This is a genomic window from Natrinema sp. CBA1119 (assembly GCF_002572525.1).
Classification (GTDB): Archaea; Halobacteriota; Halobacteria; order Halobacteriales; family Natrialbaceae; genus Natrinema.
Genome location: NZ_PDBS01000001.1, coordinates 3,839,546 through 3,895,369, shown reverse-complemented (window position 1 = coordinate 3,895,369; position 55,824 = coordinate 3,839,546). Strand labels below are relative to the sequence as shown.

Sequence of the window (55,824 nt, the reverse complement as noted above, 5' to 3'; positions counted from 1 at the left end):
GATCCGGTCGGCGACGTGAGGCGGGACGTTCGCGGCTCTTACGGTGACGGTCCGTTCGACCGGCTCACCGGGCAGCGAGGCGTTCCCCCATCGCGCCACCGTACCGGAGAACGCGTATCGGTCCGTCCGGAACTCGAGCGGCCGGTCGACAAGCACTCGGTCGGCCCCGAAGTAGGTGGCGCCGTCGTATCGGATCGTGCGCAGGGAGAGTCCCACGAGGTCGGTCCGGTTCGTCCGGTTCGTCCTCGGGTTGACGACCGCTTGCTCGACGGTCGCCATCGTCCGGCCGTCGATCCGGTAGGTGTCGCCGCGGTCGACGAGGGCAGCCGTCGACGGTCCCAGGTCCGCTCTGATGAGGACAGGGAGCGTACTCGTGTTCAGCGTCTCCCCCTCGGTGCTCAGTTCCAGCACCTCACCAGCCACGTCGTACTCCGCCGTCTCGATGTCGAGGTCGCTACCGCGCTGTACTCGGGTATCTGCGAACGTGATGGACCGTCCGTCGCTCCCCTCACCGTCGGTGAGCGTGCCGTCGATGCGAACCCGAACGACGACGGAGAGGTTCTCGCCGTCCGCGGGGCCCACGTACGTGTCCGTAATCGTGAGGTCGGGCGCTGACGTCGTACCGTCGGTGATTCGCTCGGCGACCGCCGGCGACCGATTGCCGAGGTCGACCGTCGCATAGCGCGTGGCGGACTCGCCGCCGTTTCCGCCGGCGCTGTCGCCCCCACCGAGCGGATCGAGGAAAACGACGCCCGCGACGATCGCCCCCAAGACGAGTAAGACGACCAGCGCGTCGTAGACGTTGACGCGACCGAACAGTCGGCCGTTCTCGTCGATGACGTTCACGGGGAGTTCCCCCAGACGGACGGTCGCTCTGTTGCCGTGTCCATGGTTCGGATCTTGAACTACTCGTGAATCTTCGGTCCTCGGTAAAAGCCTTTCACATATCATTTGGCGCACCTAAACCACGCCCCTCACGCCGTGACAGCGCCGGTATGGAGATGAATGGATTTATACGCCCCAGCCGGGAGTAGCGATGTAGATACAGTCTTTCGTATGCCAGAGCCTGATGCCCCTCCCGCTTCGCGGCGCGAAAAACTCGACGCGTTGGTCAGCGTTCTCGAATACGACCCGAAGCTCACGGGCGCGATTGTCGGTCTCGGGATCATCGCCGCCGTGCTCGAAGGGGTCGGACTGAGTTTTATCCTCCCGATCATCGACCTGGTCCAGTCGGGCGGCCAGCCCACCGATGGCGGCATTGCCGGGATCTTCGCGGCAGTCTACCAGACCGTAAACGTGCCGCTCACGCTCGGGACAGCGGTACTGGGCGTCGCCGCCGTCATGATCGTCCGGTTCACGGCGAGTTTTCTGGTGGCGTGGTTCCGGGAGACGCTCCGGATGTCCTACATCAGGGACCTCCAGACGGAGGCGTTCGGAAACGCCTTCGACGCCGACATCGCGTACCTCGACGAAACGGGATCCGACGACGTACTGAACGCGATTATCACCCAGACGTTCTACGCGGGCCAAGTGATCGAGCGGCTGGTCCTGTTCGTCGAGCAGTCCTTTCTCGGCATCGTCTACGGACTCATCGCGTTCGCCGTTTCGCCGGTACTTACGATCCTCACGGTCATTGTACTCGGCGGCGTGACGGTGCTGTTGCGCGTCGTCGTCGAACCGGGCTACGACATCGGCAACCGGGTCGCGGACGCGAACGAGCAACGCCAGGAAGCCGCCCAGGCTGGCACGCAGGGAATGCGGGAGAGCCGAATCTTCAGCCTCGTCGACGAACTGTACGGTGATTTCGTCGAAGCGGTCGACAAGTATACTCGAGCGCGCGTGAAGCTCCGTCGCAACGAAGCCGCGATCGACAACGCCTATCAGCTGACCGTCGCAGTGTCGGTGTTCGCGCTCATCTACGTCTCGCTTACGTACGTGGAGTTGACGCTCAGTTCGCTGGGCCTGTTCCTCTTTGCGATGTTCCGGCTGGGGCCCAAGGCGAGTCGGGCCAACGAACTGTTCTACCGGATCGAGCAGGACCTTCCGCATCTCGTTCGCACGCGCCAGTTCACGCGCGATCTCGCTGGCAACGCCGAGCCCGACACCGCTTGTCGCCAGGTCCCCGGGACGATCGAATCGGTCGCTTTCGACGACGTGAGCTTCGCCTACGACGAGGATACCGAGGTACTCCGTACCGTCGACTTCTCGGTGGACCGTGGGGAGTTCGTCGCCTTCGTGGGCCAGTCGGGGGCGGGGAAGTCGACCGTCATCTCGCTGCTCGCACGGATGCACGAACCGACCGACGGCGAGATCCGGGCGAACGGCGTTTCGATTGGCGAGATGGATATCGACGAGTGGCGCGACCACATCGCCGTCGTGGAGCAAGACCCCTACATCTTCGACGACACACTCGAGTACAACCTGACGATCGCCGACAGGGACGCCTCCTGGGAGGAGGTCGAGCGGGTCTGCGAGATCGCCCAGGTCGACGAGTTCCTCGACGACCTTCCGGACGGCTACGAGACGCAGGTCGGAGACGACGGCGTGCGGCTCTCGGGCGGACAGAAACAGCGCGTCGCCATCGCCCGGGCACTGCTCGACGACGTGGACGTGTTGTTGCTGGACGAGGCGACGAGCGATCTGGACTCGAACCTGGAGCAAGACGTTCAAGCGGGGATCGAGACGATGGACCGGGAGTATCTCGTCGTCACCGTCGCCCACCGGTTGACCACGGTCCAGAACGCTGACCGCATCTACACGCTCGAGGACGGAGAAATCTCGGAGGTCGGGGCCCACGACGAACTCGTCGAGAACGACGGGGAGTACGCCGACCTCTACGCGGCACAGAGCCGATGAGGCGACTTCACCGTTCGATCACGCGCTCGTACAGCTCCTCGAACTGCGGAACGACAGTCTCGGCACGGTAGGCCGCCACCTCGCGCCCGGCCGCCGACGAGCGGGTCGCTAGTTTCTCGCCGTCGAACAGGTCACGCAGCGCGGCGACGAACCCGTCCACGGAGCCGTCGGTGGTGACGCCGCCGTCGCCGACGATCTCCGCGACGCTGCCGACATCGCTGGCGACGACCGGTGTCCCCGTCGCGAGCGCCTCGAGGAACACGCGGCCGAACGGCTCGTCCCACCGGCCGGGGTAGACGAAGCAGTCGTGGGCCGCAAACACACCCGGGAGGTCGTCGTTCGGCAGCCACCCGGTGAACGTGACGCGGTCCTCAATGGCGCTGTCCGCGGCCCGTTGTTCCATGTCTGTCCGGTGGCCACCATCGCCAACGACGGTCAGCCGGACAGCCCCGGAGACCCGGTCGTTCAGTCGGTTCAGGATCGGGACGAGTCGGTCGACACCCTTGTGTTCGTCGAGCGATCCGACGTACAGCAGGTCGTAGGGAGCGTCGAAGTCGCTCTCGTGCGGGCGACTGAACCGCTCGTCGAGGATGTTCGGAATCACGGTCAGCCGCTCGGGCGGAAACCCGAAGTCGGCGTACGTGGCCTCGATGTGCGGCGAGAGGGCGTGGTAGGCGTCGATCTCGTCGACCATGCGTTCGCCCTCTCGAATCAGCTTCAGGTAACCGAGCCTGCTCGCCGAGCGATAGAGCGGGCCGTCCTCGTCGTGGCTGCCGCTGGTCGCGAGCGAGCAGGCCGTACACTTGGCCAGCCCATTGCTAGTGCAGGGCTCGCGGTCCATGTAGCGGAGATCGTTTTTCGGGCAGATCCCGCCGTAGGCGTTCAGCGTTACGACCGTTGCCGCACTCGTTCGCGCGGCGATCTCGCCCAGTACCGGCATACTGTTCATGACGTAGCTGTGCACGACGTCATACTCGTCGAACTCGGCGACGCGCTTCCGGAGCGCGTCGTTGAGCTGGAACGCTGAGTGGTACGGGTAGCCCGATAGCTCGAGCGGGCGAATCGAAACGTCGGCGTCGATCGCGGCGTCCTCGGGCGGTCGCTCCCAGGGGTACACCGTCACGTCGTGGCCGCGATCGGCCAGCTCGAACACGATGCGCGAAGCGCTGTGCGTCGCGCCCGTTCCCTCGCTCTTCGGATAGCTCGGGTGGACGAAGCCTAGTTTCACGCCGTCTCCCTCGTGGTGGTCATTCGGCGTATCCGAGATCGCGCAACCGTTCGGCGACAACGTCGTCGTCGGGCGATTCGTCGCGATCATCGGGAGTCGCCGCGCGGATCGTCCGGCGGGCCCCGCTCTCGTATACCAGCCACGGCACGTCGACGAGCTCCGGCGTGTACACGCCGCGAGGGTGTCCCCACTCTCGAAACGGGATTGGGAACGCGCGTTCGCCGACCATGTTGCCGTGGTCGGCTGTTACGATCGTCTTGCCGCCGAGTTCTCGCATGGCGTCTTCGACGTGGGGAAGCGCCCGGTCGAGGTTGCCGTCGTAGAGTTCCCAAATTTCGTCCCGGTCCACGTCGGTTTGTCCCTGTAAGAGCTGTACCCAGACGTTTTCCTCGGTCGCCTCCGGGTCGGAGAAGTCCCCGCCGTCGAAGTCAGCGTCGGACCCAACGAACGGGTAGTGGGGTTGCATGTAGTGGACGACGAGGCGCTTGTTCGGGTACTCCTCGGCGGCCTGGAGCGCGTACTCGGTCACCGTTTCGGGGAGCACCGTGCCGTGTTCGTTGCTCCACCCGTCCGCACGCCAGACGTCGACGACGGCCGCGAACCGCGCATCGATCGACTCGCGGTGCTGGGAGAGCTGTGGATTCGCGGTCACGTAGACGGTGTCGCTGAGGTCTCGGCCGTCGACGTTCGCGCGGAGAAATTCGACGGTCGTGGACGCCCGGGACTCGGCGCGTTCCAGCCGGCCCGGCAGCTCCGCCCGGCGCTCGAACATGTCGTACCTGCACGCGTCGAGGACGAAGAGGTTGTCCCAGTCGGCCTCGAACGGATCCACGCCGTCCTCGTTGCACTCGCGGCGGCCGAACCGGCGGTGATACAGCCGGTTGGCGTGTCGGCAAAACAGGATCGGGGTGCGGAGTGCACGGGACAGTCGCGAACGCGTGTCCATGTGTCACTATCTCGCCAGAGCCGCAGGATTAGTGTTTCGCCATCCGTTCGGGACGGTCGGGGGCACGGCCGAACACGACCGCACGGGCGCCTCTCGAACGGAACACTGATTTCGTGCCGCTATCGAGACCGCGTATGCACGTCCTCTCCGCGACGAACAACCTCTATCCCGACCCGGAAGCGACCGGCTCCGGGCGGTATAACTACGAAGTCGGTCGCGAGCTCGTCGAACGGGGACACGACGTCTCGGTCGTCACCAGGCTGCGCGGCGACGCGCATGCGCGAGAGACGGTCGACGGGATGGACGTATACCGGTACGACGCGTCGATTCCGCGACTCCCGGCGACGCTGCGGGAAATCGATCGAACGGTGGCGTCGATCGAGTCGAACGCCCCCGTCGACGTCGTCAGTTTTCACGGCGCATTGAGTTCGTTCGGCGTCGACCGGGCAATCTCGAATCGGATCCCCCGAACGTACACGATCCACGGGCTCTGGGCGGTCGAGTACCGCGACAGACTGGTCGCCCCGAGCCGGTGGGCGGCGCCGTGGCACCGGCTCAACCGCGCGCTTCGTCACCGAATCGAGGCTCGCGTGCTCGACCACAGCGACGCCGCCATCGTGTTGAGCGAGTTCATGCGCGAGCGCTTCCGCGACCACCACCCGGGAGCGCCATCCTGTTCGGTCGTCCCGGGCGGCGTCGACGTCGAGCGGTTCGCCCCGATCGACGGCCCCGGCCCGGAGACGTTCGCCGAGGACGAAACCTCGTTTCTCACAGTTCGCCGTCTCACGCCGCGCATGGGTCTGGAGACCCTGCTCGACGCGTTCGCGTCGGTCGTCGCGGACGGCGACGACGCACACCTCTACATCGGGGGCGACGGCCCGCTGCGCGACGAACTGTGCGCGCGAGCCGACCGTCTCGGTATCGACTCGGCCGTCACGTTCCTCGGATACGTTCCGGAGGAGCAACTGGCGTCCCTGTACGCCGGCGCGGACGTGTTCGTTCTGCCGACGCTCGAACTCGAGGGGTTCGGGCTCGCGACGCTCGAGGCGCTGGCCGCAGGGACGCCCGTGATCGGGACGCGAGCCGGCGCGACGCCGGAAATTCTCGGAAATCTGGAGCGTCGATCGGCGATCACGGAGCCGCTGCTGGTCGACGCGGGCGATGCCGACGCCCTGGCCGCGCGACTGGCTTCGTGGGCGCGAGTGGGAGAGGCGGAACGTACGAGTGCGGGGGGAGCCTGCCGGTCCTACGTGATCGAAGAGGGGTACACGTGGGAACACGTCGCTGACAGCCTCGAACGGCGCTTCGAGGGACTACTTGACTGAGTCGTCGTCGGAGTATCAACAGTTATGTGCGGCTCGGCCGTACTTCGGACCGACCGATGGGCCGGGGCCTCGAACCGTTCTCTGAGTCGAGAACGTACGACGCGTTGCAGACGCTACACCGGTGGACGGACAGTAGCACGGTTATCTCGCTGCTGGGTAGCAAGCGGGTGTTGCTCGGTAGTCTTGCCGTCTTCGTACTAGTGAGCGTGGTCTCGGTGTTCAGATCGAACCTCGGGGCTGGTGTCAAGTTCCTGAGCTTCGCACTGTTTTTCGTCTGTCTTGCGGCGCTGATAGATCGCTTCGTCGACCCGCTGACGGAGTGAGCGGAACCACGATTCGAGAATGGGTGCACTGAACACGGCGAGCAGGAATACGAACACCGAGCGGTGTCTGAGTGTCGTCCCGAAGTTCGAGTCGATCAAGCCGTAGCCGACGATACCGCCGACGTACACGATACCGAGGAGAATCTCTACGAGGGAATCGGTTTCGACGGCCTGGATCGACCGGTAAGTCATCACGGCGAGCGCGATCAACAGCGGCAGCGAAAGTATGGCGACGAGATCGAACGTCGAGGTGACGTGCAGCGGGAAGGGCGCGAACTGGAAGTAGATAGCGCGGACCGGCGCGGCCAGCAACACGTCCAGCCACGACTCGTACTGCATGAATTCGAGGTACGCCGCACCGCCCATCGCCCGGTACTGTAGCCGTGCGTTGAGCGCGTCGACGGGGAACAAGACGGCGAACAACGCGAACCCACAGACGCCGACCGGAACCGAGGACAGCGCCAGCGAGCACAGCGAAACATCTCGGTCGGCGATCCGCCTGATCGCGGCGACGAGGAGCGCCCCCGCTACGCCGAGTAGGATCAGCAGCGCCAGTTCCTCCCGCAACAAAAACAGTAGTCCCCAGAGCGGCGGCGCGGTAAGCGCCCACCAGTACCGACGGTCGATGATCGCTCGCACGCAAATGGAGAGGAGCGTTACTGCGGCCAGTGTCGAGAGCGCATCGCGCATCGGGAGGCTGTTGAACAGGAACGGGAAGGGGAGAAACAAGAGCACGAGTAGCAGGCCGTTGGTCGACTCCAACGGGTCGTAGAGTCGCCGGGCGACGTAACACGCCGGGAGTGGAATCAGCACGGCCAGCAGTCCGTTGAAGACTGCCAGTACCGTCGGATCGGTCCCGAATACGGCGTACAGGACGGCTTGGACCGTACCGAACGCATCGAGCGACGAAAGGGAGCTTGTGTCGCCACCGCCCAGGATGCCCACGGCTATCGAATGGAACACGTCAATGTCCCAGTCGTAGGGCAGCAGGGGAAGAACCACGATCGCGAACAGGAGATGCCCCGCGAGGGCGACACCGCCGGCAACGCGGTACAGCCGCGATCGGTGCCGACTGACGAGGGCGAACAGCAACACGACCGCGATGGTGGCGGCGACGACCATTCGCAGTCGGGTATTCGCGGGTGAAAGTTATACCTGTGGATCGCCCGGAGACCACCGGACCCTCCGCCTCTCCGGGGAGTTTCGCAGCGTCATCACTCACTGGGTTCGTGACTGCCTCGTGGAAAATGCCCGGGGGCTCCGAACCACGGAAAGACTCACTCCGTTCGTCTTTCCTGCCTTCACCTCGCTTCGCTCGGTGAAGACCACCGGGTTCGGAGCCCTCCCCGGGCATGCTTCTCAGAGTTATCACTCGTCTTCGACTCGTAATGGAATTGAGAAGCATGCCCGGGGAGGGCTCCGAACCCTCGATCTCCGCATGTCCCAGGTTCGAGGCTCGGCAGTCCTCGAGGGACACGGAGGCTTCCAAGGCGAAACCGCACCGAATCTCTGAACCCTATGAGTGCGGCGCTATGTCCAGCTAAGCCACCCGGGCTCGGTTACGAGTAGTGGGGTGCATTTCTTTAAGCTTTGTATTCGAAGCCGCCGTGCAACGCGGACCCACGGATTTATCATACGGTATTACGAACGCCAGTGCATGAGCGTTCCCGGCATCGTCAACTCTACTCTCGATGACGAAGAGATCGCAGCGCGCGTCTCTCTTGGCAGCGACGACGAGCTCTTTATCACGCCCACACGGACCATCGTCTACCGTGCAGACGGCCTTTTGAGCGACGAATCGGCCGACGAATACCCCCACGACGCCGACCGACTGACGCTCTCCGAAGGCCGTCGCAAGACGAAGGTTACGCTCGAGTACGCCCTCGACGGGGAGCGGACGTTTTCGATTCCCTCGAGCGTCACTGACGACGTGTTACATCCCGTCCTCGCCGGCGTGCTGAACGGCAACGGGATCACCGATCCGGGCGAGACGGTCGTCAAGACCTATCGGTTCAGCGAACTGACCCTGATCATCACGAGCGACCGGCTCGTCAAACACATCGGTGGAGCGGTCTGGGATGGCGACTTCGAGGAGTACCACTTCGAGGACGTGACGCAACTCGCCTTCGAAGACGGTAGCGTTGCCACCCAGATCGTCCTCACCGTCGACGGGCGACCCCAGCGGATCAAAGCCCCGAACGAGCAAGCGAACGATCTCCGGGAACGACTGCAACGAGCCCTGTTCGACTACCACGATGTCGGCTCGCTCGAGGAACTCAACGAGGCGGTCGGCAGGGACGACGAGGACGATACCAGTCGTGGGGGATCGGTCGACTTCGGCGGCGGCGTCGACCCCCTCGACGCCGATCCGCCCGAACCGGACGATCACGACGCGACCGTCGAAGCGGCACGCGATGCTGCCGGGTCGGGAAGCACGGATCCACTCGCCGGCGGCGAGACGGACGACATTACGACCGCCGAACCGGGACGGCAGTCAAACGAGAGCGACGGCGGACAGTCCACGTCGAACCAGGCATCGGCGACCGCGGATCGCGACCGTGACGGCCCGGTGGGAACCACGGAGACCGCCTCCCTCTTCGACGCGGGCGACGATATCGATGCGTCGGCCAGTGCTGCCGATCCCGCGGAGCATACCGATGTTAACACCCCCGAAGCCACAGCCGGAACCGATCCCGAACTCCTCGAGCGCCTCGACGCACTCGAGGTGGCGGTCGAGCGCCAGAGCGAGATCATAGAGAAACAGGGAGAGACGATCGAGCAGTTGATCGCGGAACTCCGGCAGGGTCGGTAGCGTCGTTTCCGTGCGCCACTGAACGGTGGAACCGGGTGCTGTGAAGTGATCCGCTCTCAGCCACCGATGAAACCCGGTTAGTCCTCACGTCCGGTCACTTTTCGAATACACGAAGAGCCGAAGGGACCGAGTTCGCCCGCCTCGAGATCGATGAAGTAACCGGTTGATAGCCCGGAGCCACAGCGCCGACAGGTAAACTCACCCTCTTTCGTACAGACATCCTGTTCGAAGCGGACGTACTGACGGCTCTTCGGGCGGACGATCCCGTCATCGCGTTCGATGAGGCCGCGGAGTTCGGCCCGATCGAGGATCGTTCGAGTTACCGTCGGATCGCTCGTGACCGTCTCGAGGCGGTCGATCACTGCGGCCAGTGGGAGCGATTCGTGTTCGAGTCGGGCGAGCAACGCCAGTCCGAGTTCGACGCGGTGATCGTCCGCCTCGAGGTCCGCATCGACATCGGGCCCGCCGTGTTCGGTTCGATCCCCGTCTCGATCCATCTGTCTGTGGTGTCGTCTCGGAACGAATAAACGTTGTTCCTCTCAAATCGAAGCGCGATCTGCAATAGCGATAGCAGGCACTGAAACGATTGCCACGCTAATCGCATCGTTACCGTCCGACCGGTATGTGCCTCATTTCAGTTGGTACTATAGCTCGTATCGAATAATATCGTCCGAATCGCATTCAGGGCAGGCTTCGGCATCTGCACTCACATTTTTCCCGCAGCGCCGGCATTCGAACAGGGTTTGCTCCCGGTTTCGAGTGAAAATGTGTTTTAATTTAATCATAGAAATTCCGACGCGGTATTTGGATACGATGGAGTCGTCAGGTGAACAGTCGGCCCGACTCCAATTGTCGCGGGGACAGCGTTCGGCCGAAACCAACAGCTACCACAGCGATCGGTCATCGCTACACCGAGGTGCGAACCGGAGACGGAGCGGTCGTGACTCATAGGTTACTAGTCATGACGGGGTCACGGTGTCGTCCGACTGGATTTGTCTGGAATCGGACGCGTGTTTGGTGACAGGTGATCCGTGAACGTGTGAACCTGCCTCCGAACCCATGCTCTTCAGGCCATGTATTGTGTCGGTCCCCGTATATACGTGAGCCAACCGGAGTGAAAGTGATATTCGAGAACGGCGTTTAGCAGTTAATCAGCTGTTTTCGGCGGTGTCATGGTGCTTTCCTCGCGGGTACTCGAGATGGCTGTGTTCGTGCTGAGAAGCGTCACATGGTGAAAGTACGGTCAGCGTCATAACCGAGCTGCCACCGGCACCCCTGATGGACTCCCAAACGGCTGGTCAGCCCCCCTCGAGAAACGTGATACGCTTCGTGAGTGAACGCGTGTTCCCGACGCTATCTCCACTCGTTTGTTCTCGGAAAGCTTATCTGACGACACGCAGAAATTCCGATATGTACGATCTTACCGGCTTCCAGCGCGACCTGCTGTATACGATCGCCGGGCAAGACGACCCGCACGGCCTCGCGATCAAAGACGAACTCGAGGACTACTACGAGAAGGAGATCCATCACGGGCGGCTCTATCCGAACCTCGACGAGGTCGTCGACAAAGGGCTCGTCGAGAAAGGCGAACTCGACCAGCGAACGAATTACTACACGATCACCGCTCGCGGTCGGCGCGAACTCGAGGCTCGCCGAGAGTGGGAAGACCAGTACGTCGGCGAGTTGCTTTCCGAATCGGAGTAGGGAATCGATATCAGTAACAGTCGCACGCTCGAGTATCCGAACGAGTTGAGCAACCCACCGCTAAATCGGTGGGGTTCGGCGCGGACTCCCGTTCTGGCCGACTCATCGGCAACAGGGGAAGAGCCACCGTTCACGTTCAGACTCCTGCCAACTGGTGACGGATACTCCGTCGAAGCGACGCATACGGCGTCGCCTTTCGCTCCGCAAAGCCTGACTGACTGCGAGCGGTAGCATCGGTGAGTCGGCTGAGTTCAGCCGAAACCGCCTGGAATGCGACCGCATCACTCTTCAGCCCCTCACCTGAACGGCCCCCTCGAATCCAGCGGACACGACTCGGAGAGAGAGACGCGCGTCTCCGACCATTCCCACGGCCTGGGAATCCGCCGGTCGTTGATACTGTTGCTCCACCGCAATCCAAGAGAGGCAATCACACGGCCGGAATGCACTCCGGCGGACACAGACCAATGAGTCAGACGATCGTCGATACGGCTGGCGGGGGATCGACCCGGAACGGAGAGCGCGAGACCGTTCCTGAGCGTCGGGGATCCGAGTGTCCGGAATGCGCAGGCTCGATCCACCACGACGAGGAACGCGGCGAGCGGGCGTGTGCGGAGTGTGGTCTGGTTATCGATACGGACGAGATCGATTACGGCCCCGAGTGGCGGGCGTTCGACGACGAGGGGGACCGACGACGGGTCGGCGCGCCGGTGACGACGCTTCGACATGACAAGGGCCTGAGTACGACCATCGGCTGGGAGGATCAGGACGCCTACGGCAACCAGCTCTCGGGGCGAAAGCGCGAACAGCTCCGGCGGCTACGGACGTGGAACGAACGCTTCACCTCGAAAAACGCCGCGGAACGGAACCTCAAACACGCGTTCGGCGAGATCGAGCGCATGGCGTCGGCGCTCGGCTTACCGAAGCCCTGTCGCGAAACGGCCGGCGTCCTGTATCGCCGTGCCGTCGAGGACGGACTGCTTCCGGGACGGTCGATCGAGGCGATGTCGACCGCGTGTCTGTACGCCGCCGCTCGGCAACACGGCACGCCGCGGACGCTGGTCGCGTTCGCCTCGGTAAGTCGCGTCGAAAAGCTCCCCGTCCAGCGAGCGTATCGCTATCTCTCGGACGAACTCGAGTTGCAGATCGAACCCGCCGATCCGATCCACTACCTTCCGCAGTACGCTTCCGAACTCGAGATCAGCGACGACGCCGAACGGCTCGCCCGCGAGATCCTCGAGGCGGCCATGGAGCAGGATCTCCACAGCGGCCGAAGTCCAGCCGGGCTGGCGGCCGCGGCGATTTACGGTGCGGCGCGGCTGACGAACGAACGGATCACCCAGGAGACCGTCGGTGCCGAAACCGGCGTGAGCAAGGTCACGGTCCGAAACCGCTATCGAGAACTACTGGACGCGTACGGGGAGGCCCGCGATCGATAGATGTTCGGGCACCGACTCGAGCGCGAGATTCTCGACGCGCTTGCTGACGGAACGCCGAGCTACGTCGTCGACCTCGCCGCGACGATAGACGAGCATCCGGTCGCGGTCGAGCACGCCTGTGACCGCCTCCACGAAGACGGGGCGGTTCGGTCGATCGGCTGCCAGCGGTACGCGATCACCGCGTCGGGTCGTCACCAACTCGCCGGTGCGAACTCGCTCCCCGTCGAATCGGAGACTCCGACGGAGACGGAAGGTCGAACGTAAAATCAGTTGCAACGGCGATCGTATTCGTTTTGGATATCGCTTATCCCTCGTAGCCCGCGTGCTCCATGAGGTTCGCGAAGATATCGGTATCCATCGCGTCGCGGTAGACGATGCCGTTGACCATTCCGCCGGGGTAGGAGTTCCCGTTCATCGCGTGGTTGACCTTGTGGCAGTGCATGAGGTAGATGCCGGGGTCGGCGTTGGCCTCGAACTCGATGGTGTGTCGTTCTGCGGGTGCGATATTTGTGACGTCCTGTTCATACTGGGCCGCTTCGGGGACCTGCCCGCCGTCTTTTTCGACGAGGCGGAACCGGTGGTTGTGCGTGTGCATCGGGTGGGACATATACCCCGCGTTGACCATGTGGAGGCGGACGGTGTCGCCGTGGTCGACGATGATCGGCGAGCCCTCCTCCGGGTGGAGCGTCCGCGGGAGGCTCTTCCCGTTCATCGTAAACACGTCCGGGTTGCGGTTGCGGGGACTGTAGTCGACGTCCTCGCCGGCCATCTGCCGGTTCACGCGCGAGTCCCAGTCCTTCAGCGTGAAGAAGTACTCCTTGTCCGCGGGTTCGTACCCCTTCGGATCGACGCGGAAGATGCCGTACATCCCCATATCAATGTGCTGGTGAGTTTGGTAGTGGCAGTGATAGAGGTGGGTCCCCGGGACGTTCGCGGGGATCGTGTAGGTGTGTTTCTCGCCGGGGTTGACCGTGATTCCCGTCGTCGTCGGGACGCCGTCGTTTTCCCACGTCAGATTCGAGCCGTGGAAGTGCAGCGTGTGCGGCATCTTGGCGTCAGTGTTATCTAGCGTCACTTCGATGTCGTTGCCTTCGGTCGTTCGGAGGATCGGCCCCGGAACGCTCGGCGTCCCGTCGTCGGCCTGGAACGCCCAGACCTTCGGCAGTTCCACCGGGCCGCCCATCGAGTCCATCGGATGGACGGCGTGTCGGGACGTCACCGACCGTAGCGTGACGCTCCCGCCCTGCTCGTCGACCTGGACGACCTCAGGGGAACTCGTCCACGGCAGCTCTGAACCGGACTCGTCCGAAGATTTCTCGGACGAATCCGACGGACTCGAGTCCTGTGTCGCTCCCTGGCTCATACAGCCGGCCAAGCCGGTCAGTGCAGCCACACCGCCAGTCGCAGCAACGAATTCGCGTCGCGATAGTCCGAGTCCGGGTGCGCCAATACGATCACTCATAACAACTGGTCAGAAGAAGTACCGGCGTATAACGGGTCGAGCCAGTTCTTACGGATCGGGAAATCTCGAGAACATGTTCACGGTTCCTATATAAACGAAGCGACGACGAGTTATCGATACTGGCGTCCAGTAGCGGATTACTCCCGAACTGAGCCCACCACTGTCAGCGATTCGCGGTCCCCGCTCGCGATCGATTATTCGGTCCAGACCGTCTTCCGGTTGACGAACTCGAGCATCCCCTCTCGAGCGAGTTCGCGGCCGTAGCCCGACTCCTTGACGCCGCCGAACGGGACGCGCGGATCGGACTTGACGAGTTGGTTGATGTAGACGCAGCCAGCGTCTATCTCGCGGGCGAGGCGTTGACCGCGAGCCCGGTCGTTCGTCCAGATGCTCGCGCCGAGGCCGAACTCCGTGTCGTTGGCCTTCGCGAGGAGTCCGTCCTCGTCGTCGATTTCATAGACGGCGGCGACGGGGCCGAACGTCTCCTCGCTGTCGGCCGGACACCCCTCCGGGACGTCGGCGAGCACCGTCGGCGGATAGAACGCGCCGTCGCGGTCCATCGGCTCGCCGCCGGTGAGCACGCGAGCACCGGCCTCGGCGCTCGCTTCGACCTGTTCGTGAAGCTCTTCCATGAGGTCTTCGCGGGCCTGCGGGCCGACGTCCGTGTCCTCGTCCATCGGGTCACCCACCGTGAGCGATTCGACCTCGTCGACGAACCGCTCGAGGAACTCGTCGTAGACGTCGGTGTGGACGAGAAAGCGCTTCCCGGCGATACAGGACTGCCCGCCGTTCTGGTTGCGCGCCCACGCGCCCGTCTCTGCCGCATCCGCGACATCGGCATCGTCGAGGACGACGAACGGGTCGCTCCCGCCCAGCTCGAGGACGGACTTCTTGAGCTGGTCGCCGGCCGTCGACGCGACCGCGCGACCCGCCGGACCGCTACCGGTAACGGTCGCGGCTTTGACCCGTTCGTCCTCGATGACGTCGTCGACCAGATCGGACGGGATCAGCAGTGACTGGAAGACATCCTCGGGGTAGCCGGCCTTGCGGAACACGTCCTCGATGGCTTGGGCACAGCCGGGGACGTTCGAGGCGTGTTTGAGCAGCCCGACGTTCCCCGAGGTGAGGTGCGGGGCCGCAAACCGGAAGACCTGCCAGAACGGGAAATTCCACGGCATCACCGCCAGAATAGGGCCGAGCGGATCGTAGACGGTTTTGACGTTCGATCCCGGCGGGCTCGGATGGGAGTCCGCCTCGAGATAGGCGCTCCCGTGTTGGGCGTAGTGGTCACAGACCCACGCGCACTTCTCGATCTCGGCGAGCGCCTGCGAGATCGGCTTCCCCATCTCGCGGGTCATCGTTTCGGCGTACTCGCGTTTGTTCTCGCGGAGGATGTCACCCGCGGCCGAGAGCAGTTCCTCGCGCTCCCGAATCGGCCGCTCGCGCCACTCCTCGTACGCCGCCGTCGATCGCTCGAGGGCGTCCTGAACGTCGGATGCGTCGTGTTCCTCGACGGTTTCCTCTCGCTCGCCGGTGGCCGGATTGATCACCTGCATACGTGTGAGTGTGTATGCCGAAGACGATTAGTGTTTACGCAGTCTCGGCCGAGATATCCGAGCGGAAACCGTCGGCGGTCACTCTCGAGCAGTACCGGGTCAGTACCGCTCGCCCCGAACGAGTTCATCCGAAAGTACAACTGGGAGAACCGTCACAGTTCGCTCATGCCAGCAATCACGTCAGTAGACGAACTTGAGGCGACGCCACACGCCGAGGTTTTCGACGAACGTACCCCGCGAACGGTGCGATTACGCCTCGAAGCGGACGATAGCGTGCCCGCACATCGCCATCCGGAGTCGAACGTGGTTCTCCACCTGCTCGAGGGAGAGGTCGAACTCACGCTCGGCGACGATGTCTACACCCTCGAGACGGGAGAGATAGTCCAGTTCGACGGTGATCAGGACATCTCCCCGTACGCAGTCGACGACAGTACAGCACTGATCGTCTTCGCACCGAAAACGGACTCATAGACTCGTAACGAGCGACCAATTGGCTCGGCCGAGCGGTGCTCTTACCGGTCAGATGGTCTCCCGTCCCGATTTACCGGCGCAATCGTCGGATGGTTCGCGGGTGCGCCGAAACTGACTGACAGCAGTCCGTCTCAGCCGACGGTCGTCGCGACTCCCTTCGTCTGCCGGTAATCGCTCGCAAGCAGCGCCTCGAGTCGCGCGACGATCGCCTCGAAATCGCCGTCGACCCACTCCACGGGATCCTCGATCGGGACGACCATGAAACCGCGGCCACGGATCTCGGCGGCGTGGAGCGCTCCCATCTCGAGGTCGAACCGTCGCCGCTGGGTCGTGTACTCTCGGAGGACGCGGTCGGTCGCCTGGGCTCCGACCGGCAGGAGGATGTGGGCGTTGATCGCACGGAGTTCAGCGTCGAAGAATCGCTCGAGGTCAGCGTACCCCTCGGCGGTCGGTGCCTCCCCGTCCGGGAGGCTGCACATGTGGATATAGCTCAGAAAGCAGTTCTCGAGGACGGGTTCGTCCCGCGGGCCACTCGCAAAGCCGGTCTCGCGAAGAACGTCCTGGATTGCGAGTCCGCTCTCGGTTTCGGTGAACGGGACGCCGGTGGATTCGCCGCCGTGGATGCCGGGGTAGTCGCCAATCACGTGGAAATCGGCGTTAGCGTCTCCGTAGCCGAAGACGGCCGTTCGGTCATCAGGGTCGGACCGGTCGAACGGCGGTCGGAGTCCGAACGGGTTACTCGTCCTGTCGGTCACGTTTCGCACGACCGGGAGAATGCCGTCAGCGGTCAAAACCCCAGCGATCGCGGCGGGCCGATCCGGAACCGACGTGATTCCGTCCCTGCCGAACTCGTCGCATCGGTCGGATGACGGTGGGTTTATACTCCGCTCGCGTGTCTCGTGTCGTACATGTATCAGGTGGGGCACTACGGCGGTGCGCTCGCGGCGTACGCGCCGCTGGGCACCATCGTCGCTCTGGGTGGATACGGCGAGATCGCCATCGTTGGCGGTCTCGTCTGCGTCGCCCTGTCGACGGTCCCGGACTACGACCACCGGCTACCGCTGATCGAACACCGCGGCCCGACCCACACGATTCTATTCGCGCTACTCGTCGGGGCCGGGCTCGCGGCGCTGACCGCTGTCCTCGTCGACGCCTCCTCCGCATTCGTCGACGCCGGGGTCGTGAGCTTCGCGTTCCTCGTCGGTTTCGTCTCGATCGCTTCCCATCTCCTCGCGGACGCGCTGACGCCGATGGGTATCCGTCCGCTCTGGCCGGTTTCGCGGCGTCGATACTCCCTCTCGGTGACGACGGCCGCGAACCCGATCGCCAACTACGGACTGCTCGGACTGGGCGTCGTCGCCGTTCTCGCAGGAATAGGGATCGTCGTCGTCTTCGGCTAACTCGCTCTCACAACGGAACCCCACTCTACGGTGAAAGTGTGTCTGACGTCTCGCTCGAGGCGGTCCCCCGTCGCGTAAGCACGATTCCGGCGACGAACGTCGCCAAGAGCGCGACGGCAGCGGCGAGATACGGAATCTCGACGGCGGGGTTCGCTGCCTGTCGACCGAAGAAGAGAACGACGACCACGAGCGGCGGGGCCGCGAGTAACGGGGGAACGGCTCGTCCCGTGAACCGCCGTTGACCGATCAGCGCGGCGACGATGGCCGCACCAAGCAGCGTGAGAGCCACGGCGTACTGGATCAGTTGCATCGTCGGCGAGTAGCTCGAGATTTCGGTGCCGACGACCGGGCTGAGGGCGACGTGTGCGGGCAGCGCCACGATTCCGAGCGCGAGCGCGCCGGTGACGTGCGTTCCCGTCAGTCGCGGTGCCCAGACCAGGACGGTGGCGATCAGAAAGAGCGTGAAGATGGTGACGGCCGTCCAGAAGTGCAAGGAGAGGATGTCCATCGTGTACTGCTGGACGGTTTCGCGGCCGAGCGCGACTTGGACCGGCGTAAGGACCATTCCGGCCACGACCAGTCCGGTGACTCGCCGGTCGACGTCTGGGAGCCGCCACGCGGCGAGCGCGGAGCCGACGATTGCGAACCCGGCGAACATCGAGACGAAGCGGTGGAACCACTCGTAGAAACTCGGCATGCTCCCCGGCAACAGGTTGTACGGCCCGGCGTCACACCGGGGCCAGTTGGCCTCGCAGGCCAGCCCCGAACCGGTCGCCTTCGCCGCGACACCCAACAGAATCGTCGCCGCGACCAGCGCGAGCGTTGCGGTCAGCAGGTGCGGATAGCCGAACCGATCGATCAACGACCGAAGTCTCGAGTCGGGCGCGTGATTGTCGTACGACACGGGCGTTCTGTCGAGGGTTAGGACGGCCCGTACTTAGGTTGACCGAGTCGTCCGATTCGGCGGGAATCGAGCGGTTATCGCCGACAGTTGATCGACCGGCTTCGGCTCGAGATGTGCCCGCTCGCTTCGACCGCTCACGCCAACCGATGGCTCGGTGTTCGCCGCATTCAAGAGCCGTCCTCGCCAGCACCCGACATGGACAAACGCGAGCGACTCGAGGCTTCCCTCGAGTCCGACGGGCTCGATTCGATCTGGTTCGCCCGGCCGAACTCGTTTGCGTGGCTCACCGGCGGGAACAGCGTCATCGATCGCGAGGGTGATACCGGCGTCGCAGCCGTCGGCTACGATGGTGACGAACTCGTGATCGTGACGAACAACATCGAAGCCGACCGCATCGCGGCCGAGGAACTGCCGGATCTCGAGGCGACCGAGATCTCGATCGAGCGGTTCCCCTGGTATGCGTCATCGCTGGCCGAAGCGATCACCGAACACGTCGGAAGCAACGAGCGGGCCGCGATCGACATCGAACTGCCGGGATTCGAGCGCGTCGACCCGACCGCGCTGCGGCAGCCACTGACCGAGCGCGACCGGAAGCGATACCGTGAACTCGGCGGCCAGACGGCATCCGCCGTCGAATCGGTCTGTCGCGAACTGCAGTCCGACGACACGGAACACGAGGTCGCCTCCGCGCTGCGAATCGCTCTCTCGGCTCGAGACATCGAAGCGCCGGTCGTCCTCGTCGGTGGCTCGGAACGGGCACAGCGGTACCGCCACTACACGCCGACCGGGGCCGAACTCGGCGACTACGCGCTCGTCTCCGTGACCGCCCAGCGGGCCGGCCTTCACGCGAGTTGCACCCGGACCGTCGCCTTCGATCCGCCGTCGTGGCTCGCGGAGCGTCACGAAGCCGCCGCTCGCGTGGAAACGACGGCGCTGGCGGCAACGCAGACGGCGGCAGCGAGCGACAGCGACGCGGCCGATAGCGGGGGGACCGCCGGTGATGTCTTCGCCGCCATTCAAGATGCTTACGACGCGGTCGGCTACGACGGCGAGTGGGAGCACCACCATCAGGGCGGGGCCGCCGGCTTCGCCGGTCGCGAGTGGATCGCCACGCCGGACCACGACGCGCCGGTCGAAGCGCCGATGGCCTACGCGTGGAACCCGACGGTACAGGGCGCGAAAAGCGAGGATACCGCACTGGTCACCGACGAGGAAATCGAGACGCTGACGGCGACGGATCGCTGGCCGACGACGACCGTCTCCGCGGTCGATCGGGACGTCGAACTCGAGCGGCCGGACGTGCTCGACCTCGAGGAGTAACGACGAGGGAGGACGCAGACCCGTCGAACCCTATTCGTCGCTCGATCGGGCGTCGAACTCGTCATTCTCGTCGGTTGTGTCGCCTCCGACGCCGTCGACGGACTCGTCAGACTCATTGGGGCTATCGGACCCGTCGGATTCGGTATCGACGGTGTCGATCTGCATGTCGTCCTCGAACTCGATGACGTCGGCATCGGGATCGGTCTCGGGGTCCGTCTCCGTCTCGGAATCGCCGTCGATCGTCGGTGCAGTGTCGTCGACGGTGATCGTCACCGGTTCGACTTCCTCCTCGAGTTCGGCTCGAGCGTCGCGATCGACCTCGCGGTCGAGAACGCGATCGAGCGTGAAGATGGTGTTCAGTTCCCGCTGGACCTGATCGACGACGCCGCCGACGAGGTCGCTGGGCTGGATCGCGGTGTACTCGTAGGGGTTGTTCCCGGCCCCCTCGCTGGCGCGCTTTTCACGGGTGACGCGGTCTTCCTCGTGGAGTTCCGCGAGCGCTTCGCGAACCGTGCTGGGATAGAGCCCGGTCCCCTTCGCGACCTCTTCGGAGGTACTTCCCGGATTCGCCAGCAGATAGACGTAGATCTTCGCGCGAGTTTCCGTGTCCAGGATCCACGAGAGCAGGTCGACGATGCGCTGGTCGAGCTCCTCGACGGCCGGGCTTCGGCCGGCCTCGCGCTCGACGAAGTCGTCCGGTCCCTCGAGCGATTCGTCTCCGTCGTCGGTATCGACCGGATGCTCGTCCGTGTCGTCGGAGCTCATGTGGGTTCTCGTACAGGACGAGGCCTCGAGCGGAGTTAAACCTTTGCGGGGTAGTCACTCGGTTTGCAGAATGAGCGATTCGCATAGCGCGTCGGGTCCCTTCTCCTCGAGCAAACGGCGTTGCCGATCCGCGCCGCTCTCCCGCTCGTAAACGTCTCTGATGCCGTCGATGCCGAGGCGCTCGCACTCGCGGTCGACGAGTTCTCCCAGATCGACGGTTCCCTCGAGGTCGCGGTCGATGAAAGAGGCATCCTGTCCGTGTCGGATGGCCCGCCACTTGTTCTCGTCGAGCAGTTCCCGACGGTGCCGGTGACCGCTCGCGCCATCTTCGTAGTCCTCGGCGAGGGCCCCGACGAGTGCGTGGGCGTACTCGACGAACGCCAGCACGATCTCGGGGTCGGCCTGCCCGTCCGGCGTGCGCAGTTCGACCGTACCGTGGGCGGTGTGGGGCCGAACGTCGTACCAGAGTTCGCCGCGGTCGTTGATCGACTCGGTCTCGAGCATCAGTCGCTCGAACCGATCGAACGCCTCGAAGTCTTCGAAGTGGGTCGGCATCCCGGTGTTGGGCAGCGCCTCGAAAATCTTCGCGCGGGCGGACTGGAGCCCGGTGTCGAACCCGTTCCAGTAGGGCGAATTCGCGGAGAGCGCGAGCATAATCGGGACGTACCACCGCAGTTCGTTGGCGATCCAGACCGCTTTGTCAGCGTCGTCAACGCCGACGTGGACGTGGACGCCCGCCGTCGTGTTTCGGTGTTGTGGGTACTGGATACGGTCGAGCTGCGAGCGGTAGCGGGGTTTCTCCGCGTGCTCGAGTTCCTGCCACTTCGCGAGCGGGTGGAGACCGGCGGCCGCGATGCGATAGCCGTGGTTCTTCGCGTGTTCGACCAGTGCCTCGCGGATCGCGAGCAACGAGTCGCGGGCGTCGTCGAGAGACTCGATCAGCGGCGTCTGGGTCTCGATGACGAACTTGAACAGTTCGTGATCGAGTCGGCCCTTGAGAATCTCGGGCGGGTCGTGTTCGTAGACGAGTTCGTCGGTCCCGCTGGTCGGGCGGCCGTCGGCGTCGACGACGAAACACTCCTCTTCGATCCCCAGCGTACCCATGCGCGTAAACGATTCTCGCGACCCGCGTTCCATCGTGTCGTGCTTTCGTCGCCGATAGTAAATACGATTTGGAGTCGGTGCGACCGACCGGATCCTCGAGCGAGATCGGAGATCTAACTCCCGCTCCCAGCGGCCGATCAGGACGCGACGGTTTCGATTTCGGGCTCGAGGCCCGCCTCGTCCTCGCGGAGCTTGAACTTCTGGACCTTGCCGCTGGGATTCTTTGGGAGTTCGTCGACAAAGTAGTACGTCCGCGGGCGCTTGAAGTCGGCGAGCCGGTCATTTTCGAGTGCGAACGCATCGAGATCCGCCCCCTCGACGCCGTCGGCCACCACGTACGCGACGATCCGTTCGCCCCACTCCTCGTCGGGTTCGCCGACGACGGCCGCCTCTTCGACGGCGTCGTGGGTGAACAGCACGTCCTCGACCTCGGCGGGGTAGACGTTCTCGCCGCCGGAGACGATCATGTCGTCCTTCCGGTCGACGACGTAGAGGTAGCCGTCGTCGTCGCGGTAGCCGAGATCGCCGGTGTAGTACCAGGTCGTCCCGTCGGCCTCGCGCAGGGAGTCAGCGGTCGCCTCGGGGCGGTTCCAGTACTCCCGCATCGTACACGGGCTGGCGATCAGTATCTCGCCGATCTCGCCCTCGTCGACTTCCCGGTCCGGATCGGCATCGGGCTCGACGATCCGCAGCCGGTGATTGAGCCCGGGCAGCCCGGCCGAGCCCTGCTTCGAGAGCTGGTCTTCCGGCGGCTGGAAGACGCCCGCGGGACCGATCTCGGTCATGCCGTAGGCCTGAAGGTAGTCGTCACAGAGGTGTTCCCGACAGTTCTCGAGCACCTGTTCGGGCATCGGTGCCGCGCCGTAGAGGCCGAGCCGGAGCGAAGAGATGTCGACGTTCATCTCGGCGGCGGTCATCGAGAGCGCGTTCCAGGCGGTCGGTGCGGCGAAGACGAGCGTGACGTCGTGGTCCTCGATCGCCGCGAGCACGGCGTCGGGTTCGAACTCGTGGTGGATCACGTTCGCCGCGCCGCGATGGACCCGCGGGAAGAGGTTGCAGTGGAGTTCGGCGCAGTGGTACAGCGGCATCATCGACAGGCCGACATCGTCGCGAGTCATGTTCGCCTCCGCGATGCACAGGAGGTTGTGCTCGACCATGTCTCGGTGTTCGTGGACGACGCCTTTCGGTCGGCCCGTCGTTCCCGACGTATAGATGAAGGCGTACACGTCGTCTTCCGTGACGCGAGTGTCAGGTTTTTCGGGTGAGCCCGACTCGAGCATCTCGTAGAATCCGCGCGCGTACTCCGGTACCGCCTCGCGGTCGTCGTCGATGAACACGTACTCCGCGACGGACTCGAGGCTCGGTCGCGCCCCCTCGACGGCCTCCCGCGTTTCGGACTCGAAGAGGACCATCTTCGCCTCGGCATCGTTGACGATGTACTCGATCTCGCCCGCCGGGAGGCGGAAGTTCAGCGGGGTGAAGACGGCACCGATCTTCGCGCACGCGTAGACGGTAAGTGCCATCTCCGAGCCGTTGTACAGCACCGTCGCGACTCTGTCTCCCGTTTCGATTCCGGCCTCGAGCAAGGCGTCGGCCAACCGATTTACCCGCTCGTTGAACTCCGCGTAGGTCCAGTGCTGGTCTTTCCGCGGATAGATGATCGCGTCGCGATCGGGATAGCGATCGACCGTCTGTTCGAGGGTGTCACCTATCGTGGGGTGATTTGACATACCACCACCATCTACCACGGATGTCCTTATATTCTTTAATGAGAAGAGCACCGGTTAGTGTCGAGGTCGGTGCCGAAACCAACCGATCCGCATCCGATTTGCCAGTACTCGCTCGATGCTTGGTCGACTGAGAGGAAGCCAAAACGGCTCACGATTCCGATCCAGATGGAGACGAACGACTGGGAGTCCTAGAGCCGCGTGATCGAGAGCACCAATCCGACGGTGCCGACCGAAGCCAGTAGCAAGAATCCGTGGTCGAACGAGCCGTAATCGGCGAGCGTGCCGATGAGCAGGGGCGACGTCGCACCGACGACCATCCAGCCCGCCTTCAACGTGCCCAGTCCCGTTCCCTGCATATCGTCGGGGAGCGAGTCCGCGATATACGTCTGCGTGACGACGCCGCACCCGTTCCAGCTACTGATGAGAACCGTGACCGCGACGAGCGGGACGAAACCGTTGACGAAAGGGAGCAACCACAGCCCGGCGACGCAGCCGCCGAAATACAGGACGAGCGTCGGACGCGCGCCGAAACGGTCGAGCATGGTTCCCGAAAAGGGCTGTATAATCGCACCGACGGCGAAGAACAACCCGAACAGCGTCGCTGCGACCGCCGGAGAGATCCCCTTCGCCACCGCGAGATACGTCGGATAGAAGGAGGAAAACCCCTGTATCACGAACGAGGCGGTGACCTGAATCGCGACGACGGTCGGGATGGATTCGCGAGTGATCCCGCTTCTGATCCGCGCGAGCGTGTCGCTCGAGAGTTCGTCGACCGCGCTTTCCCCGCTCGACGTGCGGTTCGGAACGGTCATCCAGAGTCCGACGGCGACGACGAGAAAGAGGGGGCTGAACGCGCCGATTCCGTACCGCCACGTCGCGTACGAAGCGATAACGGCTGCCGCGACGGGAAAGACAGTGTTTCCGATGTTCCCCGCAGCCATCGTCAGCCCGATGGCCGAGCCGGCTCGATCCGGATAGATGTCCGTGAAGATGGTGAATCGAGTCGGTCCGTACAGCGCGGTCGCGAGGCCGAACACGATCGTTCCCGCGAACAACATCCAGACGTTTACGGCCGTGGCGACGACGAGAACGGTTCCGGCCGAAATGAGGGTGCTGATGACGACCACGTTGCCCTCGCCGATTCGGTCGCCGAGGAATCCGCCGGGCACGTGACCGACGGCGTATGCTCCCCAGAGCAGCGTCAACAGCAGCCCGGTCGTGGTCAGCCCGATCCCGAAGTCGTCCTGAAAGTAGGGGACGAGCGCTGGATAGACGAACCGCACACCGATAGAGAGCGCCCACCCGGCACCGACGGCGATGAGAATCCAGCCGCGCCCGCCGGCCCACAGGTCATCTGTCGTCTCCTTCGCGTTCCGTCTGATCGTCTGTATCGGATGCGCCACGGATGAGTCGTTGCTGTGCCTAGCAATACTCAGGTTGTTTCAGTTACGTAGGCGGCCAATGCTTCCGGGAGTTAAACCAGGGGTTCGGTTCCGGCAGCCACCGGGACGGAGGACGGATCGTCGATTGTGAATTCCTCGATTGGGTCGACGACGGAACGCAGGTCTCGGCGAATCGTCTCTCGCTAGAGCGCTCGACGCGAGGGCTCGAGAGCGACGATCAATCGAGCCGCTCAAGAGCTCGCGGGGACGGAAGCGTGCGGGAATTCGGTCGGCGGGAAACGGAGCGCGGATCGGGTCGTATCCGCTGTCACTCACTGCTTTCCGTTCCCCCTCGAAGCCGGCCGTCTCACGCGGCCTGCTGGCGCGGATCGAACAACGCGCAGTTCGGACACCACTCCGACCCGTCTGCCCGTCGAATCTTCTTCCCACTACAGTCGGCGCAGGGCTCTTCGGCATAGCGGACCATACGATATCCGTCTGGGAGTTGGAGTGACATGGGTATTTCGGTGGACTCACGTTCTGTAATGCCTGATTCTCAGGCTATGCAGACGGAAGCGATGCGGATACCACGGTCACTACGTGACCAAATAAGACGCCCGCTAGTCACCGCGGCCGCGCGACGATGTCATCGATGGGGCTGCACGTTTGAGACGTCTCGACAGTTCGGTCACGCGATTCGACTCCCGTCGCCGTCGACCGCGAGTTCGCAGTCGTCACAGAGCCACCACCCGATCAGCGGATCGCATTCGGGGAGCGCCCCGTCGCAGTCGGGACACCGAATCGACTCCGCATCTCGAGGCCCGATTATCCCTGCTCACCCGCCTCTCGAGCGGTTACCTCGTCCGCTCCGAACTCGGCCGCGCCGATCCTGCAGGCGTCAGCGAAGCGCTCGGCGCGTTGCAACAGGAGCGCGCGGCCGTCGTCGGTGAGAAGATACTCCGCGTGGGCCTCGAGTCGCCGCTTCTCGAGGAGGCCGCGGCCGACGAGGGTACGTAGGTTCGGGTCGAGTCTGGTTCGGGTGACGCTGAGATACGCGCGCTCGAGCGTGTCGACGATCGCATGTTCGTCGGGAACCACATCGTCGCGCTCGAGGCGGGCCACGGCCTCGAGACAATCGCGCTGGAAGGCGGTGAGTTCGATCCACGCGGTTCTTCCGTCGGCTTCGGAGTAATTTGGTGGTGATTCGTCTGCTCGACCGGGGCGTTCACGGCCCCACGGAGTATCGTCGTGCATGGCTTCAGGTGGGTAATTTAGGGAACTGCTTGCGGGCTCGGTATTACTAGCACCGGCTCGCTTTTGCTCGGAGCCTGACCGTCAGGTCTATCCATCCTTCTGTAAGCAACTATGTTTTCTCATAGATTGTATAATTGACGATAGATTCGATATAATCATTCTAATCGTCCTAATTGCTTTCCGACGATGATTTGATGGCGTGAAGGTATTAGCGTACTATGCGGATTTCTGCCGACTGGATGGTTCTCGCCGATGATAGGATTCTCGAGTTCTTAGATGAGAACGGTCCTCGATCCCCGACGAAAATCAAAGAAGAAGGCCCCATTCCATTCTCGCGACAACATATTAACAACCGTTGTATGAAACTCGAGAGCTACGGTCTGACTCAAAATATCGGGAACGGGGTGTACACGATTACTGAAGACGGTGAACAGTATCTTCGGGGGAATCTCGACGCGAGAACGGTAGAAAACGAGTAAGCGAGTAAGTATGAGGACTACTCGGTATTCGAGGATTTGGCTTCCGTGTCTCCGGTAGCATAGAACGGTGCAATACTTCTCGATGTCGCCCTGATCGTCCGACCGCTGACGGAAGCCGGTTGGAATCGGTAGCGAATGAGACTGCCCAATGGATGGCTGCTGCTACTCTCGAGCCGACTGTGAATCGAAACGTCGCACTGTACTCTCAGTCGCGCTTGGTACCATCCGCCTATAATCTAAATACAAAGGATAGATAAGTAATAAATAGGCCATCATAGAGGATATCGTAGAGTGGATTAAAGATGGAGGGGCCAGAAAAGTAGTCACCAGCAGGTGCTGTTCTTGCAACTTTGGCTCTATTGCCATTGTCCTTCTTATTTCCGGGACGCTGTCTGTGGCTAATCCTCAATATTAATGTCCATCCATTAGTTGTTTCTATTCATGATCTCAGGGAAGATACGGACACCTCATGCTTTTTTATCCATATTGATGATAGGAGTTGTTTTCATATATTATCAAGCATCGTATCCAGCATCTATTCAACTACTATTTGCAACGGGACTACTTTCGTCACTGCTTATTGCCGTCAAAGGTGTGGAACGGTATCAGATACAGTTTATCCTTGGTGGTTTGACACTTCTTGCAGGATTGATCATGGTAGTTGATAGTGGGCTGGCTATGCCATATAAAATTTTGACTATATTAGTGGGAGCCTTTGGTGTCGGCTTATCCATTAGATCGTATCTTTCTCGGCAAAAGGGATAGCGGATGAGTATACATGCGGGTACGACTATTTCGACTTGGCTACAACCCCAAGATGATCCGCGTGATACTCCTCGAGCCCCCGAGCCTCCAGAATCTCGTACCCCTCAGACAACTCCTCGCGAACGTCCTCGAACACGGCCGACGGCTCTCGAGTCACGTCTTCGCTCCGGGCCTTGACAGCCAACAGGAGCCGCCCGTCGTCGGCCAAGAAGCGCCGGTTCTCGAGCGCCACCCGCGCCTGTCCGCGCGTCGCGACGTCTTGGACGATCACGTCAACATCGGACTCCACGACGTGGGCGTAGGTCTCTGGTTTCCGCGCATCTTTTAGGAGCGGAAACAGCCGATCCCGGCTCTCGGCGGCCTCGAGCAGGTCCCGAACCGGCCGCGCGGCGAACTCCACGGCGTAGGTCGGCCCGGCGAAATCGGCGACGTGGCTCACGGTCGTCCCGCTCGCGGCACCCAGATAGAGCACGGTTTCGCCGCCTGCGAGGCCGGTGTCCATTCCCAGCTCGAGCATCGCACCCAGTTTCGATCGATTCGGGTTCCAGGCACGCCACTGGCCGTCGGTGGGCTCGCCGTAGACTGGCTCGCCTCGAGTCGCCAGTCGCTCGGACCCGTCGAACGCGCGGCGCTCGACGCCCGCCGGAAGCTCACTCATCGTCGACACCTCCAGTATCGGCACTGCCATCGTCGGAGTCCGCGTCGTCGTCCACCGTCCGCGCCTGAATCGTCTCGATCCGTTCGGCGAGTTCGGCCTCGAGTTCGGGTTTCGACTCGCCAGAGTAGTGATCGACGCGGGCCGCGATGGCGAGTTTGCCCGCGACCGCACGCGCCGCGGAGCCCCGGTTTTCGGGGTGGGTGCCCCGAACCGCGTCGTGCGTGTAGATGATCCCGTGCTTGGGCGAGGGCGCGTGCCCCCGCAGGTGGGCGAACAGCGCGTCCTCCGCGCCGAGTACCTGCACCGTTCCGCTCGGTTTCTTCGCGAGTGCCTCGAGCCCGCCCGCGAGGGCGATCAGGCGAGCCGACAACACGGGCTCGGCGAGCGCCGAGAGGTTCGGCGCGACGGCCGGCGTCTGGCGCTCGACGAACTCGCGCAGGTCGTCGGCCTCGTCCGCGAGGTCGGCCACCCGTTCGGCGAGCGAGCGGATCGCAGGCTCCTCGAGGTCGTCGTCCGCCTCGCCGCGTGCCAGTTTGCGAGCGTACTCGACGCCGGTCCCCGCCTCGGGGTCGACGGTGCCGGCCCACTCCGCCAGGCGCTCGGCAAGTTCGTTCGCCGTCCGACTGCAGTCGTCCATCGCTCTGATCGCGTGGACCAACTGCTGATCGTCGGCTCGCTCGCGCTCGGTCACCGCGGCCCGCGTCGCCGCGGTCGTCGCCTCCCCGAGCGCGTCGTAGTACCCGTCCTCGTCGCTCGCAAACCCCGCCTCGAGTGCGAGGGCGGGCCAGTCGCGGGGCTCGTCGGCGCGTCCCTCGCGAATTGCGGCCGCCATCGCGTCGGGATCGTCGCGGTCGACGGCCGCGAACCACCCGTCCGTATCGGTCATGAACGCCCGTTCCCGCCGCGAGCGATTAAAGCCCCCGTTCGCGGTCGCCGCTCGAGCGGGGCCGGCGTGGGACGATGCGGGGGCTCCAAGGAGCGGAGAACGAAGAACTCGAGACGAAACGCGAAAAAGCGAATTCAGACGCCGAACGTCGCACGCAGCATGTCGCGGGTTCCCGGGCCCAGACCGACGGCAACGACGGTGATCATGAGCAAGACCGCGTAGCGCGGGCTGTCCTCGAAGACCGTCTCGTCGAAGATCCAGATGACGAAGACGGCGGCGGCGATCTTCACGAGCAGGAACGGCCAAGCCGAGCCGGTGATCGAGACGATATTGGCCGGAAGCACGTCAGCCGTCGTGTTCGCGATCGCCCGGTTGATCGGGTGCTTCGGAACGAGGTTCGCCGGGAGCCCGAGCGAGGTCGCCCAATCGAGGCCGATGACGTTCGCGACGCCGTCGACCGCGTGTGCCCAGATGACGACGATCCCCATGTATCCGGTACCGCGGTTCAGTTCCGGCGCGAACCGCTCGAGTGCGACCCACGTGATCGCCGTCGTCAGCGTCGCGCCGACGAGGATGACCAGCGGGACCAGCGGGTAGAACTCCGCGTATCCCTTCGTCGCCGCCGTGTAGGCCAGGAAGAGGACCGTCAGGGTCAGCAGGCCCGTTCCGATTCCGGCCAGCGGGTACTCGTAGCCCGAGACGTAGTCGTTTCGCTCGAGCCAGACCGAACTCACGACCGCGAGCAGCGCGACGAAGAAGACGGTGAAATAGATCAGCGGGCTGATGATGAAGCCGGACCACGGCAGGTCGATGGCCATCTCTCCGGTGTACACGAAGGCCGCAGCGTTGGCGTCCTCGACGACCCGCAGCGCGCCGCCGAAGAGCATGAACGGGAACAGTGCGAAAAAGCCCGCGCGGTAGCGCTCGATCTCGAGGCGGCGAACGAGGAAGATGACCCCGATCAGCATGAGGACCAGAGTCGGGATGTAACCGGCGTAGGAGACGAACGTATAGCCGGGTTCGGCGGTCGGACTGGCGTCGGCGGGGGCTTCGGCACAGGAGACCGCCTGGCCGTCAACTAACGTTGCGCAGTTCCAGCTGTGGGCGTCGGCGACGACCGGGCCCCAGAAGTACTGCCAAATAATCTCGACGTAGACCCGCTGTGGGAACAAGAGCGCGCCGAGGACCACCGCGGCCGCGAGACTCGCGACGGTCGCGACCCAGACGCGCTCGGCCCCGAACCGGTCGATGACATCGTCCATACCGAATCCCGTAGTGGGGGCCGCTTACCGTTTCCGATTTTCAACGCGCGTGACTGTTCCCCGCGACCGGGTTCGACGATGAATCTCTGTAGAAGAGCGGAACGCATCGCTCGAGACTGGTCAACCGGCGTGCGGTGGCGCGCGCTGTCTGCGAGGCGCGACCAGCGGGAGCGCCTCGAGAGTGAACGGAGAGCAAAGCGATCCGTGAGCAGGCCGACCGAGCGTCGTGAGGCGCTCAGCGCCTCGGAAAGCGAGCGGTGACCGCAGGGAACCGTGAGCACAGTGAGGGCGGGCGACGACGCTGCGCGAGGTCGTCGCGAGTAGTGCGGGACCGCCGGTCCCGCATACCGTGCGAACGGCCGCGAAGCGGCCGTGAGAAGACGGAACGAGGGACTGCTCGGAAGACGCGGGGCGTCTTCCGTTGGATGAGCGAGCGGAGCGAGGCGCGAACACTGTGAGCGCCTCGGAAAGCGAACGGCGAAGCCGTGAGCCTGGGAGCGAGTGAATCGGTTGGGGAGGGCGTGGCGATCCCTTGTTGCCACGGTAGCAGAACACTTCTTTTCATTCTTTCCCACCAGAACTACTGGTCCATTCACGCAGCCAGTGACTGGCGATATCGGAACTCCTCCTCGCAGACCGTCGGTTCCGTCCACATCCGATAAGCCACTCAGCCCTCGATCTCGCGGGCCGCCGCGAGCAGTTCGTCGTGAATCCCGCCGTTCGAGGCGACGATCCCCGTCCTATCGTGTCGCCAGCGGTCGCCCTCGAGATCGGTGACGACGCCGCCGGCCTCGCGGATCAACTGAACGCCGGCGACGGTGTCCCACGAGTTCGCTCGCAGGTTAGTCATCGTCCCCTCGAGCGCGCCCGAGGCGACCATCGCCAGCTCGAGCTGGGCACAGCCGAAGCGGCGCATGTCGCCGAACCGCTCGACGACGGCGCGGGTGGCCGCGGCGTACTGGTCGCGCTGGTCGAAGTCCCACCAGAACGTCGGGCAGACGGTGGCCGCCTCCGGGTCGGCACAGTCGCTGACCGATAGCGCCTCGTCGTTTCGGAACGCCCCCTCGGGGCCGACGCGGTAGGTGTCGGAGAGGGCGGGACAGTCGAACGCGGCACCGACCGGTTCGCCGTCCACGACGGCCGCGACGGCGGTCCCGAACGCTCGAGTCCCGTCGACGTAGTTGTTCGTCCCGTCGATGGGGTCGACGATCCAGGCTGGTCCGGTTTCGGGGACCTCCTTCAGCGCGTCTTCTTCCTCGCCGACGATCGGATCGTCCGGGAACGCCTCGCGGATGGTCTCGATGACGGTCTCCTGGGCGTCGCGGTCGACCTGCGTCACGACGTCCGTCTTGCCGCTTTTCTCCTCGACGGCGAGATCGGTTCGAAACGAGTCGGCCGCGACGGCGGCCCCCTCGCCCGCTGCTCGAGCCGCGACGGCCGCGCGATCGGGGTCCGATTCGGGTTCATACATGGCCCATCCTCGACGGTCGGGGGTGAAAAGTGGTCGTACTACGCGCCTCGAGCCGCCGTCGTCGGGCCCCTCGAGCGGGCGGTCTCTCGTCGGACACATTCGATGAGCCAGTAGCTGTAGCGGTAGCAGTATAGTAGCCACTGAAAGTCGTTGCACAGCTGATCGCACGACAGCGTTGCGATCAGTATGTAAATCGTTTCAGTGGCTACTATAGCTCGGTCAGGGTAGGTCGGTATCAGAAGTTTGCGAGGGCAAGACGCTCCGTCTTGCCGCGCACTGTGGTGAGTGCGAGGGGAGGGGATCGAACCCACGAACTCCTACGAGAGCGGATCTTGAGTCCGCCGCCGTTGACCGCTTGGCTACCCTCGCACGCGCCTTTTTGTAGGCCCGTCCATGGGTTAAATGGCCCGGTTTAGCTCTCGGTACGGTCCTCGAGACGAGAAATCTACGTCCGGAATACGCCACCACCTCGGAAGGTCTTTTATTCTATCCGTGCGATGGTTTTCTTACTACGTATAGACGTATCATGCCATGTGAATGATGGTGAATACGCGAGATAGTCAGCGATAGAGTCAGGAAAGATGGAATCTACCCGTGCGATGTTTAGTCAGTAAACATCAATATTTATAACCCTGCCGTATCAGGTGAGTTACTATGAGTCGAATCCGAAGGGTTGACGATCAACGCGAGATGGAGCGAGTTATTGACGATTATATTACACAAGGGTACCAAGTGAAAAGTCAAGGGGAGCGAAGCGCCCGAGTGAAGGATAAAGATTGGGGATCGGCTCTCGGACACATCGTTGTTGCCCTGTTAACTCTTTGGTGGACTCTCGGAATCGGAAACGTTGCCTACGCGGCGTACAAGCGATATACGGCTGATGAAGTAACCATCAAAGTAGACGCCCAAGACGACGTCTGAAGCGCCGCATCGCGAGGTGAGTAACGATGAATACAATCCGTATTTTTCGGCTGGTAGCCGCGACAGTGACGATTGCGTTTCTGTCGACGCTTTATCTGTTTCACACTGGGCGCGTAAATCTCTCGCTTGCTCCACCGACGATTATACTGTTACTGTCTTTTTCACTGGCATTCTATGTCGGTCTCTATCACGATTTCGCTCGGGAGAATCCGATTCGTCGGACTGTCGCCATCGGAGTCGTATCCGTGATTCTGGTTGCGTCCCTGATCTGGATTGCCGTTTCCGTTCTGTTCGGCGGAATAGCTGCTGTCTTTGAAATCCGAAACGGTAGCATGATTCTTCCCCCTGAGGAATTCTTACCCGATTGGTGGCTTCTCGTTCTCCTCGTTCCAGCCGGGATTTCACTTGTTAGTGGTGCGGTACTAGATACCGAAAGACCGTCGTATTCCGCTCCGAGCGGGCTGCATGAGTTGGCTGAATCACCGATCTATTTCGCTCTCACTTGCACTGTAATCGGGTTATGGAGCGTGCTTTTCGTCGGGTTGAACATGGTGCAACGAATCGTGATCATCGCTCCGATTTTCGAGGAGTTACTAAAATTCGGTGTTGCATTGACTATCGGCGCAGCCATATTCGGTAGATCGATCTATTCTCGCATCGCTATCGCTCTCGTAATCGGCTGTATTTTCGGTCTGGTCGAACACTCGAGCACGTACGCCGGAGAACCGGACATACTCTACCTGTATCGCGTTCTGTTTCACTCGCTTTTAACGATGATTTCCGTTGCAGTTTACACTACGTTCGAAGAGCGGAATTTGAACGATTTGCTCTGGATCGCTCCGATTTATCCGATCGTCCTGCATTACCTGAACAACGCATTCGCCGTGCTTTCCGGAGTGGTATTAGCTACGACGCCGGAAGGAACGCAACTGGTCGTCTCTATTGTGTTCGGTGGGCTGATTCTCCTTCTCGGAGTGGCGTTGCTGAGTATCGCAATCACACGGCACAGTCTTGCAGCGCTACTCCATCGTGAGCCGTATCTGTTCCTGAGAGGCGTGCTATGATATCGAATATTCACTGCCACTCCCATCGCCGACTGGACAGCGGGACAGCGGAACGTGTCTTCGGCGACGATGGGAGTACGTCGTCTGGCTCTCCGCTCGAGCCTCAGTAGTGTCCAATCGCGTCCAGACGGGTCTCCAAAACGGTATCGCGAAACGAGGCTGCGTGTCGGCTCACTCTTGCTCGCCGAGATTCCCCCACTGAGGGAGTCCCGTCAGTTCAGGCCATCCGCTCATCGAGGGCCTCCTCGGTGTAGCGCCGATCGCAGTTCAGACACTGGTACCCGCCCTCGATGTGCGCGTAGAGGCGCTCCCCGCAGTGCTGACAGCGGCCGTAGGGCTGGACCATCTAGTTCGGTATGAGGCACCCTACCGTGATAAATACGGTGCTTACACACGCTACGGGTCGCCTAACCGACGGAACTACCGCCTCTCGGCCCCCGACATCGACTATGGACGACCACACACGCGACCCGACCGTCGAGCCGCCGGCTGGGAATCCGACCGGCTGGGATCCGTCCGCGGGTCGCTGGGAGCACGCGACGCTCCGCCGGGCGACCGACTGCGGCGTTCGGCTGTTCAACGACGGCGCGTACCACGAATCCCATGACTGTTTCGAGGCCGAATGGTACAACTACGGAGCCGGCACCGCGGAGAGCAAGTTCTGTCACGGGATGGTCCAGGTGGCTGCGGGAGCCTACAAACACGTCGATTTCGAGAACGACGACGGCATGCGGAGCCTCTTCGAGACGGCACTGCAGTACCTCCGTGGCGTCCCGAGCGACTACTACGGAGTGGACGTGCTCGCGGTCCGAACCGCGCTCACGAACGCCCTCGAGGAACCGGCTGCTATCGACGACTGGCGGATACGGCTGGACGACGAGCGACCGACCGCTCGAGCCGTCGAGTACGAATACACCGACTCGCTCGAGGAGTGAGGCGGATTAAATCGCATCACGGCTCGCAGACAGGTTCTCCGAGCGAAGAACCGGACGCGATCCGCGATCGGTCGACGCTGTGAAGGACCGAATCGCCTTTCCCCTTTCAGCCGAACTAACTAGTAATGAGAGTCGCACAGTTGGGGTCGGGAACGCCGGAAATCGCAGTCGTGGCGGGCGTCCACGGGGACGAACCCTGTGGCGTCCGGGCGATCGAACGCCTTCTCGACGACCGCCCGACCGTCGAACGGCCCGTCAAACTCATCGTCGCCAACGAACCGGCGCTCGAGCGACAGGTGCGGTTCGTCGACGAGGATCTCAACCGCGCGTTCCCTGGCAGTCCGGACGCGACGACGCACGAGGGACGGCTTGCACACGAACTCGTCGACGAACTCGACGGCTGTCTGACCTTCTCGATGCACTCCACGCAGAGCCACGCCGACCCCTTCGCGATCGTCAACGGGGTCAACGAGACGGCCAAAGATATCGTCCCGCAACTGCCCGTCGCGGCGATGGTCGAGACGAGTAACTTCGCGGAGGGACGACTCTTCTCCGCGATCGACACCATCGAAGTCGAGTGCGGACTGCAGGGGTCGGAGACGGCCGCCGAGAACGCCGACCGACTGACGCGATCGTTCCTCACCGCAGTGGGCGCGTTGCCCGGCGACACCGTCCGCCGCGACCTCCCGGTCTACCGGCTCACCGACGTCATCCGCAAGGATCAGGCCGACACCTACGAAGTGTTCGTCGAGAACTTCACCGAGGTCGAGGCCGGCGCGCCGTTCGCTGCCGCCGACGGCGAGAAGCAGGTCGCCGACGAGTCGTTTTACCCGGTCCTCATGTCGTCGAACGGCTACCGGAACGTCTTCGGCTACAGCGCCGAGAAAGTGGACGTGCTCGAGACGCCCGCGACGGCTGACTGAGCCAGCACCCACGATACACACCTGCCCACCTTCGTTTCTCCCCTATTCCGTCCCTGCTCTGCTCCGTTCTTGTTCTGCTCCGTCCCTGCTTTGCTTCGTTCCTCCCTTGCTCCATTCGCCCGCACAGCAGGCCGCAGTTCCAACATCGAGAGTGCCGATGGCGCAAGGCATATCCCCCACACTACCGTATAGGTATGTATGGAATTCCCACCGAACCAGGGTCTCGATCAGGAGGAAGTCGACGAGCAGGTCGCCGAAGCGCTCGAAGAGAACGAGGTCGTGCTCTTCATGAAGGGAACCGAACTGATGCCCCAGTGTGGCTACTCCCGCAAGGCGCTCGGGCTGCTCGACCAGCACCGCGACGAGTTCGAAACCGTCGACGTTCTCGAGTCGCTCGATGAGTTCCGGCGGGCGCTGTCCGAACGCAGCGACTGGGAGACCATCCCGCAGACGTTCGTCGATGGCGAATTCGTCGGCGGCTCCGACATCCTCGAGGAACTCGAGGAGCGTAATGAGCTCGCTGAGACGCTCAACGCCGCGTAACGACACGAATACGTCATTTATTCATTGAATTTGATATTTCACACATTTAATAGCAGGTCATATAAGTCACGCCCTCGTACTAGACGATCACGACTATCGCCGTACACACCTTCCCCACAATGTCAACAGAGGAATCCAGACACGTATATCGGCTGCACTCGACACTCGAACTGCCCCTCGAAGACCTTCGCGAGCATATCGACGAGGCGAAGTACCCTGACGGGATCAACGACGTCGAAATCACGCGACGGAACAATACGCTCATCCTCAAGGCCGTCGCCGAGGACCAGTCCGTCAGTAAGTACACGCCGACGGCACAGCTCAAGGCCAGCGTCACGGAAAATCGGGTCTATGAGGAAGATCCCGACGAGCGGCGACAGAAGTCCTTCAGCTGGGACGAAGAGGAAGAAGAAGAGATCGAATCCGAACTCGTCGAGTTCGCCGCCTTCAAGGGCGACCGAGAGACCGTCCTCCAGAACTCGCTGTTGCAATACGAAATGTTCCTCGTTCTCTGTGAGATCGCCGAAGCGGCCGAGAAGGGCACCCTAACCGCAATTTCGGAGCGCAACGGCGACCTCGATGCGACCCGGATCGTCGACGGCGAACCCCGCCCTGCCGACATCGAAGTCGTCGAAGGGCCCCGCGATCACGGCTCGGGTGAGGGCGGCGTCAACTGGCGGGACAACAAGTTCATCACGGACTGATACGGTCTGTTGTAACGATTACCCAGAGCAACCGCAGGACGGTTCGAGGTTGCTTCGGAAATGACTTACAACGGCCCGTATGAACGAAGCGGGAACCGATCGCTCGCCCCGACTCATCGACGACTAGCGGCGCGGTCACCGACGCCTCGGCAACGCGATCCTAAATCTCCAATTTCGAACAGCGTTCATCGCGACCGAATAGGTCTATATCCTCCTCGAGCCTGTACGACCCCCTCCATGGAACCCCGCACCAGCCGACGGCGATTCCTGACGAATGCGGTCGCCGGCGCGACGACGGGTCTCGCCGGCTTCGCGAAACGGTCTCGAGCCGACGATGCCACGGCGCCGAACGCACTGGACGCGATCGATCGAGTCCCGAACGCGGTCGGCCTCGAGACGCTAGTCGACGGACTGGGGATGCCAGTGGGCCTCGAGTTCGCCCCCGGAGCGGATCGTCGATACGTCGCCGATCGCGGTGGCCGTATTTTTGCTCACGAATCGGACGGGCTCCGCGACGAGCCGTTTCTCGACCTGCGCGACACCGTCCGCACCGGTGGCGAACGCGGGCTACTGGGCATGACACTCCATCCGGATTTCGCCGAGAACCGCCGGCTGTTCGTCCACTTCAGCGCACCGCGTCAGTCTGGAACGCCGGCGGATTTCGACCACACGGGGATCCTCGCGTCGTTCCGAGCGACCGACGACGGAAGGAGGGTTCGCCGAGACACCGGCCGCGTCGTCCTCGAGATCCCCCAACCGGCGGACTTCCACAACGGGGGCGATCTCGCGTTCGGACCGGACGGGTTCCTTTACGTCGGCATCGGCGCGGGCGGCGGCGGAGGCGGCGGCGGTCAAGATGTCACGACGGACTTTCTGGGTAGCGTCCTGCGACTCGACGTCGACGATCGGACGGCCGATCGAGCGTACGCCGTCCCCGACGACAACCCGCTCGTTGGACGGACGGGCCTCGACGAGTACTACGCGTGGGGCTTTCGGAACCCCTGGCGGCTCTCGTTCGACGACGGCGACTGCTTCGTCGCGGACGTCGGCGAGAGCGACTACGAAGAGGTCAACCGCCTCGAGAAGGGCGGGAACTACGGTTGGAACGTCAGAGAGGGGACCCACTGCTATCGGGAGGAGACCTGTCCGAACCGCTCCGCCGAACGCGACGGCGGCGGCGGTGAGCCGTTCCGCGATCCGATCATCGAGTATCCGCATCCGCCGACGGAATCGGCGGTCAGCGGCGTGTCGGTCATCGGCGGCTACGTCTACCGGGGTTCGACGCTCCCGGCCCTGGAGGGCACGTACGTCTTCGGCGACTTCCTGCCCGAAGGGCGGCTGTTCGCCGCCACTCGACCCGATGACGGCGACGGACTGTGGCCGACCACCGTCCTCGAGATCGACGGCGAGACGACCCTCGAGCGACTGCTCTCATTCAGTCGCGACGATCGGGGAGAGGTGTACGCGCTCGGCACGGGCACCGGCGGGGGCGGGGTCTTCCGCGTCGTCCCCGCCGCGTGAGTGTTCTCGCGCGATATACGGACACCGCAATCGGACACCGTAGCCGGACGCCGGTGACGCGAAGCCCGGTGGGTCAGGAGGAGTCCGCCTGCTGCGGCCATCCGGCCGGCGATAGACGTTTGTAATCCCGATGGCGAACGACGAGTATGGACGATCCGGGCCCGTACGCGCTCCTCGGTCGCCTCGCCGTGGCGGTCTTCGTGATGATCGCCCCGACGCTGTGTTTTCTGGGATTGGTCCGGGGGCTCGAGCGACTGCGGGACGACGATCTCATTACCGAGTGGGCGCGGACGCGAGGCCGCGACGACGCTCACGACATCGCGGAGCACGACGACGTACTCGCCGTGTTAGCGAACGAGATTGGCGTCGAGGCCGACGGCTCGTCGACGGTTCGGTGTCCCGCGTGTGGAGCGGCGAATCGAGCGGGCGTGACGTACTGTCGCGGCTGTCAACACCGGTTCGAGTCGTCCTGACGATAGGTCCGTCGTAGCCCTTTTCGCTCGTCACTCGAGTCGGTCTTCCCACTCCGCGGCGGTCATCGACTCGCCGGTGACGCCGTCCGGTCCCTGCGCGGCCAGTAACGCCGCGGCGTCATCCATCACGTCGGGTTGCAGGATCTCCTGGCGTTCGTCGTCGGGGAGATGTTCCCAGATCCGCGTGTTCACCCGACCGCCGGGGTCGATCGCGTTGACGGTAATTCCATCATCCTCGACCTCGAGTGCGACTCCCTGCGTGAACCCCTCGAGGCCCCACTTCGACGTGATGTACGCTGCGGCGTCCGGAATTGCGTAGCGACCGAGGCCGGAAGAGACGTTGATGATCTGTCCCGACTTCTGTCCCCTCTCGAGCATTGCCTCGAGGACGTGTTTCGTGAACAGATAGACACCTTTCACGTTGACGTCCATAATCCGGTCCCACTCGTCTTCGCTCGTCTCGACCAGTGACCGGCGCTCCTCGCCGAAACTGAGCCCCGAGATCCCGGCGTTGTTGATCAGCGTATCGATCCCGCCGAAGCGATCGAGCGTCGACTCGACGACGCGGTCGACGGCATCGGCGTCGCGAACGTCCGCCGGCGCGACCAGCGTCTCGCCGTCTGCTGCGTCGGCCACGGCCTCGAGGTCGTCTTCGCTGCGGGCCACGAGGACGACGTTCGCCCCGAGTTCCGAGAGGTGTAGCGCCATCGAACGTCCCAGTCCCTTGCTCGCGCCGGTCACGATGATCGTCTCGTCGGTGAGAGTCGTCATGGAGTGATCGTCGGTATCCACGGAGTAATACGTTCCCCAGTGAACGCCCGCTCGAGTCGATCGAAGCGAGATGTCGGCGACCGATCGTCCGCCGTGGATCGTCAGTCGCCGGTGATCGGACTGGCCTGTCGAACGTCCCGCTCGAGGCGCTCGGCGTGGTCGAGCCGAAACCGGCGCGCGTCCGCGGGGCAAACTGGTCCAAGCCCGTCGATTTCGTGTGATACGGGCTCGTAGGCGGCGATGTCAAACCCCATCCGATCGAGGTAGGACCATACCGCGTCCGACGCGACACCCTCTCGGATCGCGGCGTTGACGTACTCGATGACCGCGTCGAACTCCGGGAGGACGATCGCGTCCTCGGTCACGGAGCCGGTCCTCCCCTCGATTCGCACGTCGGCGTCGCCGAGATGACCGACGATTTCGGCCACTCGATCGGCCAATTGGATGATCTGACTCGGAAGGGCAGCGTCGGGCGAGCGCCACTCGACGGTCCCGAACGTGTCGCGGAGCTGAACGGGCGTCCACACCGCGCTTTCGGGATCGAAGTTCGACTCGATCGTCGCGCGGTCGGCTCCCGCCTCGATGGCCGCCGTCACGAAATCCTCGTATCGCCGCTCGAGACGCCGGGTCCACTCCTCGGCATCGTTGACGTAGGGCCACAGCCGACCCTGGTGAGGGACGCCGTCGTACGCCATCCAGCGGTAGAGTTTCGATCGAGCCCCGACGGCCAGGTTTCGACCCCGGAAATACGGCGAGGAGTTCGCCAGCGCCAGTGCGGGATCGAGTGCGATGAGCGCGTTCAGCTGGTCAATCTCGCGTCCCGGTTGTTGTTCGACGTGGATATGGGTTCCCGCACAGTGTCGGACGTACTCGAAATCGTCGCCGATGACGCGGTCCTGGATTCGCGTCCTGTCGCTCGCGCGGTCCGGAATCTCGCCGGCGTGTATCGGCGTCGCGAGCGGGACGAGTCCCCGGTCGAGTTCGTCGGCACGTCGCACGACACTCTCGACCCGGTCGAATAGCTCGTCGCGCAGCTCCGCCGTCGTCTCACACGGTGTCGTTTTGATCTCGAGCAATGGTTCGACGAACTCCCGTTCGGCACCCGCCGACGCGTCGACGAGTTCTCCGGGTTCGATCAGTCGTCCCTCATCGTCGATCACCCAGTACTCGACTTCGATGCTCCGTCGTATCGGTTCGGATTCGTGTGCTACCACAGTTGTCTCGGTTGCGATTTTGACTCGGGGGATCGCTGGGCCGTTCAGTTCACGTACCACACATTGTCTTGCTACTTACTCACACACCATCCTCCGTGAACATCATACAAGAATTTTTCGCGGAAGGAAATATTCGCGATCACATCGATACGATTAAACCCTGTTCGTCCTCTTCTTCGACCAATCTGTATACGTTCGGCCCATCAACCGATCGCGAATAGACTGGGCGACGAATCGGGCGTTCGTGGCTGTTCGCCGCTCAGACGGTCCGTGCCGTTGGAGGACAATAATTGCCGCCACTTCCGACATTATGCCCCGTTTCGCCACCCGACTCGAGTCCCCGTCGGAGTACAAAAACACGGTGTACGATCTCCCGCATCGACGCATCGCTGTCGATTGACCCGCGACGACCCACGCGGTCCGGGATGCCGACAGAGTTTTCCGGCGACCCAAAGGATTTACACCTCCTAATTATATCTAATTACGAGATGGCTGAGAACTTCCCCGACTACGTGAACGTCGACTATTCCGACGGCGACGGCGAAGATCCCGAGGCGTATCCCCACATTCAGGACAAGATCGAGAAAGCGATCGAGGTCACCCGCGAGGGCTTAGAAGAGTACGAGAACCCGGCGGTCATGTGGACCGGTGGCAAGGACTCGACGCTCACGCTGTACTTCATCAAGGAGGTCGCCGACCGATTCGATCTCGAGGTACCGCCGGCGGTCTTCATCGACCACTACCAGCACTTCGACGAGATCCACGACTTCGTCGACCACTGGGCCGACGAGTGGGACCTCGAGGTCATCTACGCGCGCAACGAGGACGTCGGCGAGTACGTCGACGAACGCGGCCTCGAGCCCGGCGACGACATCGACATCTCGGAACTCTCCGAGCACAACCAACACCACGTCGAGAACATCCTCGAGTACGAGGAGGACACGTTCCCCTTCCTGCTCGACACCTACGTCGGCAACCACCTGCTGAAGACGGTCGCGCTCAACGACGCGCTCGAGGAGTACGATATCGACGGCGTCATCTCCGGCGTCCGCTGGGACGAACAGGAGGCCCGCGCCGACGAGACGTTCTTCTCGCCGCGCCACGATCCGGACATCTACCCGCCACACGACCGCATCCAGCCCATCCTGCAGTTCGACGAGGCTGCCGTGTGGCAGGCCTTCTGGAACTTCGTGGTCCCGGACACGGTCGAGAACTTCCCCGAGGAAGGCTACGTCCCCGAAAGTGACACCGACCTCCCCGAGGGCGTCGAACAGGACGACATCCCGATTTCGCCGAAATACTTCGCCGGCTTCCGCTCGCTGGGCAGCGAAGTCAGCACGGAGAAGGCCAACGAGGATCCCGCCTGGCTGCAGGACCTCGAGGGGACCACCGAGCGCGCGGGCCGCGCCCAGGACAAAGAGGACCTGATGGAGCGCCTGCGCGATCTGGGCTACATGTAGGCCGCCTCGCCGTCGGCCACTGACTGACACGCAACTACCGATTTTCTCGGTTTTCGTTCGCTCGAAGGAGTGGCAATACGAGCCGTCTCTCCCGCAATCGACGAGATCGTTCGTCTCGAGAGATTTCCCGTCCGATACTATCGGCCGGCCGTACGGTACTCGCCGTGTTTGATCCCGAGTCCCAGCATGATGAGTCCGAAGACGATCATCGACGGTGCGACCATCATCAGTACGGTGTCCATCCCCATCATCGGCGCGGCGATTAGGCTAACGACGCCGATTGCGATGACGGCGATAAACGCGGCAGCGGTCGTGGGAAGATCGAACTCCATGTGCTGTGATTGGGAGTCCGATAACTAATGGTATCGGGAATCGGCAGTCCGTTCACGAAGATTGAACGGTGAATGAGAGACGGCGACCGAACTACTGCGACGGACGAACCAGATTCGCCAGTGCCACGACGGTCCCGAGGAACCAGCCCAGCGGGAACGAGATCCCGACCCACATCGCGGCGTAGGCCGGCCCCTCGAGCGTGTAATTGTCGCGCAGATAGTCGCTCAGACCGCCGACGAACAGCACGTTGTCGAGCGCCCAGACGGCGAAGTCGTAGCTCGGGTCGAGGACGTAGGGATGCAGCGACGGCGTGACGAGCGCGGCGACGACGGGCGGGAGGAACAGCGCTGTCATCGCGAACGGATACGCGAGGACGGCCGTCGTGCCGCGGCCGCCGACCTTCGAGAATGTCGCGGCGAGGGCGGTCGAAACCGTCGCGACGCCACTCGCCGCTGCGACCGCGAGGACCGCCTCGAGGGGGATATCGACCTGTTCCATATACGACATCGCGCCCCAGGCGATCGTCAGCAGCCCCCAGCCGAGCAGTGCGACGCCGGTAACGCCGACGATGCCCAGTCTGGTCCTGGTCGAGTCGAGTTTCGCCGCGTAGAAGCGGGTTCCGAGACCGAGTACAGTTAGCGGATAGAGGAAGAGCAAGCCGATGACCCCGAGCACGCTCCAGCCGTGATAGCCGATCTTCTGCGGGAGGGACTCGGGCTTCCACTTGCCCATGACGGAGTGACCGCGGCCGCGTTGCCTGGGGAAGACGATCTCCATCCAGGCCCCGTGTAACCGCCGAACGTCGGCCTTGATCGCGCCGACGAGCCCACCGCCGCCACCGCGTTGTGAGCGGGTAGACATACGCGAGCCAAAAAGCCGGTGTACCGTAAACTTTCCTGCTTTTTCTTTCCGAGTGATATATCGGTGATAGCCCGGCTGAAAGACCGCACAGCGGCTATCGACGGTGAACGGAGCAATTCAAATGAGCGCTGTGCAACCCGCTGTCGTCGATCAGTTCCAGGGGGCGAAGTCGGGATCGACCTGGCGGCTCGTCTCGTCGATCGCGTCGATCGTGTTGATATCCTCTCGATCGAGTTCCACGATCAGCGACTCCCAGTTGTCGCCAATGTGGTCCGCACCGGTCGCTTTCGGAATCGCCGTGATTCCCTTCTCGCGCGCCCAGGCGAGGCTGACCTGCGCCTCGCTGGCATCGTGTTTCGCGGCGACCTCCTGAATCTCGGCCTGGTTGAAGACTCGCCCGCGTGCCAGCGGCGAGTAGCCGACGACCTCGATATCGTAGTTCTCACAGGCCTCGCGGATCCGCTCCTGAGGGAGCAGCGGGTGGAGTTCGACCTGGTTTGCGAAGATCGGCGCGTCGCAGACGTCCACGGCCACCTCGAGATCGTCGGGGAGGAAGTTACTGACCCCGACGTTCTCGATCAGGCCCTCGTCGTACAGTTCGGAGAGGGCCGACAGGGTCTCCTCGGGGTCGTACGTCCCCGACGGCCAGTGGACGTACAGCAGGTCGAGCGAGTCGACGCCCAGCCGGTCGAGGCTGTCTTGAGCCGTCTCGAGAACGTCGTCGTACGCGAGGTTCGAGTGCCAGAGCTTGGTCGCGAGGAAGACGTCCTCGCGGTCGATGTCCGCGGCCGCGATACCGTCGCCGACGGCCTCCTCGTTGCCGTAGGCCTGGGCAGTGTCGATGTGTCGGTAGCCCGTCTCGAGGGCCGTCCGCACGCTCTCGGCGCACTGGTCGGCATCGTCGTTCTGCCAGGTGCCGAGACCCAACATCGGCATGCCGCTGGCGGTCGGACACGTCCCCGGAGCGATCGTTTCGGCGTCTTCAGTTCCCATGGTCGAACGATGGAGGAGAACGCGAAAATGGGTTTGGGTTGCGGACAGCGGTTCGCCGTGCGACAGCGGGTGTGACGGAATGTCGCTGTGTGCCTCGAGAACATCGCTCATAGATCGTCGTCTGGGCGGTCTCTCTCGAGTTACTCGTAGAGATGCTCCCAGGGTCGCTCGCGCTCGAGCGCCGCGCTCGCCGCGAGGACGTAGTCGTCGGCGAACCGGCCACCGACGAGCTGCAGGCCGACGGGGTGCCCGCGGTCGGTCAGGCCGGCGGGCGCGGACGCGACGGGATGGCCGGTCCAGTTGAACGGCCAGGTCATCGGCCATTCCCAGGCCTCGGCCCCGAGGTCGGCGTGCAGCCCGACGTTCGCTCGTGAGAGCGTCGGCGCTACGAGCAGATCGTACTCCGCGAGTATCTCTTCGACGGCGTCGTAGACGCCCGTTCGGACGATTCCGGACCGAGCCACGTCAGCGGCCCCGTGGTCCTCGCCGACGTGGAGCATCGCGAGCAAACTATCGGAGACCTCGTCGGATCGCTCTCGGAAATCCACGCCGTGGGCCTCCTCGACGATTGTCGCGCTCTCGAGGACGGAGGTCGTGTACGCCGGCATCGCGGCCTCGCTCAACTCGGCCATCGAGTAGCCGTGATCGACCGAGATCTCCTCGACCGTCGCGCCGGCGTCGGCGAGCGCGGAGACCGTCTCGTCGACGACCGCGCGCACCTCGTCGGCGACCGGGAAGACGTCGAGATCGGGGCTGTACGCGATCCGGTAGTCGTCGATTGGGCGCTCGAGGGCACCCTGATAGTCGATCTCAACCGGCACGCTGTTGGGGTCGGCCGGGTGCGGCCCGTCCATCACCGACAGCAACAGGGCAGCGTCTTCGACCGTGCGAGTCATCGGCCCCTTCGTCGTGTGCTGGAGTTCCCGGCCGAATGCGCTCGGTCTCCCGTCGTCCGGAACCAGTCCGAACGTTGGCTTGAACCCGTAGACCCCGCAGGCCGCGGCCGGAATGCGAAGCGAGCCGCCCGCGTCGCTGCCCGTCGCGATCGACGTCATCCCGGCCGAAACCGCCGCCGCCGAGCCCCCGAGGAACCGCCCGCGTTCAGGTCGGTGTCGATCGGCGACGCAGTCGCGCCGATCACCTCGTTGTCGGTCGTTCCCTTGTGACCCAGCTCCGGCGTGTTCGTCTTCCCGATCACGATCGCACCGGCGGCCTCGAGGCGCTCGACGATTGCCGCGGTCCGATCCGCGACGTGGTCCGCGAAGAGCGCCGACCCATAGGTATGGCGGATCCCTTCCTTCTCCGCGCCAAGGTCTTTCAGCGCCAGCGGGACGCCGTGGAGCGCTCCGACGTTCTCGTCGTCTTCGAGCGTCCGGTCGGCTTCCGCCGCGGCCTCGAGCGCCTCGTCTGCACAGACCGTGACGAAGGCGTTGATTTCGTCGTCGCGCTCGTCGATTCGCTCGAGATGGGCCTCGACGGCCTCGGTCGGCGTTACGTCCCCGTTTCGGATTCGGTCGGCGAGCTCCACCGCGGAGAGCCGTGTGAGATCCGTTTCGCGTGACATACCGCTAGGACCATCCGGTGTCGTGATATACGTTAGCTTGACTTTCGGGATATTGGGGCGTGAATCGTAGTTTCGCCGGCTGACTGGTAGTCACATCCTTCGACACTCGCCGATAGAGCGAAGGGGGACCCGCTACCGGTAGATATAGTAGCCACTGAAAGTCAATGTACACCTGACCGCACGACGGCTGTGCGATCAGTGTGTAATTTGTTTCAGTGGCTACTATAGGAGGACGCTTTCGTTAGACAGGTGTGACACTGTATCGGGCGGTTCGGCAACTACAGATGCGAACTAACTGGCTACAGGTGGAGAGCGAACGAAACCATATTCGGTCTGAATCATCGGTTCAACCGCCTATTTCAATTTGGTTCGCCAGCGATTCGCCACAATCTCGCTCGGAGTCATCTGCATCAATTGTTTCCCAAAAGGGTATTCCGTTGCCATCTGAACCAATCCGATATGCTATTTGAATAGCATACTCACCTAACTCCTCCTCAGATTCAATTGTTGCCCAATCTGAATTGGTATCCATACGCATGTGGACACGGTATTGTCCCGCCTTGTCGGGCCATTCCTGTGGAATCCATTGCTGTTGAACCCGTCCATCTTCTTCACGGCCATCAATAGTATATGAATCCGAGAGAATCTCTTCATTCTCGTAATCTACACGCAGGTGAACGGTATACGATTGGGTATCTACATTAATTATCTCAATACAGTTGAGAATAGGGTGTCTATTGGAAAGAATTGAGGAGGTGCATCCAGAAAACGTACCAGCGAGTAGAGAGAGCGTAGCTTGGAGAGTAGCACGGCGAGACAGCATATGGTTAGATACGAAACATATACGTATAAACTTTCTGTGAGTAGGGTTAAACTGGACGATACTTGTATGTCCTATACCGAGTGCGAGTTTCGCAGCATACGCTGAAAATTCAGCGTATTTCCAACTACTGCTACTGGTACATCCGCAACGGCTGGGCCTGTGAACTCTCGTCCTGACCGATCGCCTGCATCTGCTGGGCCAACTGCTCCCGTTTCGCCCGGATCTCTTCGGCGCGGTCGACGAGTTCCGTCACGTCTATCTCGAGGCCGGTGACCGGCGCGATACCGTCCTCGAGCAGGACGCTCGCGGCTTCGGGGTCGGGGAACTGCGGGCTGCACTCGACGACGAGGCCGAGGCTACCGTAGTCTTCCTGTGCGGCGCGGTTGATGAGCGCCCCCGTCGGCCCGGTGATGACGCCGTCTTCCGACGGAATCGGGATATTGGCCGCCTCGAGTCGATCGCCGCCGTTGCCGGTCGCGATACCGTAGAGGGAGGGTCGGGTCTCGCCGTCGCGTTCGGCAGGGAGTCCGCTCAGGTAGATCGGGGTGGCCCCCTGCTCGACGATCCAGCCGGTCAGGCAGTCGGCGACGCTCTCGACCGCCTGCGAGGCGATCGGCGCGTCGCTCTGGAGGGCGATGAGGTCGTGCTCCTCGCTGACGTAGAGCCGCACCGGGGGACGCGCGGTCCGGTCACCGCTCCGATAGACGCCGATCCGGGGGAGCCCCTCGCAGTGGACGCTCGCGTAGTAGCGCATCTCGAGTTCCTCGACGAGGTGATCGGTCGCGATTTTCCCGACGAGGCCGACGCCCGGAAACCCCTCGACCAGCGTCGGCTCCTCGAGTTCCGGTTCCGGTCCCTGCACGCGGATTTCGGCCATACTCGGACCGACGGCCGTCAGCGGCATAAAATCGAGGGCGGCCGACGACGCGAATGACCGGGCATCGAGCCGTCGGCGACGACGCCCTCACTCGGGGAGTGGTGCTCCCTCTCGAGCCGAGACGACAGCGACGAGCGCGTCGGCGATCGCGCTCTTCCGGTGACCGACCTGGAGGTGGCGATAGACGTGATCCGGGCTCTCGCCAGTCAGCTGACAGAGGGGGCACTCGGTCGAACGGTCCCGCGACTCCAGGGTAGCCTGCGTTCGCGCCGATTCGTCGTCGCTCGGTGAACCCGTTGACATACGAACGCACGTCTCTCACCCTCGCTGAAAGCGGTTTCTAGGAGAGCTATTGAGAGATCCGATGGGATAGGAAGCTGTATACAGTCGCGACCGCAACGACGGTCCGATCCCCTCGCCTTCGAAACCCACAAGCGCTCCGCACTCGAATCCGCGCTCGATGGAGCCACTCGAGCGGTATCGACCGATCATCGACGACTTCGACGCCTTTCTAGCGGCCTGCGAGCGGCCACTCGGTAACGCCGTCCGCATCAATACGATCAAGGCCTCCGTCGAGCGGACGCTCGCGGCCCTCGCGGAGGAAGGCATAGCCTACGAGCAGGCCGACTGGAACCCGCGCGTCCTGGACCTCGAGACCGACTCGCCGGGGTCGACGTGGACCTCCTTTCACGGCTTTACGCACGGCCAGGAGGAGGTCTCGGCGGTGCCACCGGTCGTCCTCGCTCCCGAGCCCGGCGAGCGGGTCTGGGACTGCTGTGCCGCTCCCGGCGGGAAGGCCACCCAGATCGCGGCCCTGATGGACGATCGGGGAACGGTCGTCGCGAACGACAACAACCTCGGGCGCATCTCCGCGCTGCGATTCAACGCCGAACGGCTCGGCGCGACCAGCCTCGCGGTGACCAACGCCGACGCGCGCAACTACTCGCTGTCCCGCTTCGACTTCGACGAGTTCGATCGAACGCTCGTCGACGCGCCCTGTTCCTGCGAGGGGACGATCCGGAAGAACCCCGACGCGCTCGACAACTGGTCTGAGGGGCACGTCTCCTCCGTCGCGGGGATCCAGAAGGGGATCATCCGCCGAGCGATCCAGGCCACCCGCGAGGGCGGGACCGTCGTCTACTCGACGTGTACCTTCGCGCCCGAGGAGAACGAAGCCATCGTCCAGCACGCGCTCGACACCGAATCCTGCCGCGTCGTCGACTTCGACCTCGGCCTCGAGCACTCGCCGGGACTGACCGAGTGGGACGGCGAGACGTTCGACTCGAGTCTCGGAAACGCGGCCCGGATCTATCCACACCAGAACGACACGGGCGGCTTCTTCGTCGCGAAACTCGAGGTGACCGCCGAATGAGCGACGAACGAGACGGCGACGGTACCGTGCCGGAGACGAACGACGGTCAGCGGTTCGACCGACTTCCCACCACCGAAGCGGAGCGAACCGTCGAGGGCCGGGCCACGCGCGAAGAGGTGGTCACGCTCTTCGCCGATCGGTTCGGCATCCCGCCCGAGACGTTCGACGACTACACCTTCTGGGAGAAGGGCGCGGGCAAAATCTGGATCTACGCCGGCGACGCCCCGACGCCGATCAGAATCGAAGCGATCGGGATGACCTGCCTGCGGACCCGACAGGAACACTGGAAGCCCACGACGGACTTCGTCCAGCGCTTCGGCCAGTACGCGACCGAGTGCGTGATCGAACTCGAGCGCGAGCAGGCCCGCCGATTCGCGACCGGTGAGGACCAGGAACTCGAGTGGGACGGCGACTGGGGCTATCTCATCGCCGCCCACGAGGTCGGGGTCGAGCCGAAGGGGCGATCATCGCGAGACGGTGAAAGCGAGGCGCGCAGCGCCTCGAACAGTTCGAGCGAACGAAGCCCGCGAGAAGAGGCCGTCGAGTGCGAAGCGCTCGAACCGCTCGGCGTCGGCCTCTACGTCCACGGCGAACTGCGCTCGATGGTGCCGAAGGGGCGACAGCGCGACCTCGAGTCCTGACGATCGTTGGTACTCCGGATTCTGTCGTCGACGACGGTCGTCGAATACCGGTCGAGGGCTGAACGACGGTCGGTCAGTACGACGACTGCAATGAGAAACAGGAGAGCGTATCTACGAGGAGAGTTCAGAATCGCGGAATTCGTCGATTGCGGCTTCGAGACTGCGTTCCAATTCGGCCGCTGACGCGTTTTCGTCGCCGTCCCATTCGACGAGCTGTCCGCGTCGGTCCACGAGGAGCATGTAGTGGGCCATCATCCCGTCGAATGGTTCGTCTTTCGGCACCAGCGATGGATACCGACGCTTCAAGATGTACGTCTTCCGCCGATATTCGCGATGATCCAGGTATCCAGCTTCCCACTCGTGGCCGCCGTCAGCGTGTTCGAACACGCCGATGATGTGCGTTGCTCGATCCGCGTAGATTTTGAAGTGTGTCGTCCAGTTTTCCCACGCCTCGAGTGTATCATCTAATAGAAATGCATATCCATCGTTGTAGAGGTGCTCGACGGTTTTCTCGAGACGGTGTTTTTCCTCGTCGTTGTAACTTCCGAGGACGAAAAACGACCGGTCAGCAGCGATCACATTGAGGACATCCGTGTGAAGTGCACGCCGAAGGGATCGGTAGTCCTCGATTTTCAATTCGGCCTCCGCTTTCTCGGAGTACGTGAGCGTATCCTCGATAAGCTGCTGCAATCGGTCCTCGGCCATTACGAAGCGCTGGTTGTCCGACACTATAGTACCAACTGAAACAATTCACACACCGATTACAAAGCTGTCGTGCGATTGGGTGTACAGTGACTTTCAGTTGGTGCTATAGTCAACCATTAGGTATCAGCCCATTGATGTGGATAGCGACCCACATCGTTATCTATATCGAACCTGTACGTCCGAGTGAGATGCCACAGACTGGTGCTTCGGCTACCCCTCGCAACGACACACAGTTCTTTAGCGTCGCTGAAGCGCTGGCAGAAGAATCACGGCGAGACATCGTTGCGGACATCGTTGCTCACCCGCAGTCCCTCCCCTCGATGAAGGAGTTGGAGTTCACGACCGGGCTGCACCGAACGACGGTTCGCGACCATCTAGATACCCTCATCGACGCAGGGATCGTCGAAGTCGTCGCGTTCCCCCGCGGACAGCGGACGAAAGGCCAACCAAGCAAGTTCTACGGTCTCACGGAGAGCGCTCGTGAACTCTTCGATAGGAACGACATCTTCGTCGAGGAACACTGGCAAGAACTCTACTCGCGCGTCGAGAAACCGGACGAGGTCGAAGCCGCGGAAAACGCCCCTCGTCCCGATCGGTAAACGCGTTAGAACCAGTCTTTTGGACAGCAATCGTGGCAGTACAGCGGACAGCGACGGGACCTCACAGCGGCGCGCCGACCAGCACGAGCTTCGCGCGCTCGTCGCCGCCGTTGTGGATCTGCCGGGTCTCCTCTGGGTCCAGTCGAATCGCCTCGTCCGTCTCGAGCGTCACCGTCTCGTCCGCGTCCGGAAGCTCGATGTCGACCGTCCCGGCGACCACGTAGTACACCTCTTCCTGCCCGGAGTCGGCCTCGGCGTGTTCCATCCCCTTGCCACCGGGCTCGAGCTCGAGCACGGAGATTCCGAGTTCGTCAGTCGCGAGCGCGTCCTTGAGGAACCACATGCCGCCCCACTCCTCGTCGATGACTGAGTCCGGATCGGTCTTGGCTGCGGTATCGTAGCCCATACCCCATCGTTTACGGTTCGACCCTTAAAGCAGTGGGACGGCGAACCCGTCTGCCACCTTCGGTCACCGTCTCGCGGTCGGGAGCCCCAGCGAACAACCCGCATCCCTAAGCCGTCCCGGGACGCAACGAGACGTATGCGATCGCCGGCACAGAACGCGGAACTGGCGCTGCTCCTCGAGGTGGCGGGGACGCCCAAACCGGGCAACGTCGACCGCCACCGCGACCTCGCGGAGTTGCGGTTCGAACACTTCCTCGCCGGAGCGGTGGGGGCCCGCGAGGGGCTCGAGCTGGCGGCCGATGGCGCGGCGGTCGGGCCGGCGTTCGAGCGGGCCGTCGAGGAGATGGCGGCCCAGGAGGGGGGAAACACGCAGTTCGGAGCGCTCCTGTTGCTCGTCCCGCTCGTGCGGGCCGCCCGCGACGACCTCTCCCAGCCCGTTGCCGAGGCCGTCGTTCGGGAGACGACCGTCGGCGACGCGGCGTCGTTCTACCGCGCGTTCGATCACGTCGACGTGGGCGTCGACGAGCCGCCCGCGGACATGACGGCCCTCGACGTCCGTCGGGGTGCGGACGCGATTCCGGCCCTCGAGGAGCGCGGACTGACGTTATTCGACATCATGGAACGAAGCGTCCCGGGGGACGACGTGGCTCGCGAGTGGGTCCGGGGATTCGACCGGTCGTTCGCGGCCGCCGAACGACTCGCCGAGGCGGACGGCACGGTCTCGGAGCGGACCGCGGCGGTCTTCCTCTCGCTGCTCGCCGAGCGGCCCGACACGCTCGTCGCGACGCGCCACGACGAGGCGACCGCCCGGGAGGTGACTGACCGCGCCGCGGCACTGGCCGCGGACGACGCTCTCGAGACGGATCGCGACGCCGTCGAGACCTTCGCCGACGACCTCGTCGATCGCGGGATCAACCCGGGGACGACGGCGGACGTCACCGCGGCAGGGTTGTTCGTCGCGCTCGAGCACGAGGCGATCGGGCTATGACCGACGATCGGACGATGCGTGAGAGCCGAGCGATAGACGACGATAGCGCCGATGGGACGGCCGAAAGCGAATGCGACGAATCCGTACCGGCGGAGTGGCCCGTCACCCTCTCGGGCGTCACCGAGTCGGTCGTGACCACGCTTGGACCCAACGGTCTGTGGAACGCCGCCGCGCTCGGCCTTCGCGCCGGCGATCCCGTCACCGCTCGAACCTGGGGGAATACTCGTACTCGCCGGAACTTCCACCGACGGGGCGAGGCCTACGTGCAGTTCGTTGACGACCCCGTCGACTTCGCCGACGCCGCTCTCTCGATCGTCGAACGCGAGGAGCCGATCCTCGAGTCCGCGAGCGCGTGGGCTCGCGTGAGCGTCGAATGCGTCGAGTCCGGAACCGACGGCGGCACCGACTGGGAGACGTGGACGCTCACCCCGCTCGAGTCGAAGATCGTGAGCGAACGGGTCCCGACGATCGACCGCGGATTCGGAGCCGTCATCGAGGCGACCGTCGCCGCCTCACGGCTCTCGGTCGCGGACTTCGACGAAACTGAACTCCGCGATCGGCTCGCGTACTGCGCCTCCGTTGTCGATCGGGCCGGGGGACCGCGCGAGCGCGAGGCGCTCGAGCGAGTGCGGGAGCACTCGAAGTGGTAGCCTCGGGGCGAGGAGTGACTCGATCGATATTCCGGAGCGGCGAAGAGAAAGGGATTAAGAGCCTCTGGACGGAACCACTTCACATGGCAATCAAACCGGCCTACGTCAAGAAGACCGGGACCCTCCTCCTGGAGCGGTATCCGGAGGCGTTCACGACCGATTTCGAGCAGAACAAAGAGAGCGTCACGAAGCTCACCAACGTCGAGTCGAAAGGCGTCCGCAACCGCATCGCGGGCTACGTGACTCGAAAGAAAGGCGCGGAAGTCCCCGCGTAAGTCGGTATTCTCGCCGCGAACAGTACGTATACCCGATGGCAGCGAGCCGCGGGGACTCGTTTGGCTCACTCGAGAGTCGGCGATCGACAGTCGTCGTGGGATCGCCGAGGAGCGGTTTGTGGGTTGCCCGTCGTCACTGAACAGGTGCGAAAGCATCGACGATGCGGAGCCGATCGCAACGAGACCGAAAAAGCGAGTTATTCGTCGAGACCGGGTTCCATGTAGACCGCGGCGACGAACGCCACGAGGGCGATACCGAGCCCGAACACGAGCCCGACGGCACCCGTCAGAATGGAGAGCTGGTAGCCGATCCCCGGCAACACGCCATCGATAAACCCGAGGTAGCCAAAGGCGAGGGCCAGCAGTGCCGCGACGGCCGCGAGGGCTGCCGCACCCATGCTGAACCGCGTCTCGAGCAGTCCCCGATCGCTCGTACTCGTGGTCGAACTCGTCATCGGGACCACCTCTGGCTGGCGGCCTCGAGTCGATCCTGTCGGTAGTGCATCGGTCGCTAGGAGCCGCTCCCGTTTCTTAATATCTTCTATCCGACCGTCGCGATCCGCTGTCTCGCGATGGCAGAGCTCTCGGATCTGATGCGTTTCCCAGAGCACTGTTCGAAACCCCTCCGACCGGTGCCTCCGTCGATTGACACGCGCTACCGAAAACCCAAACGGTTTTGCGGACACGACTCGGAGTGGCGGAAAATGGCAGTACGAGTAGGCGTACTCGGTGCGACCGGCGCCGTCGGACAGCGACTCATCCAGCTTCTCGATCCCCACCCGGAGTTCGAGATCGCAGCGCTGACCGCGAGCGACGCCAGCGCCGGCAAGACGTATCGACAGGCCGCGAAGTGGCGCGTCGACAGCCCCATCCCGGCGGATGTCGCCGATTCGACCGTCACGGCGACCGATCCCGACGAGGTTCCCGACGATATCGACCTCCTGTTCTCATCGCTCCCCTCGAGCGTCGGCGCAGCGGTCGAGCCCGGATTCTGTGACGCGGGCTACGTCGTCTCCTCGAACTCCTCGAACGGACGGATGGACGACGACATCCCCCTCGTGATTCCGGAGGTCAACGCCGAACACCTCGACTTGCTTGAGGTCCAGCGCGACGAGCGCGGCTGGGACGGCGCGATGGTCAAGAACCCCAACTGCTCGACGATCACCTTCGTCCCCACGCTCGCGGCCCTGGCCGAGTTCGGCCTCGAGAAGGTTCACGTCTCGACGCTGCAAGCGGTCTCTGGCGCGGGCTACGACGGCGTCTCCTCGATGGAGATCATCGACAACGCCATCCCCTACATCGGCGGCGAGGAGGACAAACTCGAGACGGAGTCCCGGAAACTGCTCGGCGACTTCGACGGGGCCGAACTGTCGCACAACGGCATGGACGTCGCCGCCTCCTGTAACCGCATCCCGACGATCGACGGCCACCTCGAGAACGTCTGGGTCGAGACCGAAGACGATCTCACCCCCGAGGCGGCGGCCGAGGCCATGCGGGAGTACCCCTCGCTCGACCTGCGCTCCTCGCCTGACCCGCTCATCCACGTCTTCGAGGAGCCGGATCGACCGCAGCCGCGGATGGACCGCACGCTCGGCGACGGGATGGCCATCGCCGCGGGCGGTCTGCAGGAGTCGCCGTTCGGCCTCCAGTACAACTGTCTCGCACACAATACGATCCGCGGTGCCGCCGGCGCGAGCGTCCTCAACGGCGAACTGTTGCTCGAGAACGGCTACATCTAGTCGTTCGACCGGTTTCTCGCCCACGTAGCGGCTCGAGGCGGGCCGTGCTGTGCACGCGTTGTGCGGACCGGCCCGATCACTGTGACAGTATAACAATCGTGCGTCCCGTAGGCACCGACGATCATCTATGGTCCTCATCGTCGAGTTCGAGATCGAGACACCGATCCTCCGACGAGTGTCCGACGCCGTCTCGAGAATCGACGTCGAGGAGATTTTTTACTCGGCGGCGGGCGAGACGAAGTTCATCTTCTGGACCGACGGCGAGGACCTCGAGGGCATCGACGACGCGCTGGGCGACGACGAGACCGTCTCCGAGTTCACCCTTCTCGAGGCGACGGGCGCCCGCCGTCTCTACAGCGGCACGCTGTCGGAACGGGGCGAGAAACACCTGACCTATCCGACGGCCGCCGAATACGATATCGCGTATCTGGATGTCACTGTCACGAAGGACACGAGAATCCGCGCTCGCGTTCCGACGCGCGAGGCGCTGTTCGCCTACCGCGACGCCTGTCGCGAACGGGACATTCCGTTCCGAATCGAGCGGATCTTCAGCGAATCGACGCAGTCCGGCGATCGGTACGAGATCACGGACAGACAGCGAGAAGCGCTTCTCATCGCGCTTGAGGAGGGCTACTTCGACGTGCCGCGGGAGACGACCCTCTCAGCGGTCGCCGCGAAACTGGACATCTCGGATCAGGCCCTCTCCGCTCGCCTCCGGCGGGGGCAAGCCAACCTGCTCCGAAACACGCTCCGCGAGCGTTCCCCCTCTTAAATCGTTGACCCTCCAAGGGGGATCGTTTCCCCCGTTGCACCGATAGAATGGGCATGGAAACTGAAACCCCGACCGACGAGTCGCAACCGAAATGCGGAAGCGGGACGTACCAGGCAGATCCGGATCAGTCGCTTTCCGGGGCGGTCGTCGAGGCGATTGCCACGAACTCCGAACTGGACGCGCTCGAGATCGCCGACGA

Annotated in this window: 57 protein-coding genes, 2 tRNA genes and 1 pseudogene (2 of these 60 only partly in view); 27 read left to right on the top strand and 33 right to left on the bottom strand. The window is 63.3% G+C overall.

The window, feature by feature from the left end; genetic code table 11:
- Nucleotides 1-846 carry the 5' portion of a DUF4330 domain-containing protein gene (locus CP556_RS19160; RefSeq protein WP_176548248.1) on the bottom strand. It extends 276 nt beyond the left edge of the window, so only the first 846 of its 1,122 coding nucleotides appear in the window; its start codon is at nt 844-846; the stop codon falls past the left edge of the window.
- 210 nt (nt 847-1,056) lie between these two features.
- Between CP556_RS19160 and CP556_RS19155 the strand changes: the two genes are divergently transcribed.
- Nucleotides 1,057-2,856: an ABC transporter ATP-binding protein gene (locus tag CP556_RS19155; RefSeq protein WP_098727065.1), complete on the top strand. Its 1,800-nt coding sequence runs from the start codon at nt 1,057-1,059 to the stop codon at nt 2,854-2,856.
- 7 nt (nt 2,857-2,863) lie between these two features.
- Here CP556_RS19155 and CP556_RS26435 read toward each other — a convergent pair whose 3' ends face one another.
- Nucleotides 2,864-4,084: a glycosyltransferase family 4 protein gene (locus CP556_RS26435; RefSeq protein ID WP_218011976.1), complete on the bottom strand. Its 1,221-nt coding sequence runs from the start codon at nt 4,082-4,084 to the stop codon at nt 2,864-2,866.
- A gap of 19 nt (nt 4,085-4,103) precedes the next feature.
- The gene (locus CP556_RS19145) at nt 4,104-5,030 is read right to left on the bottom strand and encodes an alkaline phosphatase family protein (protein WP_098727063.1); all 927 of its coding nucleotides are present in this window, start codon (nt 5,028-5,030) and stop codon (nt 4,104-4,106) included.
- 134 nt (nt 5,031-5,164) lie between these two features.
- Between CP556_RS19145 and CP556_RS19140 the strand changes: the two genes are divergently transcribed.
- The gene (locus CP556_RS19140) at nt 5,165-6,355 is read left to right on the top strand and encodes a glycosyltransferase family 4 protein (protein WP_098727062.1); all 1,191 of its coding nucleotides are present in this window, start codon (nt 5,165-5,167) and stop codon (nt 6,353-6,355) included.
- 197 nt (nt 6,356-6,552) lie between these two features.
- Here CP556_RS19140 and CP556_RS19135 read toward each other — a convergent pair whose 3' ends face one another.
- Together CP556_RS19135 and CP556_RS19130 are read right to left on the bottom strand one after the other, a co-directional pair.
- Nucleotides 6,553-7,800, bottom strand: a complete 1,248-nt coding sequence (locus tag CP556_RS19135) for a glycosyltransferase family 39 protein (protein ID WP_098727061.1) — start codon at nt 7,798-7,800, stop codon at nt 6,553-6,555.
- A gap of 282 nt (nt 7,801-8,082) precedes the next feature.
- A tRNA-Met gene (locus CP556_RS19130) sits at nt 8,083-8,233 on the bottom strand.
- Nucleotides 8,234-8,335: 102 nt separating this feature from the next.
- Here CP556_RS19130 and CP556_RS19125 point away from each other — a divergent pair.
- Complete coding sequence (locus tag CP556_RS19125) at nt 8,336-9,490, top strand: DUF7115 domain-containing protein (RefSeq protein ID WP_098727060.1); 1,155 nt, start codon at nt 8,336-8,338, stop codon at nt 9,488-9,490.
- Nucleotides 9,491-9,567: 77 nt separating this feature from the next.
- On the opposite strand, the gene CP556_RS19120 is transcribed toward CP556_RS19125, so the two are convergent.
- Nucleotides 9,568-9,987 (bottom strand): DUF5830 family protein, encoded by a 420-nt coding sequence (locus tag CP556_RS19120; protein WP_098727059.1) that lies wholly within the window; start codon nt 9,985-9,987, stop codon nt 9,568-9,570.
- A 913-nt stretch (nt 9,988-10,900) separates the two neighbouring features.
- Here CP556_RS19120 and CP556_RS19115 point away from each other — a divergent pair.
- From CP556_RS19115 to CP556_RS19105, 3 genes are all read left to right on the top strand, one after another.
- Nucleotides 10,901-11,194: a PadR family transcriptional regulator gene (locus tag CP556_RS19115; protein ID WP_098727058.1), complete on the top strand. Its 294-nt coding sequence runs from the start codon at nt 10,901-10,903 to the stop codon at nt 11,192-11,194.
- A 464-nt stretch (nt 11,195-11,658) separates the two neighbouring features.
- Nucleotides 11,659-12,630, top strand: a complete 972-nt coding sequence (locus CP556_RS19110) for a transcription initiation factor IIB (RefSeq protein WP_098727057.1) — start codon at nt 11,659-11,661, stop codon at nt 12,628-12,630.
- The gene (locus tag CP556_RS19105) at nt 12,631-12,894 is read left to right on the top strand and encodes a hypothetical protein (RefSeq protein ID WP_098727056.1); all 264 of its coding nucleotides are present in this window, start codon (nt 12,631-12,633) and stop codon (nt 12,892-12,894) included.
- 40 nt (nt 12,895-12,934) lie between these two features.
- Here CP556_RS19105 and CP556_RS19100 read toward each other — a convergent pair whose 3' ends face one another.
- A complete protein-coding gene (locus tag CP556_RS19100) occupies nt 12,935-14,092 on the bottom strand; it encodes a multicopper oxidase domain-containing protein (RefSeq protein ID WP_098727055.1) in 1,158 nt (385 codons plus the stop codon).
- A gap of 194 nt (nt 14,093-14,286) precedes the next feature.
- Nucleotides 14,287-15,648 carry an NAD-dependent succinate-semialdehyde dehydrogenase gene (locus CP556_RS19095; protein ID WP_098727054.1) on the bottom strand — a complete coding sequence of 454 codons (1,362 nt, stop codon included), beginning with the start codon at nt 15,646-15,648 and terminating at the stop codon, nt 14,287-14,289.
- A gap of 165 nt (nt 15,649-15,813) precedes the next feature.
- Here CP556_RS19095 and CP556_RS19090 point away from each other — a divergent pair, with 165 nt between their 5' ends.
- On the top strand, nt 15,814-16,119 hold the full coding sequence (locus CP556_RS19090) for a cupin domain-containing protein (protein WP_098727053.1): 306 nt from the start codon (nt 15,814-15,816) through the stop codon (nt 16,117-16,119).
- A 131-nt stretch (nt 16,120-16,250) separates the two neighbouring features.
- Here the strand turns inward: CP556_RS19090 and CP556_RS19085 are convergent, their stop codons facing one another.
- Entirely contained in the window at nt 16,251-16,883 is a 633-nt protein-coding gene (locus CP556_RS19085; protein WP_098727487.1) for a uracil-DNA glycosylase family protein, read from the bottom strand.
- A gap of 144 nt (nt 16,884-17,027) precedes the next feature.
- On the opposite strand from CP556_RS19085, the gene CP556_RS19080 reads away from it, so the two are divergent.
- The gene (locus CP556_RS19080; protein WP_098727052.1) at nt 17,028-17,519 is read left to right on the top strand and encodes a metal-dependent hydrolase; all 492 of its coding nucleotides are present in this window, start codon (nt 17,028-17,030) and stop codon (nt 17,517-17,519) included.
- A 25-nt stretch (nt 17,520-17,544) separates the two neighbouring features.
- Here the strand turns inward: CP556_RS19080 and CP556_RS19075 are convergent, their stop codons facing one another.
- Nucleotides 17,545-18,423, bottom strand: a complete 879-nt coding sequence (locus tag CP556_RS19075; protein ID WP_098727051.1) for a COX15/CtaA family protein — start codon at nt 18,421-18,423, stop codon at nt 17,545-17,547.
- A 195-nt stretch (nt 18,424-18,618) separates the two neighbouring features.
- Between CP556_RS19075 and CP556_RS19070 the strand changes: the two genes are divergently transcribed.
- Nucleotides 18,619-19,743: a M24 family metallopeptidase gene (locus CP556_RS19070; RefSeq protein WP_098727050.1), complete on the top strand. Its 1,125-nt coding sequence runs from the start codon at nt 18,619-18,621 to the stop codon at nt 19,741-19,743.
- Between the two features lie 30 nt (nt 19,744-19,773).
- On the opposite strand, the gene CP556_RS19065 is transcribed toward CP556_RS19070, so the two are convergent.
- From CP556_RS19065 to CP556_RS19015, 10 genes are all read right to left on the bottom strand, one after another.
- A complete protein-coding gene (locus tag CP556_RS19065) occupies nt 19,774-20,508 on the bottom strand; it encodes a helix-turn-helix domain-containing protein (RefSeq protein ID WP_098727049.1) in 735 nt (244 codons plus the stop codon).
- 54 nt (nt 20,509-20,562) lie between these two features.
- Nucleotides 20,563-21,645, bottom strand: coding sequence for a glutamate--cysteine ligase (locus CP556_RS19060; protein WP_098727048.1), 1,083 nt, complete (start codon nt 21,643-21,645; stop codon nt 20,563-20,565).
- Between the two features lie 104 nt (nt 21,646-21,749).
- Nucleotides 21,750-23,342: a fatty acid--CoA ligase gene (locus CP556_RS19055; protein WP_098727047.1), complete on the bottom strand. Its 1,593-nt coding sequence runs from the start codon at nt 23,340-23,342 to the stop codon at nt 21,750-21,752.
- A 188-nt stretch (nt 23,343-23,530) separates the two neighbouring features.
- On the bottom strand, nt 23,531-24,745 hold the full coding sequence (locus tag CP556_RS19050; RefSeq protein WP_255291506.1) for an MFS transporter: 1,215 nt from the start codon (nt 24,743-24,745) through the stop codon (nt 23,531-23,533).
- A gap of 804 nt (nt 24,746-25,549) precedes the next feature.
- Nucleotides 25,550-25,978 (bottom strand): PadR family transcriptional regulator, encoded by a 429-nt coding sequence (locus CP556_RS19045; protein WP_176548247.1) that lies wholly within the window; start codon nt 25,976-25,978, stop codon nt 25,550-25,552.
- Nucleotides 25,979-27,247: 1,269 nt separating this feature from the next.
- The gene (locus CP556_RS19035) at nt 27,248-27,880 is read right to left on the bottom strand and encodes a fibrillarin-like rRNA/tRNA 2'-O-methyltransferase (RefSeq protein WP_098727045.1); all 633 of its coding nucleotides are present in this window, start codon (nt 27,878-27,880) and stop codon (nt 27,248-27,250) included.
- A complete protein-coding gene (locus CP556_RS19030; protein WP_098727044.1) occupies nt 27,873-28,766 on the bottom strand; it encodes an NOP5/NOP56 family protein in 894 nt (297 codons plus the stop codon). Before CP556_RS19030 ends, CP556_RS19035 begins: the two co-directional genes overlap by 8 nt.
- A gap of 134 nt (nt 28,767-28,900) precedes the next feature.
- The gene (locus tag CP556_RS19025) at nt 28,901-30,028 is read right to left on the bottom strand and encodes a DUF63 family protein (protein WP_098727043.1); all 1,128 of its coding nucleotides are present in this window, start codon (nt 30,026-30,028) and stop codon (nt 28,901-28,903) included.
- A 667-nt stretch (nt 30,029-30,695) separates the two neighbouring features.
- Entirely contained in the window at nt 30,696-31,499 is an 804-nt protein-coding gene (locus CP556_RS19020; RefSeq protein ID WP_098727042.1) for an inositol monophosphatase family protein, read from the bottom strand.
- Between the two features lie 286 nt (nt 31,500-31,785).
- Nucleotides 31,786-31,868, bottom strand: a tRNA-Leu gene (locus tag CP556_RS19015).
- A gap of 285 nt (nt 31,869-32,153) precedes the next feature.
- Here CP556_RS19015 and CP556_RS27585 point away from each other — a divergent pair.
- Together CP556_RS27585 and CP556_RS19005 are read left to right on the top strand one after the other, a co-directional pair.
- On the top strand, nt 32,154-32,420 hold the full coding sequence (locus tag CP556_RS27585; RefSeq protein ID WP_486187777.1) for a DUF8108 domain-containing protein: 267 nt from the start codon (nt 32,154-32,156) through the stop codon (nt 32,418-32,420).
- Nucleotides 32,421-32,446: 26 nt separating this feature from the next.
- Nucleotides 32,447-33,484: a hypothetical protein gene (locus tag CP556_RS19005; RefSeq protein WP_098727040.1), complete on the top strand. Its 1,038-nt coding sequence runs from the start codon at nt 32,447-32,449 to the stop codon at nt 33,482-33,484.
- Nucleotides 33,485-33,701: 217 nt separating this feature from the next.
- Here the strand turns inward: CP556_RS19005 and CP556_RS26820 are convergent, their stop codons facing one another.
- Nucleotides 33,702-33,830, bottom strand: a complete 129-nt coding sequence (locus CP556_RS26820) for a hypothetical protein (protein ID WP_255291505.1) — start codon at nt 33,828-33,830, stop codon at nt 33,702-33,704.
- 103 nt (nt 33,831-33,933) lie between these two features.
- Between CP556_RS26820 and CP556_RS19000 the strand changes: the two genes are divergently transcribed.
- The 6 genes from CP556_RS19000 to CP556_RS18975 all read left to right on the top strand — a co-directional run bounded on the left by CP556_RS19000 (nt 33,934) and on the right by CP556_RS18975 (nt 38,583).
- Complete coding sequence (locus CP556_RS19000) at nt 33,934-34,419, top strand: DUF309 domain-containing protein (protein WP_098727039.1); 486 nt, start codon at nt 33,934-33,936, stop codon at nt 34,417-34,419.
- A gap of 125 nt (nt 34,420-34,544) precedes the next feature.
- On the top strand, nt 34,545-35,342 hold the full coding sequence (locus CP556_RS18995; protein WP_098727038.1) for a M14 family metallopeptidase: 798 nt from the start codon (nt 34,545-34,547) through the stop codon (nt 35,340-35,342).
- Between the two features lie 198 nt (nt 35,343-35,540).
- Nucleotides 35,541-35,885, top strand: a complete 345-nt coding sequence (locus CP556_RS18990) for a glutaredoxin family protein (RefSeq protein WP_098727037.1) — start codon at nt 35,541-35,543, stop codon at nt 35,883-35,885.
- Nucleotides 35,886-36,004: 119 nt separating this feature from the next.
- On the top strand, nt 36,005-36,589 hold the full coding sequence (locus tag CP556_RS18985) for a DUF7110 family protein (RefSeq protein WP_098727036.1): 585 nt from the start codon (nt 36,005-36,007) through the stop codon (nt 36,587-36,589).
- 237 nt (nt 36,590-36,826) lie between these two features.
- Nucleotides 36,827-38,110 carry a PQQ-dependent sugar dehydrogenase gene (locus CP556_RS18980; protein WP_098727035.1) on the top strand — a complete coding sequence of 428 codons (1,284 nt, stop codon included), beginning with the start codon at nt 36,827-36,829 and terminating at the stop codon, nt 38,108-38,110.
- A gap of 146 nt (nt 38,111-38,256) precedes the next feature.
- Complete coding sequence (locus CP556_RS18975; RefSeq protein ID WP_098727034.1) at nt 38,257-38,583, top strand: DUF7577 domain-containing protein; 327 nt, start codon at nt 38,257-38,259, stop codon at nt 38,581-38,583.
- 30 nt (nt 38,584-38,613) lie between these two features.
- Here the strand turns inward: CP556_RS18975 and CP556_RS18970 are convergent, their stop codons facing one another.
- A complete protein-coding gene (locus CP556_RS18970) occupies nt 38,614-39,354 on the bottom strand; it encodes an SDR family NAD(P)-dependent oxidoreductase (RefSeq protein ID WP_098727484.1) in 741 nt (246 codons plus the stop codon).
- A gap of 101 nt (nt 39,355-39,455) precedes the next feature.
- Entirely contained in the window at nt 39,456-40,568 is a 1,113-nt protein-coding gene (locus CP556_RS18965; RefSeq protein ID WP_098727033.1) for a glutamate-cysteine ligase family protein, read from the bottom strand.
- A 488-nt stretch (nt 40,569-41,056) separates the two neighbouring features.
- Here CP556_RS18965 and CP556_RS18960 point away from each other — a divergent pair, with 488 nt between their 5' ends.
- Nucleotides 41,057-42,028: a phosphoadenosine phosphosulfate reductase family protein gene (locus CP556_RS18960; protein ID WP_098727032.1), complete on the top strand. Its 972-nt coding sequence runs from the start codon at nt 41,057-41,059 to the stop codon at nt 42,026-42,028.
- Nucleotides 42,029-42,165: 137 nt separating this feature from the next.
- Here the strand turns inward: CP556_RS18960 and CP556_RS18955 are convergent, their stop codons facing one another.
- The 7 genes and pseudogenes from CP556_RS18955 to CP556_RS18925 all read right to left on the bottom strand — a co-directional run bounded on the left by CP556_RS18955 (nt 42,166) and on the right by CP556_RS18925 (nt 47,782).
- Nucleotides 42,166-42,360 (bottom strand): DUF7333 family protein, encoded by a 195-nt coding sequence (locus tag CP556_RS18955; protein ID WP_098727031.1) that lies wholly within the window; start codon nt 42,358-42,360, stop codon nt 42,166-42,168.
- 91 nt (nt 42,361-42,451) lie between these two features.
- A complete protein-coding gene (locus tag CP556_RS18950) occupies nt 42,452-43,222 on the bottom strand; it encodes a hypothetical protein (protein WP_098727030.1) in 771 nt (256 codons plus the stop codon).
- 150 nt (nt 43,223-43,372) lie between these two features.
- Entirely contained in the window at nt 43,373-44,215 is an 843-nt protein-coding gene (locus CP556_RS18945) for an aldo/keto reductase (protein ID WP_098727483.1), read from the bottom strand.
- A gap of 140 nt (nt 44,216-44,355) precedes the next feature.
- Nucleotides 44,356-45,779, bottom strand: a pseudogene (locus CP556_RS18940) (amidase).
- Nucleotides 45,780-46,125: 346 nt separating this feature from the next.
- Nucleotides 46,126-46,602: a hypothetical protein gene (locus tag CP556_RS18935; RefSeq protein ID WP_098727029.1), complete on the bottom strand. Its 477-nt coding sequence runs from the start codon at nt 46,600-46,602 to the stop codon at nt 46,126-46,128.
- Between the two features lie 130 nt (nt 46,603-46,732).
- Nucleotides 46,733-47,479 (bottom strand): proteasome assembly chaperone family protein, encoded by a 747-nt coding sequence (locus CP556_RS18930; protein WP_098727482.1) that lies wholly within the window; start codon nt 47,477-47,479, stop codon nt 46,733-46,735.
- A gap of 87 nt (nt 47,480-47,566) precedes the next feature.
- Entirely contained in the window at nt 47,567-47,782 is a 216-nt protein-coding gene (locus CP556_RS18925; RefSeq protein ID WP_098727028.1) for a hypothetical protein, read from the bottom strand.
- 157 nt (nt 47,783-47,939) lie between these two features.
- Between CP556_RS18925 and CP556_RS18920 the strand changes: the two genes are divergently transcribed.
- Both CP556_RS18920 and CP556_RS18915 read left to right on the top strand, forming a co-directional pair.
- On the top strand, nt 47,940-48,851 hold the full coding sequence (locus tag CP556_RS18920; RefSeq protein WP_098727027.1) for an RsmB/NOP family class I SAM-dependent RNA methyltransferase: 912 nt from the start codon (nt 47,940-47,942) through the stop codon (nt 48,849-48,851).
- Between the two features lie 26 nt (nt 48,852-48,877).
- Nucleotides 48,878-49,492: a DUF7122 family protein gene (locus CP556_RS18915; protein ID WP_176548263.1), complete on the top strand. Its 615-nt coding sequence runs from the start codon at nt 48,878-48,880 to the stop codon at nt 49,490-49,492.
- 111 nt (nt 49,493-49,603) lie between these two features.
- Here the strand turns inward: CP556_RS18915 and CP556_RS18910 are convergent, their stop codons facing one another.
- On the bottom strand, nt 49,604-50,197 hold the full coding sequence (locus CP556_RS18910; RefSeq protein WP_098727025.1) for a DUF8170 family protein: 594 nt from the start codon (nt 50,195-50,197) through the stop codon (nt 49,604-49,606).
- A gap of 188 nt (nt 50,198-50,385) precedes the next feature.
- Between CP556_RS18910 and CP556_RS18905 the strand changes: the two genes are divergently transcribed.
- Complete coding sequence (locus CP556_RS18905; RefSeq protein ID WP_176548246.1) at nt 50,386-50,796, top strand: helix-turn-helix domain-containing protein; 411 nt, start codon at nt 50,386-50,388, stop codon at nt 50,794-50,796.
- A 61-nt stretch (nt 50,797-50,857) separates the two neighbouring features.
- On the opposite strand, the gene CP556_RS18900 is transcribed toward CP556_RS18905, so the two are convergent.
- Complete coding sequence (locus CP556_RS18900; protein ID WP_098727023.1) at nt 50,858-51,202, bottom strand: cupin domain-containing protein; 345 nt, start codon at nt 51,200-51,202, stop codon at nt 50,858-50,860.
- 135 nt (nt 51,203-51,337) lie between these two features.
- On the opposite strand from CP556_RS18900, the gene CP556_RS18895 reads away from it, so the two are divergent.
- From CP556_RS18895 to CP556_RS18885, 3 genes are all read left to right on the top strand, one after another.
- Nucleotides 51,338-52,189 (top strand): triphosphoribosyl-dephospho-CoA synthase, encoded by an 852-nt coding sequence (locus tag CP556_RS18895; protein ID WP_098727022.1) that lies wholly within the window; start codon nt 51,338-51,340, stop codon nt 52,187-52,189.
- Nucleotides 52,186-52,839 (top strand): DUF447 domain-containing protein, encoded by a 654-nt coding sequence (locus tag CP556_RS18890; protein ID WP_098727021.1) that lies wholly within the window; start codon nt 52,186-52,188, stop codon nt 52,837-52,839. The genes CP556_RS18895 and CP556_RS18890 overlap by 4 nt, the downstream gene beginning before the upstream one ends.
- 83 nt (nt 52,840-52,922) lie before the next feature.
- Nucleotides 52,923-53,114 (top strand): 30S ribosomal protein S17e, encoded by a 192-nt coding sequence (locus tag CP556_RS18885; protein ID WP_006432730.1) that lies wholly within the window; start codon nt 52,923-52,925, stop codon nt 53,112-53,114.
- A gap of 197 nt (nt 53,115-53,311) precedes the next feature.
- Here the strand turns inward: CP556_RS18885 and CP556_RS18880 are convergent, their stop codons facing one another.
- On the bottom strand, nt 53,312-53,569 hold the full coding sequence (locus CP556_RS18880) for a hypothetical protein (RefSeq protein ID WP_394340739.1): 258 nt from the start codon (nt 53,567-53,569) through the stop codon (nt 53,312-53,314).
- Nucleotides 53,570-53,818: 249 nt separating this feature from the next.
- Here CP556_RS18880 and asd point away from each other — a divergent pair, with 249 nt between their 5' ends.
- The 3 genes from asd to CP556_RS18865 all read left to right on the top strand — a co-directional run.
- The gene (asd, locus tag CP556_RS18875; RefSeq protein WP_098727019.1) at nt 53,819-54,853 is read left to right on the top strand and encodes an aspartate-semialdehyde dehydrogenase; all 1,035 of its coding nucleotides are present in this window, start codon (nt 53,819-53,821) and stop codon (nt 54,851-54,853) included.
- A gap of 127 nt (nt 54,854-54,980) precedes the next feature.
- The gene (locus tag CP556_RS18870) at nt 54,981-55,625 is read left to right on the top strand and encodes a helix-turn-helix domain-containing protein (RefSeq protein ID WP_098727018.1); all 645 of its coding nucleotides are present in this window, start codon (nt 54,981-54,983) and stop codon (nt 55,623-55,625) included.
- 53 nt (nt 55,626-55,678) lie between these two features.
- On the top strand, nt 55,679-55,824 hold the 5' portion of the coding sequence (locus CP556_RS18865; protein WP_098727017.1) for a HalOD1 output domain-containing protein. The gene runs 163 nt beyond the window's last position; the window shows 146 of its 309 coding nt (coding positions 1-146); it begins with the start codon at nt 55,679-55,681; its stop codon lies beyond the right edge, outside the window.

Excerpts from the sequence above, each read along its gene's own strand:
- CP556_RS19155 (WP_098727065.1), top strand. The coding sequence starts at position 1,057 with ATGCCAGAGCCTGATGCCCCTCCCGCTTCGCGGCGCGAAAAACTCGAC.
- CP556_RS19145 (WP_098727063.1), bottom strand. The coding sequence starts at position 5,030 with ATGGACACGCGTTCGCGACTGTCCCGTGCACTCCGCACCCCGATCCTG.
- CP556_RS19140 (WP_098727062.1), top strand. The coding sequence starts at position 5,165 with ATGCACGTCCTCTCCGCGACGAACAACCTCTATCCCGACCCGGAAGCG.
- CP556_RS19135 (WP_098727061.1), bottom strand. The coding sequence starts at position 7,800 with ATGGTCGTCGCCGCCACCATCGCGGTCGTGTTGCTGTTCGCCCTCGTC.
- CP556_RS19125 (WP_098727060.1), top strand. The coding sequence starts at position 8,336 with ATGAGCGTTCCCGGCATCGTCAACTCTACTCTCGATGACGAAGAGATC.
- CP556_RS19120 (WP_098727059.1), bottom strand. The coding sequence starts at position 9,987 with ATGGATCGAGACGGGGATCGAACCGAACACGGCGGGCCCGATGTCGAT.
- CP556_RS19115 (WP_098727058.1), top strand. The coding sequence starts at position 10,901 with ATGTACGATCTTACCGGCTTCCAGCGCGACCTGCTGTATACGATCGCC.
- CP556_RS19110 (WP_098727057.1), top strand. The coding sequence starts at position 11,659 with ATGAGTCAGACGATCGTCGATACGGCTGGCGGGGGATCGACCCGGAAC.
- CP556_RS19105 (WP_098727056.1), top strand. The coding sequence starts at position 12,631 with ATGTTCGGGCACCGACTCGAGCGCGAGATTCTCGACGCGCTTGCTGAC.
- CP556_RS19100 (WP_098727055.1), bottom strand. The coding sequence starts at position 14,092 with ATGAGTGATCGTATTGGCGCACCCGGACTCGGACTATCGCGACGCGAA.
- CP556_RS19095 (WP_098727054.1), bottom strand. The coding sequence starts at position 15,648 with ATGCAGGTGATCAATCCGGCCACCGGCGAGCGAGAGGAAACCGTCGAG.
- CP556_RS19090 (WP_098727053.1), top strand. The coding sequence starts at position 15,814 with ATGCCAGCAATCACGTCAGTAGACGAACTTGAGGCGACGCCACACGCC.
- CP556_RS19080 (WP_098727052.1), top strand. The coding sequence starts at position 17,028 with ATGTATCAGGTGGGGCACTACGGCGGTGCGCTCGCGGCGTACGCGCCG.
- CP556_RS19070 (WP_098727050.1), top strand. The coding sequence starts at position 18,619 with ATGGACAAACGCGAGCGACTCGAGGCTTCCCTCGAGTCCGACGGGCTC.
- CP556_RS19065 (WP_098727049.1), bottom strand. The coding sequence starts at position 20,508 with ATGAGCTCCGACGACACGGACGAGCATCCGGTCGATACCGACGACGGA.
- CP556_RS19060 (WP_098727048.1), bottom strand. The coding sequence starts at position 21,645 with ATGGAACGCGGGTCGCGAGAATCGTTTACGCGCATGGGTACGCTGGGG.
- CP556_RS19055 (WP_098727047.1), bottom strand. The coding sequence starts at position 23,342 with ATGTCAAATCACCCCACGATAGGTGACACCCTCGAACAGACGGTCGAT.
- CP556_RS19045 (WP_176548247.1), bottom strand. The coding sequence starts at position 25,978 with ATGCACGACGATACTCCGTGGGGCCGTGAACGCCCCGGTCGAGCAGAC.
- CP556_RS19035 (WP_098727045.1), bottom strand. The coding sequence starts at position 27,880 with ATGAGTGAGCTTCCGGCGGGCGTCGAGCGCCGCGCGTTCGACGGGTCC.
- CP556_RS19030 (WP_098727044.1), bottom strand. The coding sequence starts at position 28,766 with ATGACCGATACGGACGGGTGGTTCGCGGCCGTCGACCGCGACGATCCC.
- CP556_RS19025 (WP_098727043.1), bottom strand. The coding sequence starts at position 30,028 with ATGGACGATGTCATCGACCGGTTCGGGGCCGAGCGCGTCTGGGTCGCG.
- CP556_RS19020 (WP_098727042.1), bottom strand. The coding sequence starts at position 31,499 with ATGTATGAACCCGAATCGGACCCCGATCGCGCGGCCGTCGCGGCTCGA.
- CP556_RS27585 (WP_486187777.1), top strand. The coding sequence starts at position 32,154 with ATGAGTCGAATCCGAAGGGTTGACGATCAACGCGAGATGGAGCGAGTT.
- CP556_RS19005 (WP_098727040.1), top strand. The coding sequence starts at position 32,447 with ATGAATACAATCCGTATTTTTCGGCTGGTAGCCGCGACAGTGACGATT.
- CP556_RS26820 (WP_255291505.1), bottom strand. The coding sequence starts at position 33,830 with ATGGTCCAGCCCTACGGCCGCTGTCAGCACTGCGGGGAGCGCCTCTAC.
- CP556_RS19000 (WP_098727039.1), top strand. The coding sequence starts at position 33,934 with ATGGACGACCACACACGCGACCCGACCGTCGAGCCGCCGGCTGGGAAT.
- CP556_RS18995 (WP_098727038.1), top strand. The coding sequence starts at position 34,545 with ATGAGAGTCGCACAGTTGGGGTCGGGAACGCCGGAAATCGCAGTCGTG.
- CP556_RS18990 (WP_098727037.1), top strand. The coding sequence starts at position 35,541 with ATGGAATTCCCACCGAACCAGGGTCTCGATCAGGAGGAAGTCGACGAG.
- CP556_RS18985 (WP_098727036.1), top strand. The coding sequence starts at position 36,005 with ATGTCAACAGAGGAATCCAGACACGTATATCGGCTGCACTCGACACTC.
- CP556_RS18980 (WP_098727035.1), top strand. The coding sequence starts at position 36,827 with ATGGAACCCCGCACCAGCCGACGGCGATTCCTGACGAATGCGGTCGCC.
- CP556_RS18975 (WP_098727034.1), top strand. The coding sequence starts at position 38,257 with ATGGACGATCCGGGCCCGTACGCGCTCCTCGGTCGCCTCGCCGTGGCG.
- CP556_RS18970 (WP_098727484.1), bottom strand. The coding sequence starts at position 39,354 with ATGACGACTCTCACCGACGAGACGATCATCGTGACCGGCGCGAGCAAG.
- CP556_RS18960 (WP_098727032.1), top strand. The coding sequence starts at position 41,057 with ATGGCTGAGAACTTCCCCGACTACGTGAACGTCGACTATTCCGACGGC.
- CP556_RS18955 (WP_098727031.1), bottom strand. The coding sequence starts at position 42,360 with ATGGAGTTCGATCTTCCCACGACCGCTGCCGCGTTTATCGCCGTCATC.
- CP556_RS18950 (WP_098727030.1), bottom strand. The coding sequence starts at position 43,222 with ATGTCTACCCGCTCACAACGCGGTGGCGGCGGTGGGCTCGTCGGCGCG.
- CP556_RS18945 (WP_098727483.1), bottom strand. The coding sequence starts at position 44,215 with ATGGGAACTGAAGACGCCGAAACGATCGCTCCGGGGACGTGTCCGACC.
- CP556_RS18935 (WP_098727029.1), bottom strand. The coding sequence starts at position 46,602 with ATGCTGTCTCGCCGTGCTACTCTCCAAGCTACGCTCTCTCTACTCGCT.
- CP556_RS18930 (WP_098727482.1), bottom strand. The coding sequence starts at position 47,479 with ATGGCCGAAATCCGCGTGCAGGGACCGGAACCGGAACTCGAGGAGCCG.
- CP556_RS18925 (WP_098727028.1), bottom strand. The coding sequence starts at position 47,782 with ATGTCAACGGGTTCACCGAGCGACGACGAATCGGCGCGAACGCAGGCT.
- CP556_RS18920 (WP_098727027.1), top strand. The coding sequence starts at position 47,940 with ATGGAGCCACTCGAGCGGTATCGACCGATCATCGACGACTTCGACGCC.
- CP556_RS18910 (WP_098727025.1), bottom strand. The coding sequence starts at position 50,197 with ATGGCCGAGGACCGATTGCAGCAGCTTATCGAGGATACGCTCACGTAC.
- CP556_RS18905 (WP_176548246.1), top strand. The coding sequence starts at position 50,386 with ATGCCACAGACTGGTGCTTCGGCTACCCCTCGCAACGACACACAGTTC.
- CP556_RS18900 (WP_098727023.1), bottom strand. The coding sequence starts at position 51,202 with ATGGGCTACGATACCGCAGCCAAGACCGATCCGGACTCAGTCATCGAC.
- CP556_RS18895 (WP_098727022.1), top strand. The coding sequence starts at position 51,338 with ATGCGATCGCCGGCACAGAACGCGGAACTGGCGCTGCTCCTCGAGGTG.
- CP556_RS18890 (WP_098727021.1), top strand. The coding sequence starts at position 52,186 with ATGACCGACGATCGGACGATGCGTGAGAGCCGAGCGATAGACGACGAT.
- CP556_RS18885 (WP_006432730.1), top strand. The coding sequence starts at position 52,923 with ATGGCAATCAAACCGGCCTACGTCAAGAAGACCGGGACCCTCCTCCTG.
- CP556_RS18880 (WP_394340739.1), bottom strand. The coding sequence starts at position 53,569 with ATGACGAGTTCGACCACGAGTACGAGCGATCGGGGACTGCTCGAGACG.
- asd (WP_098727019.1), top strand. The coding sequence starts at position 53,819 with ATGGCAGTACGAGTAGGCGTACTCGGTGCGACCGGCGCCGTCGGACAG.
- CP556_RS18870 (WP_098727018.1), top strand. The coding sequence starts at position 54,981 with ATGGTCCTCATCGTCGAGTTCGAGATCGAGACACCGATCCTCCGACGA.